This window comes from Hydrogenophaga defluvii (assembly GCF_042665235.1).
Taxonomy (GTDB): domain Bacteria; phylum Pseudomonadota; class Gammaproteobacteria; order Burkholderiales; family Burkholderiaceae_C; genus Hydrogenophaga; species Hydrogenophaga defluvii_A.
Map to the genome: position 1 here is coordinate 54,125 of NZ_JBHTBZ010000014.1, position 57,671 is coordinate 111,795.

39 protein-coding genes (2 of these 39 running past the window's edge) are annotated in these 57,671 nt (G+C 66.5%); 21 read left to right on the forward strand and 18 right to left on the reverse strand.

What is annotated here, in order from left to right; genetic code table 11:
• The 4 genes in view from ACFQU0_RS06670 to ACFQU0_RS06685 are tightly spaced (at most 3 nt apart) and all read left to right on the forward strand, a layout consistent with a single transcriptional unit that may run on beyond the window.
• Positions 1–85 carry the final stretch of a hypothetical protein gene (locus ACFQU0_RS06670; RefSeq protein WP_382199390.1) on the forward strand. 200 nt of this gene lie to the left of the window's left edge, so only the last 85 of its 285 coding nucleotides appear in the window; the start codon falls outside the window, past its left edge; its stop codon occupies positions 83–85.
• Between the two features lie 3 nt (positions 86–88).
• Positions 89–2,833, forward strand: a complete 2,745-nt coding sequence (locus tag ACFQU0_RS06675) for an ATP-binding protein (RefSeq protein ID WP_382199391.1) — start codon at positions 89–91, stop codon at positions 2,831–2,833.
• Positions 2,830–3,210 carry a response regulator transcription factor gene (locus ACFQU0_RS06680; RefSeq protein WP_382199392.1) on the forward strand — a complete coding sequence of 127 codons (381 nt, stop codon included), beginning with the start codon at positions 2,830–2,832 and terminating at the stop codon, positions 3,208–3,210. Before ACFQU0_RS06675 ends, ACFQU0_RS06680 begins: the two co-directional genes overlap by 4 nt.
• Complete coding sequence (locus ACFQU0_RS06685) at positions 3,207–5,372, forward strand: 3'-5' exonuclease (RefSeq protein WP_382199393.1); 2,166 nt, start codon at positions 3,207–3,209, stop codon at positions 5,370–5,372. The genes ACFQU0_RS06680 and ACFQU0_RS06685 overlap by 4 nt, the downstream gene beginning before the upstream one ends.
• A 10-nt stretch (positions 5,373–5,382) precedes the next feature.
• On the opposite strand, the gene ACFQU0_RS06690 is transcribed toward ACFQU0_RS06685, so the two are convergent.
• Positions 5,383–7,242: a putative nucleotidyltransferase substrate binding domain-containing protein gene (locus ACFQU0_RS06690; protein WP_382199394.1), complete on the reverse strand. Its 1,860-nt coding sequence runs from the start codon at positions 7,240–7,242 to the stop codon at positions 5,383–5,385.
• A 122-nt stretch (positions 7,243–7,364) separates the two neighbouring features.
• Here ACFQU0_RS06690 and ACFQU0_RS06695 point away from each other — a divergent pair, with 122 nt between their 5' ends.
• From ACFQU0_RS06695 to ACFQU0_RS06710, 4 genes are all read left to right on the forward strand, one after another.
• Positions 7,365–8,315, forward strand: coding sequence for a lytic transglycosylase domain-containing protein (locus tag ACFQU0_RS06695; protein ID WP_382199395.1), 951 nt, complete (start codon positions 7,365–7,367; stop codon positions 8,313–8,315).
• A 99-nt stretch (positions 8,316–8,414) separates the two neighbouring features.
• Positions 8,415–11,084 (forward strand): PAS domain S-box protein, encoded by a 2,670-nt coding sequence (locus ACFQU0_RS06700; RefSeq protein WP_382199396.1) that lies wholly within the window; start codon positions 8,415–8,417, stop codon positions 11,082–11,084.
• A gap of 23 nt (positions 11,085–11,107) precedes the next feature.
• Positions 11,108–11,482 (forward strand): response regulator, encoded by a 375-nt coding sequence (locus ACFQU0_RS06705; protein WP_382199397.1) that lies wholly within the window; start codon positions 11,108–11,110, stop codon positions 11,480–11,482.
• Entirely contained in the window at positions 11,479–13,221 is a 1,743-nt protein-coding gene (locus ACFQU0_RS06710; RefSeq protein WP_382199398.1) for a putative bifunctional diguanylate cyclase/phosphodiesterase, read from the forward strand. Before ACFQU0_RS06705 ends, ACFQU0_RS06710 begins: the two co-directional genes overlap by 4 nt.
• Here ACFQU0_RS06710 and ACFQU0_RS06715 read toward each other — a convergent pair.
• The 10 genes from ACFQU0_RS06715 to dapC form a co-directional block, all read right to left on the reverse strand.
• Positions 13,194–13,799, reverse strand: a complete 606-nt coding sequence (locus ACFQU0_RS06715; RefSeq protein ID WP_382199399.1) for a hypothetical protein — start codon at positions 13,797–13,799, stop codon at positions 13,194–13,196. The genes ACFQU0_RS06710 and ACFQU0_RS06715 overlap by 28 nt on opposite strands.
• A 36-nt stretch (positions 13,800–13,835) precedes the next feature.
• Positions 13,836–15,161, reverse strand: coding sequence for a GGDEF domain-containing protein (locus ACFQU0_RS06720; protein ID WP_382199400.1), 1,326 nt, complete (start codon positions 15,159–15,161; stop codon positions 13,836–13,838).
• On the reverse strand, positions 15,158–16,108 hold the full coding sequence (locus ACFQU0_RS06725) for an ABC transporter substrate-binding protein (RefSeq protein ID WP_382199401.1): 951 nt from the start codon (positions 16,106–16,108) through the stop codon (positions 15,158–15,160). Before ACFQU0_RS06725 ends, ACFQU0_RS06720 begins: the two co-directional genes overlap by 4 nt.
• The gene (locus ACFQU0_RS06730) at positions 16,109–18,055 is read right to left on the reverse strand and encodes a TonB-dependent receptor plug domain-containing protein (protein ID WP_382199402.1); all 1,947 of its coding nucleotides are present in this window, start codon (positions 18,053–18,055) and stop codon (positions 16,109–16,111) included.
• 93 nt (positions 18,056–18,148) lie between these two features.
• Positions 18,149–20,143 carry an ABC-F family ATP-binding cassette domain-containing protein gene (locus tag ACFQU0_RS06735; protein WP_382199403.1) on the reverse strand — a complete coding sequence of 665 codons (1,995 nt, stop codon included), beginning with the start codon at positions 20,141–20,143 and terminating at the stop codon, positions 18,149–18,151.
• Positions 20,144–20,411: 268 nt separating this feature from the next.
• A complete protein-coding gene (prmB, locus tag ACFQU0_RS06740; protein WP_382199404.1) occupies positions 20,412–21,278 on the reverse strand; it encodes a 50S ribosomal protein L3 N(5)-glutamine methyltransferase in 867 nt (288 codons plus the stop codon).
• On the reverse strand, positions 21,275–22,447 hold the full coding sequence (dapE, locus tag ACFQU0_RS06745; protein ID WP_382199405.1) for a succinyl-diaminopimelate desuccinylase: 1,173 nt from the start codon (positions 22,445–22,447) through the stop codon (positions 21,275–21,277). The genes prmB and dapE overlap by 4 nt, the downstream gene beginning before the upstream one ends.
• A 37-nt stretch (positions 22,448–22,484) precedes the next feature.
• Positions 22,485–23,654: a PilT/PilU family type 4a pilus ATPase gene (locus ACFQU0_RS06750; protein ID WP_382199406.1), complete on the reverse strand. Its 1,170-nt coding sequence runs from the start codon at positions 23,652–23,654 to the stop codon at positions 22,485–22,487.
• 114 nt (positions 23,655–23,768) lie between these two features.
• Positions 23,769–24,602, reverse strand: a complete 834-nt coding sequence (dapD, locus tag ACFQU0_RS06755; protein WP_382199407.1) for a 2,3,4,5-tetrahydropyridine-2,6-dicarboxylate N-succinyltransferase — start codon at positions 24,600–24,602, stop codon at positions 23,769–23,771.
• Positions 24,603–24,639: 37 nt separating this feature from the next.
• Positions 24,640–25,881: a succinyldiaminopimelate transaminase gene (gene dapC / locus ACFQU0_RS06760; RefSeq protein ID WP_382199408.1), complete on the reverse strand. Its 1,242-nt coding sequence runs from the start codon at positions 25,879–25,881 to the stop codon at positions 24,640–24,642.
• Positions 25,882–26,110: 229 nt separating this feature from the next.
• On the opposite strand from dapC, the gene ACFQU0_RS06765 reads away from it, so the two are divergent.
• The 4 genes from ACFQU0_RS06765 (at position 26,111) to ligA (ending at position 35,540) form a co-directional block, all read left to right on the forward strand.
• Complete coding sequence (locus tag ACFQU0_RS06765; protein WP_382199409.1) at positions 26,111–28,750, forward strand: EAL domain-containing protein; 2,640 nt, start codon at positions 26,111–26,113, stop codon at positions 28,748–28,750.
• Positions 28,751–28,861: 111 nt separating this feature from the next.
• The gene (smc, locus tag ACFQU0_RS06770) at positions 28,862–32,395 is read left to right on the forward strand and encodes a chromosome segregation protein SMC (RefSeq protein ID WP_382199410.1); all 3,534 of its coding nucleotides are present in this window, start codon (positions 28,862–28,864) and stop codon (positions 32,393–32,395) included.
• A gap of 11 nt (positions 32,396–32,406) precedes the next feature.
• The gene (locus tag ACFQU0_RS06775; protein WP_382199411.1) at positions 32,407–33,480 is read left to right on the forward strand and encodes a cell division protein ZipA C-terminal FtsZ-binding domain-containing protein; all 1,074 of its coding nucleotides are present in this window, start codon (positions 32,407–32,409) and stop codon (positions 33,478–33,480) included.
• A gap of 5 nt (positions 33,481–33,485) precedes the next feature.
• Complete coding sequence (gene ligA, locus ACFQU0_RS06780; protein WP_382199412.1) at positions 33,486–35,540, forward strand: NAD-dependent DNA ligase LigA; 2,055 nt, start codon at positions 33,486–33,488, stop codon at positions 35,538–35,540.
• A gap of 6 nt (positions 35,541–35,546) precedes the next feature.
• On the opposite strand, the gene ACFQU0_RS06785 is transcribed toward ligA, so the two are convergent.
• Positions 35,547–35,975, reverse strand: a complete 429-nt coding sequence (locus tag ACFQU0_RS06785; RefSeq protein WP_382199413.1) for a YbaN family protein — start codon at positions 35,973–35,975, stop codon at positions 35,547–35,549.
• 87 nt (positions 35,976–36,062) lie between these two features.
• Between ACFQU0_RS06785 and def the strand changes: the two genes are divergently transcribed.
• Genes def through ACFQU0_RS06805 form a run of 4 tightly spaced genes read left to right on the forward strand, consistent with a single transcriptional unit; the run spans position 36,063 to position 42,326 of the window.
• Entirely contained in the window at positions 36,063–36,599 is a 537-nt protein-coding gene (def, locus tag ACFQU0_RS06790) for a peptide deformylase (protein WP_382199414.1), read from the forward strand.
• 10 nt (positions 36,600–36,609) lie between these two features.
• Complete coding sequence (locus ACFQU0_RS06795) at positions 36,610–38,061, forward strand: efflux transporter outer membrane subunit (RefSeq protein WP_382199415.1); 1,452 nt, start codon at positions 36,610–36,612, stop codon at positions 38,059–38,061.
• Entirely contained in the window at positions 38,058–39,170 is a 1,113-nt protein-coding gene (locus tag ACFQU0_RS06800) for an efflux RND transporter periplasmic adaptor subunit (protein ID WP_382199416.1), read from the forward strand. Before ACFQU0_RS06795 ends, ACFQU0_RS06800 begins: the two co-directional genes overlap by 4 nt.
• A gap of 9 nt (positions 39,171–39,179) precedes the next feature.
• A complete protein-coding gene (locus ACFQU0_RS06805) occupies positions 39,180–42,326 on the forward strand; it encodes an efflux RND transporter permease subunit (RefSeq protein ID WP_382199417.1) in 3,147 nt (1,048 codons plus the stop codon).
• On the opposite strand, the gene ACFQU0_RS06810 is transcribed toward ACFQU0_RS06805, so the two are convergent.
• From ACFQU0_RS06810 to map, 3 genes are all read right to left on the reverse strand, one after another.
• Positions 42,295–43,860, reverse strand: a complete 1,566-nt coding sequence (locus ACFQU0_RS06810; protein ID WP_382199437.1) for a methyl-accepting chemotaxis protein — start codon at positions 43,858–43,860, stop codon at positions 42,295–42,297. The two genes, ACFQU0_RS06805 and ACFQU0_RS06810, sit on opposite strands and share 32 nt — an antisense overlap.
• Before the next feature lie 146 nt (positions 43,861–44,006).
• Positions 44,007–46,661 carry a [protein-PII] uridylyltransferase gene (locus ACFQU0_RS06815; protein ID WP_382199418.1) on the reverse strand — a complete coding sequence of 885 codons (2,655 nt, stop codon included), beginning with the start codon at positions 46,659–46,661 and terminating at the stop codon, positions 44,007–44,009.
• A gap of 10 nt (positions 46,662–46,671) precedes the next feature.
• Positions 46,672–47,493: a type I methionyl aminopeptidase gene (gene map / locus ACFQU0_RS06820; protein WP_382199419.1), complete on the reverse strand. Its 822-nt coding sequence runs from the start codon at positions 47,491–47,493 to the stop codon at positions 46,672–46,674.
• Between the two features lie 229 nt (positions 47,494–47,722).
• Here map and ACFQU0_RS06825 point away from each other — a divergent pair, with 229 nt between their 5' ends.
• The 4 genes from ACFQU0_RS06825 (at position 47,723) to ACFQU0_RS06840 (ending at position 53,771) form a co-directional block, all read left to right on the forward strand.
• Positions 47,723–48,166 (forward strand): hypothetical protein, encoded by a 444-nt coding sequence (locus tag ACFQU0_RS06825; RefSeq protein WP_382199420.1) that lies wholly within the window; start codon positions 47,723–47,725, stop codon positions 48,164–48,166.
• A gap of 139 nt (positions 48,167–48,305) precedes the next feature.
• Positions 48,306–52,313, forward strand: a complete 4,008-nt coding sequence (gene purL, locus ACFQU0_RS06830; RefSeq protein WP_382199421.1) for a phosphoribosylformylglycinamidine synthase — start codon at positions 48,306–48,308, stop codon at positions 52,311–52,313.
• Between the two features lie 101 nt (positions 52,314–52,414).
• A complete protein-coding gene (locus ACFQU0_RS06835) occupies positions 52,415–52,834 on the forward strand; it encodes a GtrA family protein (protein ID WP_382199422.1) in 420 nt (139 codons plus the stop codon).
• Between the two features lie 19 nt (positions 52,835–52,853).
• A complete protein-coding gene (locus tag ACFQU0_RS06840; RefSeq protein ID WP_382199423.1) occupies positions 52,854–53,771 on the forward strand; it encodes a DUF808 domain-containing protein in 918 nt (305 codons plus the stop codon).
• Positions 53,772–53,777: 6 nt separating this feature from the next.
• Here the strand turns inward: ACFQU0_RS06840 and ACFQU0_RS06845 are convergent, their stop codons facing one another.
• Positions 53,778–55,754, reverse strand: a complete 1,977-nt coding sequence (locus tag ACFQU0_RS06845; protein ID WP_382199424.1) for a peptidase U32 family protein — start codon at positions 55,752–55,754, stop codon at positions 53,778–53,780.
• Between the two features lie 34 nt (positions 55,755–55,788).
• Here ACFQU0_RS06845 and ACFQU0_RS06850 point away from each other — a divergent pair, with 34 nt between their 5' ends.
• On the forward strand, positions 55,789–56,658 hold the full coding sequence (locus ACFQU0_RS06850; RefSeq protein WP_382199425.1) for a YbgC/FadM family acyl-CoA thioesterase: 870 nt from the start codon (positions 55,789–55,791) through the stop codon (positions 56,656–56,658).
• On the opposite strand, the gene ACFQU0_RS06855 is transcribed toward ACFQU0_RS06850, so the two are convergent.
• Positions 56,589–57,494: an NRDE family protein gene (locus ACFQU0_RS06855; protein WP_382199426.1), complete on the reverse strand. Its 906-nt coding sequence runs from the start codon at positions 57,492–57,494 to the stop codon at positions 56,589–56,591. The two genes, ACFQU0_RS06850 and ACFQU0_RS06855, sit on opposite strands and share 70 nt — an antisense overlap.
• 9 nt (positions 57,495–57,503) lie before the next feature.
• Positions 57,504–57,671, reverse strand: partial view of a CAF17-like 4Fe-4S cluster assembly/insertion protein YgfZ gene (ygfZ, locus tag ACFQU0_RS06860; RefSeq protein ID WP_382199427.1) — the 3' portion only. It continues 768 nt past the right edge of the window; 168 of the gene's 936 nt are visible here — the last part of the coding sequence; its start codon lies off the right edge, out of view; its stop codon occupies positions 57,504–57,506.

Genomic DNA, 57,671 nt, shown 5'->3' on the forward strand with positions numbered 1-57,671 from the left:
ATCAACCGCCGAGCCAACCGAAGCCACCACCGGACTCGCGAACGGACCCACCACCGCCCCCATCACCGGCCCAGATAGCGACTGACCCATGTTGTCGCCCAGCCTGGTCATTGCCGCCTCGTTTGCCTACCTGCTGCTGCTGTTTGCGGTGGCCCACCTGGGTGACCGTCGCGCGGCCCAGGGCCGCTCGCTGATCGCCAACCCCTGGACCTATTCGCTCTCCATGGCGGTGTATTGCACCGCCTGGACCTATTTCGGCAGTGTGGGCCGCGCGGCCACGGGTGGCGTGTGGTTTCTGCCCATCTACCTCGGGCCCACCTTGGCCATGGTGCTGGGCTGGCTGGTGTTGCGCAAGATCGTGCGCATCGCCAAAACCTACCGCATCACCTCCATTGCCGATTTCATTGGCAGCCGCTACGGCAAAAGCCACCTGCTGGCCGGCCTGGTCACGCTGATCGCGCTGGTGGGCATCATTCCCTACATCGCGCTGCAGCTCAAAGCCATCTCGGCCGGTTATGCGCTGCTCACCTCGGGCAGCGCCAGCACGGCCGCCCCCCACTGGAGCAGCGACAGCACCTTCTACATCGCACTGGCATTGGCTGGTTTCACCATGGTGTTTGGCGCGCGCCACCTCGACAACACCGAGCGCCACGAGGGTTTGGTGGCGGCCATCGCCTTCGAGTCGCTGGTCAAGCTGGTGGCGTTTCTGGCGGTGGGCCTGTTTGTGGTGTACGGGTTGTTTGACGGCCTGCATGACCTCTTTGCCCGCGCCCGCGCCGTGCCCGATGTGGCCCGCTTGCTGCGGCTGGAGCAGGGCACACCCTTTGCCTGGACCCAGTGGTTTGCGCTCACGCTGCTGTCCATGTTGTCGGTGCTGCTGCTGCCGCGCCAGTTTCAGGTGATGGTGGTGGAGAACGTGCACGAAAACCACCTGCGGCGCGCGGCCTGGGTGTTCCCGCTGTACCTGCTGCTGATCAACCTGTTTGTGTTGCCCATCGCGGTGGGTGGGCTGTTGCACTTTGGCAGTGCCAGCGGGGCCGAGAACTTCGTGATGTCCTTGCCATTGGCCGCCGGGCAATCGGCGCTGGCGCTGTTCGTGTTCATCGGCGGGTTGTCGGCCGCCACCGGCATGGTGATTGTTGAAGCCATTGCCGTGTCCACCATGGTGTGCAACGAACTGGTGTTGCCCTGGCTGCTGCGCAGGCGCCACTTTCGCAACAGCGCCGGTGCCGACCTCACCCGGGTGCTGTTGGGCATACGCCGTGCCGCCATTTTGGGCATCTTGCTGTTGGGCTACGCGTACTTTCACATTGCTGGCGAAGCCTACGCGCTGGTCAGCATCGGCCTCATCAGCTTTGCCGCCGTGGCCCAGTTTGCGCCTGCGGTGCTGGGTGGCCTGTATTGGAAGGGGGGCACCCAGCGCGCCGCCTTGACCGGTCTGCTGGCCGGTTTTCTGATGTGGGGCTACACCTTGATGTTGCCGTCCATTGCCAAGTCGGGCTGGATGGACGACAGCTTCATCCAGCAGGGCGCCTGGGGTTGGGCCCTGTTGCGGCCCGAGCAACTGTTCGGTTTGCAAGGCCTGGACAGCCTGACCCACGCGCTGTTCTGGAGCCTGCTGGTGAACACCGCAGCCTACGTGGGCGTGTCGCTGTGGCGCCCGCCTTCGGGCCAGGAGGCCAGCCAGGCCATGCTGTTTGTGGATGTGTTCCAGCGCACCGCCAGCCGCGACCCGGTGTTCTGGCAGGGCCGCGCCAGCGTGGCCGACTTGAACAAGCTGTGCCAGCGGTTTCTGGGCGCCAGCCACACCACCCTGTTGTGGGCGCGGTACGCGCGCGAGCACGGGCTGCGCGATGCCGGTCAGTTGCAGGCCGACCCTCGGTTTGTGCACTTCGTTGAGACCCAGCTCGCGGGCGCCGTCGGCAGTGCGTCCGCGCGTGTGCTGGTGGCTTCGGTGGCCGAGGAAGAAGCCCTGTCGCCCGACGACGTGTTGCGCATCCTCGATGAAAGCTCGCAACTGCGCGCCTATTCGCGCGAGTTGGAGGACAAGTCGCGCTCGCTGGAGCGCGCCACCGAGGAATTGCGGCGCGCCAACGAGCAGCTCAAGAGCCTGGACCGCCTCAAGGACGACTTCATGTCCTCGGTGACACACGAGCTGCGCACGCCCCTGACATCCATACGCGCGCTGGCCGAACTCATGCGCGACGACGCCGAGATGGACGCCACCCAGCGCCAGCAGTTTGTGGCCATCATCGTGGGCGAGACCGAGCGCCTGTCGCGCCTCGTCAATCAGGTGCTGGACATGGCCAAAATCGAATCGGGCCACGCCGAATGGCACACCGGCTGGGTGGACATGCGTGTGCTGCTGGAGCAGGCCGTGGCCACCACGGCAGAGCTGTTCCGCGAGCGCCAGTGCCGGCTCACGCTGGACATGCCGGCCCAGGTGCCGCCCCTGTTTGCCGACGCCGACCGCCTGACCCAGGTGTTGCTCAACCTGCTCTCCAACGCGGCCAAGTTTGTGCCGGTGCCCGACGGGCAGGTGCACCTGCGCGTGCGCTGCAACGCGGATGACCTGACGGTGGAGGTGCACGACAACGGGCCAGGTGTGCCGGCGGCGCAACAAGCGCTGATCTTCGAAAAATTCCGCCAGGGCGGCGACGCCGCCAACCGCCCGCAAGGCACCGGCCTGGGCCTGCCCATCAGCCGCCAGATCGTTGAACACTTCGGGGGCCGCCTGTGGCTGGCACCCAGCGCGGCGGGGGCCTGTTTCTGCTTCAGCCTGCCCTGGCCACGTCAGCACCAAAAGCTTCCAGCGGAGGGAGGCACACCATGACCACAGCACACAAAATCCTGATCGCCGACGACGAGCCCAACATCGTCATTTCGCTGGAGTACCTGCTCAAACGCGAGGGCTACCAGGTGCTGGTGGCGCGCGACGGGCAGGAGGCGCTGGAGGCCATCGCGCGCGAGCACCCCGACCTGGTGCTGCTCGACGTGATGATGCCGCACAAGACCGGTTTCGAGGTCTGCCAGGCGGTGCGAACCACGCCCGGCATCGAGGCCACCCCCATCCTGATGTTGACCGCGCGTGGCCGCGAAACCGACGTGGCCAAAGGCCTGGCACTGGGTGCCAATGCCTACATGACCAAACCGTTTTCCACGCGCGAACTGGTGGTGAAAGTGGCCGAGATGCTGGGGGCGGCGGGATGAGACGCCAGAAAGGCCTGTGGGGCGCGGTGATGGCGGGCGCCTTGGCACTGGGCGCCTGGCTGGTGCTCACGCTGGGCATGTTGTGGTCCACGCTGGAGCCGCACGAGCAGGCCCAGGTGGCCGAGCTGGTGGCCCCGCGTATCGCTTTGCTGTTCATGGCCTGGGTGTTGGCGGCCATCGCTTGGTGGGCCTTCTGGCAACACGTACACCGCCGCCACATTGGCGCGCCACAACGCCTGGCGGAACAGGTGCGCGGCATGTTGGGGGGAGCGTCCAGCAAACGGCTGGCGGTGCAGGGCGAGGCCGGCATGGCCGCGCTGGCGGCTGCCATCAACGCGCTGGCCGACCAGCGCGAGGCCTTGCGAGGCGACGTGGCGGCGCAGATCGAGCAGGCCAGCCAGGGCGTCCAGCAGGAAAAAAGCCGGCTGGCCGCGCTGATGGCCGAACTCACACAAAGCGTGGTGGTGTGCAACCTGGACGGCCGCATCCTGCTCTACAACAACCGCGCGCGGCTGCAGTTCCGTGCGCTGTCGCAGGCCCCCACGCTGGCCGGTGGCGCCGAGCTGGTGGGCATCGGTCGGTCCATCTACGCGGTGTTCGACCGCGAACTGGTGGCCCACGCGCTGGAACGCATTCAGGAGCGGCGCGCCCGGGGCGCCTCCCACCCCTCGGCCCAGTTCATCACCACCACCCGATCGGGGCAGCTGCTCAAGGTGCAGATGGCGCCGGTGGGGCAGGTGGGCAGCGATGACGCACAAGCGCCGTTGGCCGGGTTTGTGCTCATGCTGGACAACGTCACGCGCCACTTTGAGGACGAGGCCCAACGCGACCAGGCCCTGCAGGCACTCACCGACGGCAGCCGTTCGGCCTTGGCCAACATCCAGGCGGCGGTGGACATGCTGGGCTTTGATGACCTGGAGCCCACGATGCGCGAGCGTTTTCTGGCTGTGGTGCGTGACGAGGTGCGCACCCTGACCACCCGGCTGAACGACAGCACACAGCGCGCGGCCGAGGGCCTGAAAACACGCTGGCCGATGGAGGAAATGCTGGCCGCCGATTTTGTGGTCGCGGCACAGCGGCGCATCGAGGCGCATTGTGGTTTCAAGGTGGTGGTTGACGAGGTGGAAGCGGGCCTCTGGCTGCGGGTGGACAGCTTCATCTTGCTGCAGGCGCTGGCCTATTTGTCGCAGCGACTGCGCGACGAGTTTGCCTTGCCCTTTGTGGCCCTGCGTGTGGCGGCGGCCGGTGGGCGTGCCCAACTCGACCTCATCTGGAACGGTTCGGCCATGAGCACCGAAACCGTGATGAGCTGGGAAATGGACCCGATGCGACTGGGCGCCGAGCACCTGCCCCTGAGCGTGCGCGACGTGCTGGACCGCCACAGCGGCGAAATGTGGTTTGAGCGTGATCGCGCCCGCGCGCAGGCCTTCTTCCGTTTTCTTCTGCCGCAGGCCAGCGCCCAGGACGGCGCGGAGCAGGTGGCGCTGGCCCAGCTGGAAAGCCGGCCCGAGTACTACGATTTCGACCTGTTCAGCGTGCGTGGCATCGCCAGCGATCTGGACGACGTGCCACTGACCGAACTGACCTACACGGTGTTCGACACCGAAACCACGGGCCTGAACCCGTCTGGTGGCGACGAGATCATCCAGATCGGGGCCACCCGCATCGTCAACGGCAAGCTGCTGCGGCAGGAGAGCTTCGAGCAACTGGTCCACCCCGGGCGCGCCATACCTGCGGCGTCCATTCCCATCCACGGCATCACCGACGACATGGTGCGCGACCAGCCGGCCATCACCGCCGTGTTGCCCGCCTTCCACGCCTTTGCGCAAGACACCGTGCTGGTGGCACACAACGCGGCCTTCGACATGAAGTTTCTGCAACTGCTGGAGCGCCGAACCGGCCTGAGTTTCCGCCAGCCCGTGCTGGACACCTTGTTGTTGTCGGCGGTGGCGCAGCCCAGCCAGGACTCGCACCGCCTCGAGGCGATTGCCGAGCGTTTCGACATCACCGTGCTGGGCCGCCACACCGCGCTGGGCGACGCCCTGGTGACCGCCGAGGTGTTGTTGCGCCTGTTGCCATTGCTGCAGCAGCAGGGCATACACACTTTGCGACAGGCACGCGAAGCGGCCGAAAAAACCTACTACGCGCGTTTGAAGTACTGATCCAGAAGCCTCAGAACCGGCCGCCCTGGTAGCGTTGGCCCAGCACGCTCTGCAGCTGTTGCACCACACCAAAAGCCGACTTCAGGTGGGCGCGTTCGACGTTGCTGAGCTCGTCGGGACGCAAAAAATTGTCGGGAGGTTGGCCGCGTTCGATCTGTCGCGCCTGGTGGGCGATGCGGATTTTTCCGAGTGACTCCAGCGCGTCGCGCAGATCGCGCGCGCTGTCCTCGCTCACCTCGCCGGCATGGGCCGCCTGTTCCAGCCGGTCGTGGGTGTTGACCGCGTCCAGCCCGCCGGCCAGCGCGTACACCCGCGCCAGGTCAACAATGGGCACGATGCCCGTGTGTTTGAGGTCGATGGTGCCGCTGTGTTCGCCGCCCCGTGTGGGGGCAATCTGGCCGAACAGGCCCAGGGGCGGGCGGTGCTTCAAGGCATTGCCCACCATGTGGGCCAGAAACAAGGTATTGCCCCGCGTTTCGGCCAGCACCTGCCGGCGCAGGCCGTCGAGCAGGGCGGTGTTGCCATGCACGGCGCGCAGGTCGAAGAACACACAGGTCAGCATCAGCGCCTTGGGGTCGGGCTGCTCCACCCATTGGCGGAAGTAGCGCCGCCAACGCGACAGGGGCTGTCGCCACTGGTCGGTCATGGCCATCATCTCACCGGGGCAGTGCACATAGCCACATGCGTCCAGGCCGTCGCAGACAAACTTGGACAAGGCTCGGAAGTAGTCGCCGTGCTGCGCGTCGTCGTAGCTGTCGTCCAGCACCAGGCAGTTGTCCTGGTCGCTTTTGGCGGTCTGTTCGCTGCGTGCCTGCGAACCCGCCGCCACCCACACGTAGTCCACGGGCGCGGGGCCCAGCTCGGCTTCGGCCAGGTGGATCAGCCGGGTGGTCAGCGCATCGGTGATGGTGGTGACGATGTGGCCCGTGCTGTAGGCGCTGGCGTCTGCGGCGGCCAGGTGGCGCTGCAGGCGTTTGACGCGTGCACTCACCGCTGCCAGGCCGGTGATGGTGGTCTGCTTGTAGATGTCGCTGGCCAGGTAAACGGCCGACGTGCTGTGTTGTTCGGTCAGGTCGGTGGCGGTGACCATGCCCAGGATGCGCTGGCCATCCATCACCGGCAGGTGGTGGATGTTGTGGCGGGCCATCAGCTGCAGCGCCTCAAAGGCGGGGCTGCGGGCTTGTACGGTCAGCGGGGCCAGCGTGGCGATGTCGGCCACCGGGCGCTCGATGTCCAGGCCCTGCGCCACCACACGGTTGCGCAGATCGCGGTCGGTGACGATGCCAAACAGCAGGTCTTGTTCGATGAGCAGCACGGACGAGGCCCGCTGCGTGGCCATGATGGTGGCCACCTCGCGTATGGTGGCGGTGGGGGGGGCCACGATGGGCTCGCGCTTGAGCAGGCTGCGCATGGGCGTGGCCAGCAGGTTCATGGCCGGGTCGTTGTGCACCCGCTCCAGCCCCGGGCCGCCCACAACGTGGGGCAATGTGCCCAGCTGGCTGGCCAGGGCCGGCGCCTGGGCGCTGGCGGCCACCAGGGTCGCCAGTGGCAGGGCCACCAGGGTGGCGTCCTGCAAGGCCACCAATTGGGCTTGTTGTTGCACCGCTGGGCTGCTCACACCGGCGCCCACCCAGTCGCCCGCTTGCAAGTTCACCTGCCAGCCTTGTTCTGTGTCTTCCAGGCGGGCGTGGCCCTGGGCCACCAGCCACAGCTGCTCGGCCAGTTGGCCGGGCGTGGCCACCAAGTCACCGTCGGCAAACGTCGTCCGTGTGGCCTCGCCGGCCAGCGTCTCCAGCGCCGCCGCCGCCAGTTGACCCAGCACCCGGTGCTGTTGCAGGACGGACAGGGGGGAGGGCAGGGTGCTGGTCATGGCTGGCGTCCATTGTGTCAGAGCGTGCGGCGGGTTCATGGCGCCTGGCACAAGGCGTTTGATGTGGGTCAATGCGGACCGATCGAACTGACAAGCCGCCCGCGAAGACCGACAATCGCGCCATGTGTGTTCGTTGGTCTGTTCGTTTGAAGTGGCGCGCCGCGTGGGCGCTGGTGTGGGCACTCGGCCTGTCGGGCGGCGTGGCTGCCTCGGTGCGCCCCGGCATGCCCGCCGATCCCCCGCCCGACTGGACGGAGGATGCGCCGGTGCTCTCGCGCCTGCTCGAACAGGCTTATGCCGCCCAGGTGGCCGGCTGGCTGCCCGAGGCCGCCGACCGCTACTGCCAGGCCGCCCGGCTGGGCCAGCTGGACGCCCAATACCGGCTGGGCCGCATGTTGGCCGACAGCCCAGACGCGACACAGCGCGCGCAAGGCCATGCCTCGCTCGCACTTGCGGCCCAGCGTGGGCACGAACAGGCAACCCGTGTGCTGTTGGAACTGCAGGCGGCGGCGACCGCCTCCGGCACCCCGCTGCCCATGGGCGACCCGCCTGGCTGCCAGCTCACCGGCGAGGCGCTGGCGCTGGCCCTGCCCGCCGCAGCAGAACCCACCGAGGTGGTGCCCCACGAGGTGGTGGAGCGCTACGTGTTGGCGCTGCCGGGCGACAAACGCCGCCATGCCCAGCTGATCCAGCACCTGGCGCCACGTTTTGCGGTGGACCCACGTTTTGCACTCGCCATTGCCCGCGCCGAGTCCAACTTCGACGCCGAGGCGGTGTCGCCCAAAAATGCGCAGGGCCTGATGCAGCTGATTCCCGACACCGCCGAGCGTTTTGGCGTGCGCAACATCCGCGACCCGGAGCAGAACGTGCGGGGCGGGCTGGCCTACCTCAAATGGCTGCTGGCACGCTTCGACGGTGACGTGGCACTGACGTCTGCCGCCTACAACGCCGGCGAACGCGCGGTGGAGCGCCACGGTGGGGTACCGCCTTACCAGGAAACCCAGGCCTATGTGAAGCGCATCTTGCGCTTTTACCGCTCCGAACTGCACCACGCCCCTGCCCGCACACGCTGAGCCGAGGTCGGCGTGGCTTGAAAATGTTTGTAAATGTTCGTTTGGGCATGACAGAATGTTTCCGACGGGTCCTGTACCTGGATGAACACTCTCTCGTCCATGAACCAACCACATGCCGCGCCCGATGAGCTGAGCCAGACCGCCGATCTGGAGGCCTTGCTCGGCGAGATCAGCCACCTTCGTCAGCGCGAGCGCCACCTGTTGAGCTTGCTGGATTCCACCAGCGACGCCGTGCTGGCCATGGACGCCTCGGGCCACGTGATCGACTGGAACCCCAGCGCCGAACGTTTGTTGGGCTGGTCCCACGACGAAGCCAAGGGCCGGTTGTTGTCCGACCTCATCATTCCGCCCGAACACCGGCAGGCCCACGAAAACGGGCTCAGACGCTACCTCGACACCGGCGTGAGCCGCATCCTCAACCGGCTGGTGGAGGTGGAGGCTTTGCGCAAAAGCGGGCAACGTTTCCCGGCCGAGTTGTCGGTGTGGCGCTTCACCACCCAGGGCGATGAGGTGGCTTTTGGCGCTTTCCTGCGCGACGTGACTGAACGCAAGGCGGTCCAGCAGGCGCTGGTGGACGCCCACGCGCGCTACAAGTCGGTGGTGGAACAGCTGGGCGAGGGCATGATGCTCATCCAGGACGGTGTGGTGGTGTTCGCCAACCCACAGGCGGCCGAGATCCTGCGCATCGAGCCCGAGCGCCTGCAAGGCCTCTCGGCGCTGGAGATCCTTCACCCGGACGACCGGGCCGAAGTGGCCGAGCGCCTGGCGCGCCGCGACCGTGGTGAAGACATCGTGGTGCACAGCGAAATCCGCCGCCTGCACGGCGACGGCACGGTGCGCTGGCTGGGCACGCACTCGAGCAAGGCCGAGTGGCAGGGCCGTCCGGCCACCATGACTTTTTTCTCCGACATCACTGGCTCCAAAGCCCTGATCGACGCCTTGCACCAGTCGGAAGAACGCTACCGCGCGGTGATCGAGCACGTGGGCGAAGGCATGGTGGTGGTCAAGGGCACCCGTTTTGTGTTCGCCAACCGGCGGGCGGCAGAAATTGTGCAGATGAGCACCGAGGACATGCTGGCGCGTGGCTACCTGGAGCGCATCCACCCCGATGACCGCATTCTGGTGGACCAGCGCCGCCAGCGCCGGCTGGCGGGCGAGGACGTGCCCAACCGCTACGAGATCCGCATCCAGCTGCCCGACGGCCAGGTGCGCTGGCTGGACATCGGCGTGACCATCGTGCCCTGGGAGGGTGAAACCGCCACCCTGACCTTCTTTTCGGATGTGACCGAGCGCAAGGCGCTGGAAAACCGCCTGACCAACACACTGCAGGAGCGGGAAACGATTCTGGAAAGCTCCATCGTGGGCATCGCGTTCCTCACGCCCAATGGCCGCCTGCGCTGGGCCAACCGCGCCATGCTGGACATTTTTGGCACCCAACCCGGCGACCCCTTGCCCGAGACGCTGGAGCCGGTCTACCCCTCGCGCGAGGCCTACCTGCGGGTGGGGGGCGAGGTGGCGGCGTGCATCGCGCGGGGCGAGTCCTATCAGACCGAACTGCAGATGCGCCGGCTCGACGGCCGCATGTTGTGGGTGTCGCTGTCGGGCAAGGCGGTCAGCCCGCGCGACCTGGGCCAGGGCACGGTCTGGGGCATGATGGACATATCGCGGCGCAAGGAGCTGGAAGACGCGCTGGCCCGCACCTCGTCGGAGCGCGAAGCCATCCTCAACACCGCGCTGGTGGGCATCACCTACAACGTGCGTCGGCGCATCGTCTGGGCCAACGACAAATGCGCCGAAATGACCGGCTACAGCCCTTCGGCGCTGATCGGCCAGGACGGCAGTCTGTTGTTGGGGGAGGGCGCCACCCGGGCCAGCGACACGGCGGCCGCCGAAGAGGCGCTGCGTCAGCACGGACAGTTCAGCGCCGAGCGTCAGCTGCGGCGCCAGGACGGCAGCAGTTTCTGGGCCCTCCTGGCCGGGCGTTGCGTTTCGCACGGCGACCCCGACGCCGGCGTGATCTGGACACTGCTCGACATCACCGAGCGCAAGCAAGCCGAGGAAGGCATACGCACCGCCCTGGCCCAGCAGCGCGAACTCAACGAACTTCGCTCGCGTTTTGTGGCCATGACCAGCCACGAGTTCCGCACACCGCTGGCCACCATCCTGTCGTCAGCGGAGCTGTTGCGTGTGTATGGGGATCGCATGGAGGCCGGCGAGCGCGACGAGCTGCTGGTGAGCATAGAAGCCGGCGTGCAGCGCATGACCCGCATGCTCGACCGCGTGCTGACGATTGGCAAGACCGACGCCGACATGCTGGAGTGCCAGCCGAGGGAGCTGGACTTGCGTGCGTTGTGCCATACCCTGGTGGATGAAGCGCGCAGCCAGCATCCCCACGCGGGCAGCGAGGTCCGTCTGAGCATGGACGACGCTGTGGCCCGCGGGTGTTTCGACGAAAAACTGCTGCGGCATATCTTCAGCAACCTGTTGTCCAACGCGCTGAAGTATTCGCCTGCGGGCGGGCAGGTGGACTGGACGGTGCGCCGCGAAGGCGACCGGGTGAGGTTTGAGGTGCAGGACCAGGGCATAGGCATTCCGCCAGATGAGATTGCTCACCTGTTCGAGTCCTTCCACCGCGCCAGCAACGTGGGCGACATCCAGGGCACCGGGCTCGGCCTGGCCATCGTCAAGAAATCCGTCGATTTGCACCAGGGCCAAATAGACGTGCACAGCACGGTGGGCCAAGGTACCCGTTTCAGTGTCCTGATCTGACCCGACCCCTACCGCAACACCCCATGGCAACCTTGCTGGTCATTGACGACGAACTGCCCATACGTCAGAACCTGGCGCGTTTTCTGAGCCTGGAAGGGCACCAGGTGCTGCAAGCGGCCGATGGCGAAGCCGGCCTGGCCCTGGCGCTGGGTGACCCCCGGCCTGATCTGGTGTTGTGCGACGTGATGATGCCGCGCCTGAACGGCTACGAACTGCTGGCCGCCTTGCGGGCCGACCCACGCGGCCGCGATTTGCCGTTTGTTTTCCTGTCGGCCAGCGCCGAAAAAGAGCGCCTCGAACAGGCGCTGGAGCAAGGGGCGTCGGCCTACGTCACCAAGCCCTTCAACCTGGCCCAGTTGCACGAGGTGTTGGTCAAGCACCTGGGGCCCCGTTCATGAGCGCCCGCCTGGTCATTGCCGAAGACGAGGAGGGCATACGCCAGAACCTGACACGCATGCTGCGGCTTGAAGGGTTTGAGGTGTGGGCTGGCGAAAACGGCCGCCTGGCCCTGGAGCTGGTGCAGCGGCACGCGCCCGATCTGGTCATCAGCGACCTGATGATGCCCGAGCTCAGTGGCGATCAGCTGGTCCTGGCCTTGCGTGCCGACCCACGCACCGCCCACATCCCCGTGGTGCTGCTGACCGCCCGCGCCGACCGCAGCGATGTGCGGGCCGGCATGGAGCTGGGGGCCGACGACTACCTGACAAAACCCTTCCAGCGTGACGAGTTGCTGCGCAGTGTGCGGGCCCGGCTCGACAAGGCGGCCGGCCAACGGCTGGCGGCACAACGACTGGCAGAACAGACCCACAACCTGGCCCATTTTGATGCGGCCACGCGGCTGCCCAACCGCAACCACTGGCAGTTGTTGCTGAGCGACCTCCTCAGCGGGTTGCCGCCTGGCCCACCCCAGGCACTGGCCCTCGTCGTGGGGCTGGACAACCTGCCCCAGCTGGCCCAGGTGTTGCGCGCGGGGGCTCTGGAAGCGCTGGTGCACGCGCTGTCGCAACGTCTGCGTGACGCCCCTGGCTTGGCGGCCTTGCCGCGCTGCACCGTGGGGCGCCTGGCCGAAGACCGGTTTGCGCTGTTTGTGATGCAGCCCCACGGCCTGGCCGCACAGCAAGCCGCCGACCACCTGCTGGCGCACCTGGGCGCTGCCATCGAGGTGGATGGGGAAGCACATTTCCCGGTGGTGTCGGTCGGCGCTTTGCCCCTGGCGGCTCAGGCCGCTTCGGCCATGGGGGTGATGGGGCAGCTGGAGCAGGCGCTGGCAATGGCCCGCCGCCAGAGCGGGCGCCGCGTGTGGGTGCTCAACGACGGTGAACAGGCTGAGGCCGGCGCTGCGCTGCGCCTGCACAACGACATGCACCTGGCCGTGGCCCGCGGTGAGCTGCGGGCCTGGTACCAGCCTCAGCTGGATGCCCACAGCGGCGCCCTGGTGGGGTTCGAGGCGCTCATGCGCTGGCAGCACCCCACCCACGGGCTGGTGTTCCCCTCGGTCTTCATACCCCTGGCCGAAGACAACGGCCAGATCGTGCCCATGGGCGCGTGGATGCTGGAGCGTGCCTGCGCCGACCTCCTTGCGCTGCAACGCGCTTGCCCGCCGGACGCGCCGCCGCTGCGGGTGGCCGTCAACCTGTCACTGCGGCAGTTCTGCGATCCGCAGGTGTACGAACATGTGGCGCAAGCGCTGGCCCGCAGCGGTCTGGCGCCGACGCAGCTGGAGCTGGAAATCACCGAAGGCACGGCCATGGTCAACCAGCAACACACGCTGGACCTGCTGGGCCGCTTCAAACAGCTGGGCTGCATGCTGGCCCTGGACGACTTCGGCACCGGCTACAGCAGCCTGGCCTACCTCAAGCGGTTCCCGCTGGACGTGATGAAGATCGACCAGTCGTTTGTGCGGCACATCCTCAGCGACAACGAGGACCGCGCCATCGTGCACGCCATCATCACGCTGGCGCACCACCTGGGCATGAAGGTGATTGCCGAAGGCGTGGAGCAGGCGGCGCAACAGCAGTTGCTGGCCTCCATGGGGTGCGAGCTGGTGCAGGGCTACCTGCATGGCCGCCCCATGCCGCTGGACGAAGCGCTGGCCTGGTTGCAGGCGCATCAGCGCCCGCTGGTCAAGCGCACGTAGGCCTCTCGGGTGGGGGGCGACACGGCGGCCAGCACCTGGTCGTGGCGGGTCTTGTGGCGCGTGAGCAGCCGCGCCGAGGCCACCAGCTTGGATTGGCAGTACCAATGGCAGGTGTGCTGCATCAGCATGAGTTCGGCGGTCATGGTGAAGGCGCGTTGTTTGTGGCTCCAAGCGTGCTGGGCGCGCACAAACGCCACACCACGCGCATGGATGGCCAGGGCCTCGCGCAGGTCAAAACACAGTTGGGGCAACCACTCTTCCACGCGCGGCACGGCCATGGGCACGCGGCTGATGCGGGCCTGCGCGGCGGGCATGGCGCGCACCGAATCGGCCAGGCGGCCCATCTGTATCTCGGTTTCCGCCTCGGCGGTTTCCAACACACCCCAGACCTGCTGCTGGCGCTGCGCATCACTTTCGCCCAGCGCCCGCAGGTAGCCCTCCATCAAGGTGCTCATCAGCATTTCTATGCGCAGCGGGCTGAGGTGTTGCGACAGCCGGGCGATGCGTTGCCGGTGGGACGTGCGGTTGGCCAGGCGCCAGAGGATGCCGAAGACTACCAGCAGGGACAGGATTTCCATGAGAACGGCTCAGGTGAGGACAACGCGGGGCCAACTTCAGGCGCCGGGCGGCGTGGCCAGCAGCACCCGGTTGCGGCCCTGCCGTTTGGCCTCGTAGAGGGCCGCATCGGCCCGGGCCATCAGGCTTTCCAGGCTCAGTTCCTGGGCCTGGAATTCGGCAACGCCAAAACTGGCGGTGAAGTGTAGCGGCTGGCCGCGCACATGGATCTGGCTGTTGGCCACCGCTTCACGCATGCGCTCGGCCACGCGTGCGGCTTGTTCGGCGTTGCTGTTGGGCAGCAACACGGCAAACTCCTCGCCGCCGATGCGGCCGATCATGTCGTTCTCGCGCAGCTCGCGCGCCAGCAACTGCGCAAAGTGCAGCAGCACGGCGTCGCCGGTGGCGTGTCCGTGGGTGTCGTTGATGGTTTTGAAGTGGTCGATGTCGATCATCAGCAACGACAGCGGGTGTTGGTAGCGCATGCAGCGCTGGATTTCGGTGTGGGCCTGTTCGGTGAAGCCGCGCCGGCCCAGCACCTGGGTCAACGCATCCAGTCGGGCCGCTCGCTCGGCCGCGTCTTTCTGTTCGCGCAGTTCCCGTGTGGCCAGTTCCACCTGTTGGCGCAGTTCCTGTTGGGTCATGGCCACCTGTTGTGCCATCTCGTTCACCCCCTGGGCCAGGCCAGACAAGGCGCCACAGTGCTGGGGGTTGGTTCGGGCATCGAGCGATCCGCTCGCAATGCGTTGCACCACCAGGCTGATCTGCCCGATGGGCCGGGTGACACGGCTGGCGATGGCGGTGGACAACAGCGTGGCCAGCAACATGGCCCCCAGCGTGGCCGCCAGCGCCCACGCCAACAATTCGCTGCGGCGGCGCTCCAGGCTTTCCAGGCCAAACTGCATCAGCACAAAACCACGCGGCGTGGTGGCATCGGGCTGGGACAGGCCCAGGCCGGTGGTTTCCTGGAATAGGTCCACCCGGGCGGCGGGCGAGCCCTCGATGGGCACCAGCACGGTGAGCCGTTCGCCGCTGATCTCCAGCTGGACACGCGCCTCCAACGGCAGCAGGCCGCCTTGCAAGGTGCCCGCGCTCACCAACAGGCGGCCATCGCGGTCAAACACCTTTACCGCCCGCAACTGGCTGTCGCCCTTGTGGCTGGCCTCCACCAGGCGCTGCAGGGTTTCGAGGTCGTTGGCAAACAGCGGAAATTCGGCCGATCCAGCCAGCTGGGTGGCGGCCACGCGTGCGCGCTCCTGCCAGGCTTCGGTCAGGTCCTCGGCGTAGCGGCTCAGGAACACCCACAACAAGGCCACCACCACCAGCACGGTGGGCAGGGCGGCGGCCAACCAGAGGCGGGCGCGTATGCCGGGCTTGCTGCTCATGGCTTGCCCTCGCTGCGCTGCAGGGTTTGTGTCAGGCTGCCCGCGTCGGGCAAGACCAGGCCCAGCGAGCGCGCGACCTGGTCGTTGAGCCCCACGGTCCACAGCCGCGATGGGCTGGCCGCAGGCACCCGGCGTTCCGTCAGCACCCGGCGCGCCAGTTGGGCGATTTCACGGCCGGCCTGCTGGGGCTCGGTGTGCAGTGCCAGCATGGCGCCGGCACGCACGTGGGTGGCGGCGTAGCCCAACACCGGCACCCGCTGGCGGTAGGCGGCGATCAGCATGTTGTTGAGGCTGGTGGGGGTGAATACGGCGTTGTCTGGCAGGGCCAGAAACACGTCCGCATCGCCCAGCACCTGGCTCAGGGTCGGAAACAGTTCGGTGTCGGTGAGTTCGGCTTCGGCCAGCACCAGTCCGCGCTCGGCAGCCGCACGCTGCAACTGCGGGCGCCAGCGCCGTGAGCTGGGGCCCCACAACACGCCCACCCGTTTGTGGGTGGGCAGCGCCAGCCGGATGAGATCGAGGTGGCGCTCCACACTGGGGTCCAGCCACACACCGGTGACTTGTGCGGCCGTGCGCTGCGTCTGGGCCTCGTAGCTGGCGCGTGGCAGCAGGCCGGCCACCACCGACACGCGGGCCATCGTGGGCTCGGCCGCCGCGCGACTCAGCACCGAGGCCAGCGCCGCACTGCCCAGGGTGATCACCAGCGGCGGTGGGCTTTCTGCGGAAGCCGCCGCCAACTGCTGGGGGCTGAACACACGCACGGGTTTGCCGACCAAGCCTTCGCGCAGTGCGGCCAGGGCCTCACCGTAGGCGCCGGCTTGATCGGGGGCCACCAGCCAAAGAGAGGGTGGGGCGTTTTGTGCCCAGGCACCGGTTGTGAGCCAGGCGCTCAGCCCGGCACCCAACAGGGTGCGTCGCGGGGTCAGCAAGGTGGCTTGTTTCGGCACTCAGAACTCGGCGTCCAGGCTGGCATAGACCTGGCGGCGCGACATCGGGCTGGCAAACCGGGACTCGAACAAGGGCTGCGCACCGTTGAGGTGGCGCACGGTCAACGCGGCGCGGACTTGTGTGCCGCCCACCCGCATGGGGTAGGACAGGTGCAGATCGGCTTGTCGCAGGGGTGCCGGCATGAGGCCCACGCCCAGCCAGCTCATGGCGCGCCGTTCGGTCAGCACCAGCCCGAGCTTCAGGCGGTTGGGCCACTGCTGAAACAGCGCCAGCGTGGTGGACCGCTGCGGTGGCATGCCCACCGAGGCGTTGGGCCAATGCACCCGGGTGAAGGCCTGGCCCAGCCACACCTCGGTTCGTGGGCTGGGTGCCCAGCGCCACTGGTACTCCAGGCCTGACAGCTTGGGGCCTGGCGTGTTGCTGTAGTCCGTCACCACCGAGCCGGTGTAGAGCATGGGGGTGGGTAGGCGGTAGTCGGTGCTGCGTATGTAGCCGTCCATGCGTTCGCGGAACACGCGCACGTCCACCGTCATGCGCAGCGCGCGCAGGTTGCCGAAGTAGCCCAGTTCGTGGCTGAGCATTCGTTCGGGCTGCACCTGGCCCGTGGCGGCAAAGGTGCGGCCCACGGTTTCGCCACCCAGGTCGTAGCGCACGTCGCCGGCCAGCTCGAACAGCGAAGGCGTGCGCAGCGAGCGGTTGATGCCGGCGCGCAGGGTGTGGTCGTCCCCCAGCTGGTGGTTGACCATGAGCCGGGGTGTGGCGAAGCCGCCGGTCCAGCTGTGGTGGCCCAGGAACAGACCACCGTTGACCGTCCAGGCGGGTGCGGGTCGCCACTCGAGGTTGCCAAACAGGCGCGATTCTCGGAAGGACAGGGCGTCGTCGCGGTAGAACAGCGGGCGTGATTGCGCCTCTTCGTGGCGCAGGCCCACCCCCCACACCAGCCGCAGTTCGGGCGAAAGGCTGCGCTGGTGCTGCAGTTCGGCGTCGAGCCGGCGCCCCACGCCACTGAAATCCACCACGATGCCGGGCACGGGCTCGTAGTCGTAGCGGTCGCGCAGCGATTCGCGGGTGGCGCTCAGCGAGAGTTTGAGCTGCTCGGTGTCGGACAGCTGGCGGCGCCAGACACCGTGTACATGCCAGTCGCGCCACTGCAGCGTGCGTGCGGGGTTGCCCACGTCGCCCGAGTAGCCATCGCCGGCCCGCAAGGCACTCAGACCGGCGTCGATTTCGACTTCGTTGCTGGTGTCGGGTGAGGCATCCACCCGCAGGCGCAGCTGGTTGAGCTGGCGGTTGTCGAACAGACCACGCAAGCCATCGTCGCTGCGCCGCAGCGCGCTGAGGCGGTAGCTCAGGTCCTGGTCGCCCAGGCCGAGGCTGACGCGGCCGTCGCGCACGCCACCCGCGCCCACACGCACGCTGGCGGAGCCGCCCAGCGTGTCAGCCGTGTGGCGGGTGACGATATTGATGACGCCAAACATGGCGTTGGCGCCATAGGCCGCCGAGTTGGCGCCGCGCAGCACCTCCACACGTTCGACCTCCTGCGGGTCCACCGACATCAGCCCGCGCGACGTGCCGCCAAAGTAATACGAGGAATAGGCTGGCCTGCCGTCGATCAGCAACAGGTTGCGGATGCCGAATTCGTCCAGCGGCGCGTGGTAAACCGCGATCGGGTTGGCGCCGTTGTAGCCGCTCACAAAGTAACCGGGCACCAGGCGCAGCAGCTCGGCCATGTCGCGCACCTGCAGGGCTTCGATGGTCTTGCGGTCGATCACCGTCACCGCACCGGGCGTCTCCCTGATGGGCTGGGCCAGGCGGCTGACGGTCAACACCACGGGCAAGGTGTCGAAATAGTCCTGCTCCGACAGCTCACCCTGTGCCTGCGCGGCCGGGGGTAGCAGGCCGATGGCGGCGGCCAGCCAGAAGCTCAAGCGTTGGGGGGTGGGCAAGGGGCGGGCGCGCATATTGTTAATAAATCATAACCTTGCCCCGGCGCCGCACCCATGCCGCCGCAACCGTTAACGCGTTCGCAGCGGGTGCGGTCAGCTGTCCAGCGCCTGCAAGGCCTCGCTCAGCTCCAGCCAGCGTTCTTCGCGTTCGGCCAGTTCGGTGTCGATGGCTTTGAGGCGTTTGCCCATCTCGGCCAGCTCGGCCGGGGGCAGGTTGCCCATCAGGCGTTCGTTGAGCTGGGCCTGTTCGGCGTTCAGGGCTTCCAGGCGTTTGTCCACCTCGGCCAGTTCGCGTTTGAGCGGGCGTTGCTTTTCGTTCAGTTCCTGGCGGCGCTGGGCGTCGGCCTTGCGTTGCTCGGCGCCGCCGAGCTTGGGTGCGTCGGGGGCAGGCTTCGCCTTGGCCGCCACCAAAGCGGCGGCGGCAGCGGCCTGTTCTTCCTTGGCGGCGTTGGCCGCCTTGTTTTGCGCCAGTTCGCGCAGGCGTTTGGATTCGTCCAGCAGGTAGCGCTGGTAGTCGTCCAGGTCACCGTCAAACGGCTCGACCCCACCGCGTGACACCAGCCAGAACTCGTCGCACACGGCGCGCAGCAGGGCGCGGTCGTGGCTGACCAGCATCACCGTGCCTTCAAACTCGTTGAGCGCCACGCTCAAGGCCTCGCGGGTGGCAAGGTCGAGGTGGTTGGTGGGTTCGTCCAGCAGCAGCAGGTTGGGGCGCTGCCATACGATCATGCACAGCACCAGGCGGGCTTTTTCGCCGCCGCTCATGCTGCCCACCGCCTGCTTGACCATGTCGCCGGTGAAGTTGAAGTTGCCCAGGAAGTTGCGCAGCTCCTGCTCGCGCGCTTGCGGCGACACCTCCTTTGCCAGGCGGATCATGTGCTCCAGCGGGTTGTCCTGCGGGCGCAGCACGTCAAGCTCCTGCTGGGCAAAGTAGCCGATGTTCAGGCCTTTGCCTTCGGTGATCTGGCCGTTGATGGCCTGCAACGTGCGCGCCACCGTTTTGACCAGGGTGGACTTGCCCTGGCCGTTGGCGCCCAGGATGCCGATGCGCTGGCCGGCCATGACAGACTTGCTGATGCCCTGCACGATGACCGTGGGTGCGTCGCCCTCGGCTTCGCCGGGGTAACCCACACTGACGGCATCCAGTGTAAGCATGGGGTTGGGCAGGCTCGCGGGCTCGCGGAACTCGAACTCGAAATCGGCCTCGGCCAGCACGGGGCCGAGCTTCTCCATGCGCTCCAGCGCCTTGACGCGGCTTTGTGCCTGTTTGGCCTTGCTGGCCTTGGCCTTGAAGCGGTCGATGAACTTCTGCAGGTGGGCGATCTTTTCCTGCTGACGGGCGTAGCTGGTTTGCTGCAGGGCCAATTGTTCGGCGCGCATGTCTTCGAAGCGGCTGTAGTTGCCGCCGTAGCGGTTGAGCTTGGCTTTTTCAATGTGCAGGGTGACGGTGGTGACCGCGTCCAGGAACTCGCGGTCGTGGCTGATGACCAGCAGCGTGCCTTCGTAGCGGCGCAGCCAGGCCTCCAGCCACACCAGGGCGTCCAAGTCCAAGTGGTTGGTGGGTTCGTCCAGCAGCAGCAGGTCGCTCGGACACATCAGCGCGCGGGCCAGTTGCAGACGCATGCGCCAGCCGCCCGAGAAGCTGTTCACCGGGCGCTCCAGCTCGGCGTTGTTGAAGCCCAGGCCCATGAGCAATGCTTGCGCGCGCGACACCGAATCGTGCGCGCCCGCGTCGTGCAGCGCCATGTAGGCGTGCGCCATGCGCTCGCCGTCGCCACTTTCTTCGGCCGCCGTCACTTCCTGTTCTGCCGCCAGCAAGGTGGTGTCGCCTTCCACCACAAAACGGGTGGCGGCTTGCTCGGTCTCTGGCATGTCCTGCGCCACCTGCGCCATGCGCCATTGGGCGGGAATGCTGAAATCCCCGCTGTCTTCGTGCAACACGTGGGTGAGCAGGGCAAACAGGCTGGACTTGCCCGCGCCATTGCGCCCCACCAGGCCCACTTTTTCGCCTGGGTTGAGGGTGGCCGAGGCGCTGTCGAGCACGACCTTGGTGCCACGGCGCAGCGTGACGTTCTTGAGTTGGATCATGAAAAAACGAGACCGCACCACAGGTGCGGCCGGAGACTTGAATCAGGTCAGGGGGGCGTGGGGCGCCCGGAGCAGGCGGCACGCGAAGCCCCGATTGTGCCGCAGGGGGGCTGGCTGGGGTCAGCGTGGCTCAAATGGGTTGAGCACCTGGAGCCCCAACGCGCTGAAATTTGACACGTTGCGACCCACCGCCCTCAGGCCATGGGATTTGGCGGTGGCAGCGATCGTGGCGTCTTCGGAGAGGGTGTTGTTGGCCCTCTGAAGGTGCTCAGCCCCGCAGGCCCTCTGCGGTCAAGAGCAGCACCTGATCATCCCCCGCGCTGGTGCTCAGCCACACGGGCTGCAGGTGGGGGAAGGCGGCTTCGAAGAAGGTCCGCTCGTGGCCAATTTCCAGCACCAGCACGCCGTGGGGTGAGAGGCGCGAAGGCGCGTCGCGCAGCAGGGTGCGCACGAAGTCCATGCCGTCGCTGCCACCGGCCAGGGCCAGTTCGGGTTCGGCGCGGAACTCGGCGGGCAGTTCGGCCATGCTTTGGGCGTTGACGTAGGGCGGGTTGCAGAGGATGAGGTCGTAGGGGCCGGGGCAGGCGCTCAGGCCGTCGGATTCGATCAGCGTGACGCGGTCTTGCAGGCCATGGCGCTCCACGTTGATGTGGGCTACGGCCAGGGCGTCGGGTGAGAGGTCGGCGCCGGTGACTTTCACCTCGGGCCAGGCGAGGGCGGCCAGCACGGCCAGGCTGCCGTTGCCGGTGCACAGGTCAAGCACGCGGTGGGTGTCGGCGCTGAGCCAGGCGTCCAGCGTGCCATCGGCCAGGGGCTCGGCGATGAGGCTGCGGGGGATGATGACGCGCTCGTCCACATAAAACGACACACCTTGCAGCCAGGCCTCGCGGGTGAGGTAGGCGGCGGGTTGGCGGGTGGCAATGCGCTGATCGATGAGGGCCGACACCTGCTGCTGTTCGTCCGCCGCCACCAGGCGGCCGCCTTCGGCGTCGAGGTCGCCGTCCAGTGGCAGGCCCAGGCGCCACAGGACCAGCCACACGGCTTCGTCGAAGGCGTTGGTGGTGCCTTGGCCGAAGGCGACGCCCGCTTGCAGCAGGCGCTGTTCGGCAGCGTCGATGAGTTCGGTGAGTGTCATGCGGCCAGTTTTTCGAGCACGCGGCGGTAGATGTTTTTCAGCGGCTCGATCTCGGCCACCGGCACACACTCGTCGATCTTGTGGATGGTGGCGTTGGTGGGGCCGAGTTCGATGACTTGCGGGCAGATCTGGGCGATGAAGCGGCCGTCGCTGGTACCGCCGGTGGTGGAGAGTTCGGTCTCCAGCCCGGTTTCAAGCCGGATGGCGTGGCGCACGGCATCAACCAGGGTGCCAGGCGGCGTGAGGAAGGGGCGGCCGCCCAACGTCCAGGCCAGGTCATAGCCGTCGCCGGGCTGCAAGCCGTGGCGGGCCAGGATGCCTTGCACGCGCTGCTGCAGGCCCTCTGGGGTGGATTCGGTGCTGAAGCGGAAGTTGAAGTCCACCACCACGGTGCCCGGGATGACGTTGCTCGCGCCGGTGCCGCCGTGGATGTTGCTGACCTGCCAGCTTGTGGGCGGGAAAAAGTCGTTGCCGTTGTCCCACACGGTGGCCACCAGTTCGGCCAGGGTGGGTGCGAGCAGGTGGATCGGATTCTTGGCCAGGTGCGGGTAGGCGATGTGGCCTTGGATGCCCTTGACCGTGAGCTTGCCGCTCATGGTGCCTCGGCGGCCGTTCTTGACCATGTCGCCCACACGCTCGACCGAGGTGGGCTCGCCCACGATGCAGTAGTCCAGCTTTTCGCCGCGCGCCTTCAGGGCCTCGCAGACGATGACGGTGCCGTCGTTGGCCGGGCCCTCTTCGTCGCTGGTGAGCAAAAAGGCGATGCCCAAGGCGGGGTCGGGGTGGTTGGCCAGGAATTCTTCCACCGCCACCACCATGGCAGCCAACGAAGTTTTCATGTCGCTGGCGCCACGGCCGTAGAGCTTGCCGTCGCGGTGGGTGGGCACAAAGGGATCACTGCCCCACTGCGCCAACGGGCCGGTGGGCACCACGTCGGTGTGGCCGGCAAACACCAGCAGCGGGGCGGCTTGGCCAGCCATCACGCGGCCGGTGCGTTTGGCCCAGAGGTTGGTGACGCGGAAATCGGCCGGGCCACTCTCCAGGGTTTCGCACTCGAAGCCCAGGGGTTTGAGGCGGTCGGTGATCAGTGCCTGGCAGCCGGCATCCAGCGGCGTCACGGAGGGGCGGGCGATCAGCGCCTCGGCCAGGCGCAGGGTCTCAAAGCTCATGGTGTCCATTCAGCGCGCGGGTGGCCCCACGCCTTGTTCAATGCTTGATTTCGAGCGAGAACTCGGTGAAGGAGGGGCCGGCGGCGGCCTCTTCGGCAGCTTGTTCTGCCGCCGCCTGAGGGCCCTTGGCAAAGGTGTTCTGCAGGCGCCACAGCAGGTTGGTCGGCGAGTCGGCGTAGGCCAGACCTTCCTTGCGGTCGATGCGGCCGGAAGTGATGAGGCGCGCCAGGTCCTCCTCGAAGGTCTGCGAGCCTTCGGCCATGGAGTTTTCCATGGCCTCGCGAACGCCGGAGAAGTCGGCCTTCTCGATCAACTCCTGCACCAATTTGGTGTTGACCATCACCTCCATGGCGGGCGCGCGGCTGCCGTCCACGGTGCGCAGCAGACGCTGCGAGATGACGCCGCGCAGCGAGGCCGCCAGGTCGCCCAGCAAGGTGGGGCGCACTTCCACGGGATAGAAGCTCAGGATGCGGTTGAGCGCGTGGTAGCTGTTGTTGGCGTGCAGCGTGGCCAGGCACAGGTGGCCCGACTGCGCGTAGGCGATGGAGGCCGACATGGTCTCGCGGTCGCGGATTTCGCCGATCATGATCACGTCGGGTGCCTGGCGCAGCGCGTTTTTCAGCGCCACGTGGAGGGAGGCGGTGTCGGTGCCCACCTCGCGCTGGTTGACGATGGACTTCTTGTTGCGGAACAGGTATTCCATCGGGTCTTCCACCGTCAGGATGTGCCCGGACATGTTCTCGTTGCGGTGGTCCAGCATGGCCGCCAGCGTGGTGCTTTTGCCCGCACCGGTGGAGCCGACCATGAGCACCAGCCCCCGCTTGGCCAGGATCATCTCTTTGAGGATTTCGGGCACACCCAGCGCGTCGAGTTTGGGCACCTCGGTCTGGATGTAGCGGATCACCACCGCATAGGTGCCGCGCTGGCGCATGCCGCTGATACGGAAGCGCCCCACACCCGGCAGGGCGTGGGCCATGTTGAGCTCGCCCGTGCGCGCCAGTTCTTCCATGTGATCGTCCGACAGCACCTCGGCCAGCAGTGCGCGCGGCGCGTCGGCCGGCAGCACCTGGCCATTGATGGACTGGGTGACGCCGTTGATCTTGATCTGCACGGGCGAGCCCGCCGACATGTAGACGTCGGACGCTTTTTTCTCCGCCATCAGCCGGAGGATGCGCTCCATGGTGCCAGTGCCGTTCGGGGTGCTCATGGGTTTCTCCTACGATGACAAATGACCGGCGGCTGCGCCTGCCATGACAAATGACACAACGCCGATTTCATTTGTCATCGACGCGAAGCGAGGTCATTCGTCATTGCCGCGCAATCAATCGCGCAGCAGGTCGTTCAGGCTGGTCTTGGAGCGGGTTTGTGCATCCACCGTCTTGACGATGATGGCCGCGTAGGTGCTGTAGTCCTGGCCCGACTTGGTCTTCTTGGGCAGGTTGCCGCTGATGACCACGCTGCCACTGGGCACGCGGCCGTAGACGGTTTCACCGGTGTCGCGGTTGAAGATGGGGGTGCTCTGGCCGATGTACACGCCCATGCCCAGCACCGAGTTTTCTTCGATCACCACACCCTCGACCACCTCGGAGCGGGCGCCGATGAAGCAGTTGTCTTCGATGATGGTGGGGCCGGCCTGCAACGGCTCCAGCACGCCACCAATGCCCACGCCACCGCTGAGGTGCACGTTTTTGCCAATTTGTGCGCAGCTGCCCACGGTGGCCCAGGTGTCCACCATGGTGCCTTCGTCCACATAAGCGCCGATGTTGACGTAGCTGGGCATGAGGATGGCGCCCTTGGCAATGTAGCTGCCACGGCGGGCCACGGCCGGTGGCACCACACGCACGCCGGTGGCCTTCATTTCGTCTTCGCTCAAGTGGGCGAACTTGGTTTTGACCTTGTCGAAAAAGGCCAGCTCGCCGGCTTTCATCACGGCGTTGTCGTTGAGGCGGAACGACAGCAACACGGCCTTCTTGATCCACTGGTGCACCGTCCACTGGCCAACGGCTTGGCGAGTGGCCACGCGCAGCTGGCCCACATTGAGTTGCGAGATCACCTGCTCCACGGCGTCCACCACCTCTTTGGGGGCGGAGGTGGGCGAGAGGCTGGCGCGGTTGTCCCAGGCGGTGTCGATGATCTGCTGCAGTTGTTGGGTCATGTTGAGTTGGCGTTGAGAGTAAAGCGTTGAGCGTGGGTCAGCCTTGGCGGCAGAAGGCGGCCATCCGTTCGGCAGCTTCCACACATTCGGCGGTTTCAGCCACCAGGGCCATGCGAACGCGGTTGGTGCCCGGATTGACGCCCAAAGCGGTGCGCGCGAGGTAGCTGCCCGGGAGCACGGTCACATTGTATTGAGCCAGCAGGTCGCGGGCGAACAACTCGTCTGCGCTGAGGCCGGTGCCAGGCCGGTGGAAGTGCGCGGGTACGCCTGCCCACAGGTAAAAGCCGGCGTCGGGCAATCGCACGTCCAGCACCTCGGCCAGCATGGGCGTCACGCGGGCGAACTTTTCGCGGTACTGGCGGCGGTTGTCCACCACATGGTCTTCGTCGTCCCAGGCGGTGATGCTGGCGGTCTGCACCACCGGGCTCATGGCGCAGCCGTGGTAGGTGCGGTACAGACCAAATGCCTTGATGAGTGCCGCGTCGCCGGCCACAAAACCGCTGCGCAGGCCGGGCACGTTGCTGCGCTTGGACAGGCTGGTGAAGGCGATGAGGTTTTTGAAATCGGCTCGGCCGAGTTGTGCCGCCGCTTCCAGACCGCCCAGCGGCGCTTCCTCGCGAAAGTAGATTTCGCTGTAGCACTCGTCCGAGGCGATCACAAAACCGTAGCGGTCGCTCAGCTCAAACAGCAGTTTCCATTCGTCCAGCGGCATCACCGCGCCGGTGGGGTTGCCGGGGGAGCACACGAACAACAACTGCGTGCGCGCCCACACCGATTCGGGCACCGCCGCCCAATCGATGCCGAAGTTGCGCGACGGGTCGCTGTTGGCGTACCACGGCTGGGCGCCGGCCAGCAGGGCTGCGCCCTCGTAGATTTGGTAGAAGGGGTTGGGGCACACCACCAGCGGGGGGCCCTCGGCCGTGCGTCGGGAGGCGTCCACCACCACCTGCGTGAGGGCAAACAGCGCCTCGCGCGAGCCGTTGACCGGCAACACCTGGGTGACCGGGTCCACCTTCAGCCCATACCGCCGCCCTATCCAGCCCGCCATGGAAGCACGCAGCGCGTGTGTACCGATGGTGGCCGGGTAGGCGGCCAGGCCGCCGGCCGGGTCGTTGATGGCGTCACACAAAGCCTGTTTGAGGAACGCGGGCGTGGCGTGTTTGGGCTCGCCAATGCCCAGGCTGATGGGCCGGTGGGCGGTGCTGGGCGTGACGCCGGCAAACAGTTGGCGCAGCCGCTCGAAGGGGTAGGGCTGGAGGTGGGACAGCAGGGGATTCATGGGGGCGGATTATCCGGCAGGGCGTCTGTGGCCTTGGGGGTGGCTTGGCGGGCGGCAACGGGCGGGATGGCCGTTGGGGCTTTGCCTGTTGACGATGCGCCTAAACACCACGAAGATGTCATTGTCAAACAAAATTAAAACAACAGGGGGCGCTATGGACAGTGCGCGCGCGAGTCTGGTTCCGGGAAGCGGGGACGCTGGCTTTGCCGGTGAACCCGGTCTGCAGCAGTTGGCTTCTGCCGCTTGCCACCGCATCCTGCGTTTGTTCGGGGTGAGCGGTGCGGCGGTGCTGTTGGCGGGCGGGGCCCACCCTCAGGTCATTGCACAGGCGGGCGATGTTGCCGCCAACCCGATGGCGCTTCCGGCCGTGCGTGGGCTCATTGACCGTGCCCTGTCGCTGGGGCGGGCGGGGCGCACCGAATCCCACAATGCCGTTGACGCGCACGCCATCGTGACGCCGCTGCGGCGCGACGGTGTGACGGTGGGGGTGATTCTGATGTGGCGCCCGTCGGCCCATCCCTTCACCGACGCCGAACTGGCGCAGTCGGCCTTGTCGGCCGAGTCCCTGGGCATGACCTTGCAGTTGCACCATGTGGGCGAAACCCTGCGGCGCTCTGAGGCGCAGTACCGCCTGCTGTTTCAACGCAATCCGCTGCCCATGTATGTGTCCACCTTCGAGGAACGGCGCATCATCGCCGTCAACCCGGCCGCTGTGCAGCTGTACGGGTACGACGAAGCGCGTTTTTTGCAGCTGCACTCTGCCGACCTGATGTTTGTGCAGTCCGCGGAGGAACGCGCTCGTGTCATGCGCGAAACCGCACCGTACCACCGCATTCAGGGCCTGGTGGGCCAACATCGCACGGCCACAGGTCGGACGCTGGATGTGGAAGTCTGGACCGACGAGATCGAGTTCGAAGGCCGCAGTGCGCGGCTGGTGCTGGTCTACGACATCACCGAGCGCTGCAACGCCGAGCGTGAGCTGGCGCGCGTGAGCAGGGTGCAGCGCATGCTGAGCGCGTGCAACGAGGCCTTGGTGCGCAGCCAGGACGAACCCGATCTGCTGGCGCGTGTGTCCGACATCGCCTTGAACATCGGTGGCTACCGCTTTGCGATGGTGTGCATGGCCTGTGACGACGAAGGTCGCAGCATCCGCATCGTTGATTGGCCGGGGCAGCCCCCCAACCACCTGCGCGAGCTGCGCGTGTCTTGGGCACCCGATGGCCCGGGTGGGCAAGGGCCGATGGGGCGGGTGATCCGCAGCGGCGAACCGGTGGTCATGGACGACCTGGCCCAACACCGCGACGAGCTGGTGATGGCGGACGCGTCGCTGAACCTGGGCTACCGCAGCCTGGTGGTTCTGCCCTTGCGCGATGCGGGGCAGACCTTTGGGGTGCTCAACCTCCTGGGGGGGGAAGTGCAGTCGGTCATGGGGCGTTCGGAGCTGGCCTTGCTCATGGAATTGGCCGACAACCTGGCCTATGGCATCGTCCACCAACGTGCGCGCCAGCAGCGGCGCCTGGACGCCGCCCGCATTGCGCAACTGGCCTATTCCGACGAGCTGACCGGCCTGCCCAACCGCGCTCGGCTGAGCGAGCAACTGCAAAACCGAATCGACGACACGCGCGCCCATGGCGGCTGGAGCAGCTTGCTGTTGCTGGACATACACAACCTCAAGGCGCTCAACGAAATCTGGGGGCACCAGGAAGGCGACCGGCTGTTGCGGTCTTTTGCGCAGCGCCTGCAGTTGGCCACGGCCGGTGTGTGTGCCCGCCTGGGCGCCGATGAGTTTGTGGTTTTGCTCGGGCCTCACCGGGCAGGCGATGAAGCCATCGCGGTGGACGAAGCGACCGGCGCGGCCAGCCGGCTGTTGCAGGCATTGGCTTACACCCACCACAGCGAAGGCTGGGTGTTTGAATGCCTGTGCAGTGCTGGTCTGGTGCTGTTCAATGGCCACGACGGCGGCGTGAGCGAACTGCTCCAGCGGGCCGAAATCGCGCTCTACGCGGCCAAAGCCGCAGGCCCCCAATCCCTGCGTCGTTACGACCGGGAGCTGCACGCGGCCGTGGTCGAGCACGCGCAACTGGACCAGGCCTTGCGCGAGGCCCTGAACCAGCGCCAGTTCGAGCTTCACTACCAGCCGCAGTGCGACGTCAACGGCACTTGGGTGGGTGCCGAGGCGCTGGTGCGTTGGCGCCACCCGCAGCGCGGCTGGGTGTCGCCCGGCACGTTCATACCGGCGTGCGAAGAAAGCGGCTTGATCCTGCGCCTGGGGTTGCAGGTGCTGGAGATGGCCTGCGCCCGGTTGGCCCAATGGCAGGCCATGCCCCATCTGGCGGGGCTGATGCTGTCCGTCAACGTCAGTGCGCGGCAGTTTCGCCAGCCCGAATTTGTGCGGCAGGTGGCCCAGGCCTTGGCCGCGTCTGGCGCGCCGGCCCGCAAGCTCAAGCTGGAGCTGACCGAAAGTGTGATGGTGGACGATGTGGAGCAAGTCACCGGCAAGATGAAGGCCCTGCGCGAGCTGGGTGTGTCGTTTTCCCTGGACGACTTTGGCACCGGCTACTCTTCCCTGAGCCAGCTCCAGCGCCTGCCGTTGGACCAGATCAAGATCGACCAGTCGTTTGTGCGCGACTTGTTGACCAGCCCGAACGACGCCAGCATCGCCCGCACGGTGATTGCCCTGGGCCAAAGCCTCGGGCTGGATGTGGTGGCCGAAGGCGTCGAGACCGCCGCGCAGCGGGACTTCCTGCACCAGCACGGTTGCCGCACCTTTCAAGGCTACTTCTTCAGCCGGCCGCTGCCCCAGGCGCAGTTCGAGGAAGGCGTGCCGGCGCTGGCAGACCCACCGCGTGCCCTGCAGAGGCTCAGTTAACATCCTGTTTCCTGCGGCGTGCGCCATCTGGGCGCGGCTGGCAGTTTCTCGAAGAAAATCAAGGGCTTGTCGGGGCAACTTAAGGCTCCGCCCGCCGATACAGGGTCATCCGTGCGTCTCAACTCCATCAAGCTGTCGGGCTTCAAATCCTTCGCTGAACCCACCAATTTCATGCTGCCTGGGCAGCTGGTGGGCGTGGTGGGGCCCAACGGTTGTGGCAAGTCCAACATCATGGACGCGGTGCGCTGGGTGCTGGGCGAGAGCAAGGCCAGCGAATTGCGTGGCGAGTCCATGCAGGACGTGATCTTCAACGGCACCAACCACCGCAAACCGGCCAGCCGCTCCAGTGTGGAGCTGGTGTTCGACAACGCCGACCACCGCGCCGGTGGCCAATGGAACCAGTTCACCGAAATCGCCGTCAAGCGCGTGCTCACGCGCGACGGCACCAGCAGCTACTACATCAACAACCAGCCCGTACGCCGCCGTGACGTGCAGGACGTCTTCCTGGGCACCGGCCTGGGGCCACGCGCCTACGCCATCATCGGCCAGGGCACCATCAGCCGCATCATCGAGAGCAAACCCGAGGAACTGCGCCTGTTCCTGGAGGAGGCCGCCGGTGTTTCCAAATACAAAGAGCGCCGTCGCGAAACCGCCAACCGCTTGAACGATACGCGGGAAAACCTGACGCGCGTCGAAGACATCCTGCGCGAGCTCAACGCCAACCTCGACAAGCTGGAGAAACAGGCCGAGGTGGCGGCGCGCTACCACCAGCTCAACAACCAGGTGACACTGCGCCAGCAGCAGCTGTGGTTTTTGAAGCGCAGCGACGCCGAGGCCGAGCTGGCGCGCGTGCAGGCCGAAGGCCTCAAAGGCGTGAACGAGCTGGAGTCGCGCGTGGCCGACTTGCGCCACGTAGAGGCCGAGCTGGAAACCCTGCGCCAGGCGCACTACGCCGCTGGCGACCAGGTGAATCAGGCACAGGGCAAACTGTACGAAGCCAGCGCCGAGGTGGGCAAACTTGAAGCCGAAATCCGCTACGTGGTGGAAGGCCGGCAGCGGGTGGAGCAGCGATTGGTGCAGCTCAAAGAACAAATGGCCCAGTGGGCGGCGCGGCAAGACGACGCCACCGCCGAGATCGAGAACCTCGCCGCCACCGGCGAGCAAGCCGAGGAGCAGGCCGAAATCCTGGCCGCGCAGCTGGAAGACGAAGCCCAACGCCTCCCCGCCCTGGAAGACGCGCTGCGGCAAGCGCAGGCGCGCAGCAACGAGCAGCGCGCCAGCGTCACCCAGGTGCAGCAGCAGATCCAGGTGCTGGCGGCCGAGCAGCGCAGCATTGAAGAACAGTCGCGCGGTTTGAACACGCGGCGCGAGCGCCTCAACGCGGACAAGAACGCTCTGGCTGCACCCGACGAGGCCCGCTTGCACCAGCTGGAAGAGCAGTGGCAGGCGGCCCAGGCCATACAGGAAGAGGCCGATGCCCGCCTGCACGAATTGCAAGAACAGGTGCCCGGTCTGGACGATCAGCGCCGCAGCCGCCAGCAAACGCTCAACAGCGAATCGGCCCGCCTGGCTGACTTGTCGGCACGTTTGGAGGCGCTCAAGGCCTTGCAGGAGAAGGTCAAGACCGACGGCAAGTTGCGCCCTTGGTTGGCCCAGCACGGGCTGGAGGGGATGGCCGGGCTGTGGAGCAAGCTGCACATCGAAACCGGCTGGGAAAACGCCCTGGAAGCCGCGCTGCGCGAACGCATGGGCGCGCTGGAGGTGTCGCGCCTGGACATGGTGCGGGGTTTCCTCGGCCACCAGGCACAAGACGCGCCGCCGGCCAAGCTGGTGTTCTACAGCCCACCCAGCGGTGCCGCATCCACCCAGGCCAGCGTGGCCGGGTTCACGCCCTTGGCGGCCAAACTGCGCTTGAACGACGCCGGCTTGCAGTCCCTGCTGGAGGAGTGGCTGCACGGCTGCCTCACCGCGCCCAGCCTCGAAGACGCCCTGGCCCAGCGCGCCCAGTTGGCGCCTGGCCAGCAGGTGTTTGTGGCCAGCGGTCACGTGGTGACGGCCCACAGTGTGGGCTTTTACGCCCCCGATTCGGAACAGGCCGGCCTGCTGGCCCGCGCCCAGGAAATTGAAAACCTCGAGAAAAGCCAGCGCGCCCAGGTGCTGCTGGAAGACGAAGCCCGCACCGCGTTGACCCGCGCCGAAGCCGCGTATGCCGATGCCTCCCAGCGCCTGGTCAGCGCGCGGCGCGAAGCGACCGAAGGCCAGGGCCGTGTGCACGAGCTGCAGGTGGAGGTGCTGCGCCTGCGCCAGCTGAGCGAGCAGGCCCGCGCCCGGCGCGAGCAGATCGCGGGCGACATGGCTGAAATCGACGCCCAGCTTGAAGACCTGCAGGAACGCCGTTTGGCCGCCGAAGCACGCTTTGAAGAGTTGGACATGCAACTGGCCGACAGCCAGGAGCGCCACAGCCAGCTCGACGATGCAGTGATTGAGGCCGAACGCAAGCTGGGCCAGGCGCGCGAACAACTGCGCGCGCTGGAGCGCCAGGCGCAAGAAGCCACCTTTTCACAACGCAGCTTGCAAGCCCGGCGTGCCGAACTGGAGCGTGCGGTGGACACCGCGCGCCAGCAAATCACCGCGCTGACCGACGAAGACCAGCGCGCCCGCGACGAGTTGTCGCGCCTGAGCGATGCCGCCGCCCAAGGTGGCCTGCAAGACGCGCTGAACATGAAGATGGAGCGCGAGCAGGCCCTCGCCACCCAGCGAAGCCAATACGACGACCTCACCGCCAAGCTGCGCGCCAGCGACGAACGCCGCTTGCAAACCGAACGCGCGCTGGACCCGCTGCGCGCGCGCATCACCGAGTTCCAGCTCAAAGAGCAGGCGGCCAAGCTGGGCATCGAGCAGTACGCCCAGCTGTTGGCGGAGGCCAATGCCGACCTGGCCACTGTCGCCGCCAGCATCGAGGCCGATAACGTGCGGCTGACGGGCTTGCAGAGCGAAATCGATCGCATCAACCGCGAGATCGCGGCGCTGGGCGCGGTCAACCTGGCCGCGCTGGACGAATTGACGGCGGCGCGCGAACGCAAGGGTTTCCTCGATGCGCAGATGACCGATTTGTTGGACGCCATCGGCACCCTGGAAGATGCGATCAAGAAGATCGACGCCGAAACACGCGATCTGCTGGGCAACACCTTCAACACCGTCAACGAACACTTCGGCCGGATGTTCCCCGAGCTGTTTGGCGGCGGCAACGCCAAGCTGGTGATGACCGGCGAAGAAATTCTGGATGCCGGCGTGCAGGTGCTGGCCCAACCGCCGGGCAAAAAGAACCAGACCATCCACCTGCTGTCGGGCGGAGAAAAGGCGCTCACCGCCATCGCGCTCGTGTTCGCCATTTTCCAGCTCAACCCCGCGCCCTTCTGTTTGCTGGACGAGGTGGACGCGCCGCTGGACGACGCCAACACCGAGCGTTACGCCAAGCTCGTCACCAGCATGAGCAAAAAGGGCACCCAGTTCCTGTTCATCAGCCACAACAAGATCGCCATGGAAATGGCCGAACAGTTGATCGGCGTGACCATGCAGGAGCAGGGCGTTTCACGCATCGTGGCGGTGGACATGGAAGCCGCCACCAGCCTCATGGATTCCTGAAGCATCGACACATGAGCACCTTGCAACTCAGCCTCATCGTCATTGGCCTGCTGATCCTGGCCGCCGTCATGGCCTACAACGCCTGGGTCACACGCCAGAGCACCTCGCGCAAAGCGGCCCAGCGCGAGATCACCGCGCCGGCCAGTGCCGACAACAGCCAGCGCATCGAGCCCGTGCTGGACGGCTCGGACGGCGAGGGTGTGGCGCCCACGCTGGAAGCGGGTGACACGGTGCCGCCGCTGCCCACGGCGCCCCAGGCCGACAAGCGCCTGCGCCTGGACCCGCTGATCGACGTGATTGCGCCACTGGCCCTGGACGCGGTGGTGTCGGGCGACGCGGTGCTGGCCGCCTTGCCCCGTTCGCGCCGCGTGGGCACCAAACCCTTTGCCGTCGAGGGCTTGAACACAGCCACCGACGAATGGGAAGTGCCCCGTGCCGGCCAGCGATACCAGGCCCTGCAGGCCGGCGTTCAACTGGCCAACCGTGCGGGTGCGCTCAACGACATCGAGTTTTCCGAGTACGTGGTCAAAACGCAGGCCTTTGCCGACGTGTTGGGCGCCACCCCCGAGTTTCCCGACATGCGGGAAGAGGTGGCGCGTGCGCGCGAGCTCGACCAGTTTGCCAGCACACACGATGCCCAACTGGGCTTCATGCTGCGGGCGCGCCGCGCCGCCTGGAGCCCGGGCTACGTCACCCAAAGTGCCGCGCGCCTGGGGTTTGTGCCCGGCGCCCTGCCTGGCCGCATGGTGTTGCCGGGCGAGGTGGACAGCGCGCCGATCCTGAGCCTGCAGTTCGACACCCAGGCCGCGCTGGCGGAAGACCCCGAACAAAGTGCCCTGCGTGAGGTCAGCCTGTCGCTGGATGTGGCCCATGTGGCCCGCAGCGAGCGCCCTTACCAGCGCATGCGCGAGGCCGCCGCCGAACTGGCCACCGCCATGGACGGTGTGGTGACCGACGACAACGGCCAACCGCTGGCGCAAGAACTCATGGACCGCATTGGCGCCGACCTCGAAGGCCTGTACGACGCACTCGACGCGCACGACCTGTCAGCCGGCTCACCCCAAGCCCGGCGACTCTTTTCCTGATCGCGATGCAAGACGACCTGTTTGCCGCCCAGCCCACCCCGGCTGAGCGCGCCGCCGCACTGCGCGCCCAGTTGCAGCACCACGCCCACCGCTACTACGTGCTGGACGACCCGGACATCCCCGATGCCGAGTACGACCGGCTGTTCCAGGAACTGCAGGCGCTGGAAGCCGAACACCCTGAGTTGCTGACGCCCGACTCGCCCACCCAACGCGTCTTGGGCAAGGTGCTCGATGGCCTGACGCCGGTGCGCCACGCCGTGCCCATGTTGTCCATCGACACCGAAACCGACACCTCGCCCGAGGGTGCACGCAACTTCGACATCCGCGTGCGCAACGCGCTCAAGCTGGCCGACGATGCGCCGCCCATCGAGTACGCCGCAGAGCTGAAATTCGATGGCCTGGCCATGAGCCTGCGCTACGAGCGTGGCGTGCTGGTGCAGGCCGCCACACGCGGCGATGGTGAAACGGGTGAAGACGTGACACAGAACGTGCGCACCATCGGGCAAATCCCTTTGCGCTTGCATGGGGTGGACGCCGAGGTGTTCGAAGTGCGCGGCGAGGTGTACATGCGCCGCGACGACTTCGAGGCGCTCAACGAACGCCAGCGTCAGAGGGGCGACAAAACCTTCATCAACCCACGCAACACCGCCGCAGGTGCCATCCGCCAGCTCGATCCGGCCCTGGTGGCACAGCGGCCACTGAGTTTTTTCGCCTACGGACTGGGTGAGGTGCAGGGCTGGGCTCTGCCGCCCACCCACGGCGCCTTGCTCGACGCCTTTGCCGCCATGGGCCTACCGGTGTGTGCCGACCGGGCCGTGGTGCTGGGCGCTGATGGGCTGGTAGCTTTTCACGCCGCCATCGGCGCCAAACGCGACAGCCTGCCTTTCGACATCGACGGTGTGGTCTACAAGGTCAACGCACTGGCGTTGCAGCAGCAACTCGGCTTCAAGACCCGCGAACCGCGCTGGGCCGTGGCCCACAAATACCCGGCGCAGGAACAGCTCACCACGGTATTGGCCATCGACGTGCAGGTGGGCCGCACCGGCAAGCTCACGCCGGTGGCCAAACTCGCGCCGGTGTTTGTGGGCGGTGTCACCGTCACCAACGCCACCCTGCACAACGAACTCGAGGCCCGCCGCAAGGATGTGCGTGTGGGCGACACCGTCATCGTGCGCCGCGCCGGCGACGTCATTCCCGAGGTGGTGGGCGTGTTGCCCGACAAGCGCCCCGAGGGCGCGACCGAGTTCACCATGCCCGCGTGCTGCCCCGTGTGTGGCAGCGCGGCGGTGCGGGAGGAGGGCGAGGCCGACCACCGCTGCACCGGTGGGTTGTTCTGCAGCGCCCAGCGCAAACAGGCCTTGCTGCATTTTGCGCAGCGGCGGGCGCTGGACATCGAAGGCTTGGGCGACAAGCTGGTCGATCAACTGGTGGATGGCGACGTGGTCAAGGCGCTGCCCGACCTGTACCGCCTGGGCCTCAATGCCCTGGCGACGCTGGAGCGCATGGCCGACAAGTCGGCGCTGAACATGTTGGCCGCGTTGGAAGCCAGCAAACAGACCACCTTGCCGCGTTTCCTGTTTGGCTTGGGCATACGCCATGTGGGCGAAGCCACCGCCAAGGCCTTGGCGCGCCACTTTGGCGCGCTCGACGCCGTGATGGACGCATCGCTGGAGCAACTGACCGAGGTGGCGGACGTGGGGCCGGTTGTGGCGCAGAGCATCCACACGTTTTTTCAGCAGCCGCACAACCGTGAAGTGGTGGAACAGTTGCGCGCCTGTGGCCTCACCTGGCCCGAAGGGCCGCCCGCCCCGCGCGAGGCCTTGCCGCTGGCCGGCAAAACCTTTGTCATCACCGGCACCTTGCCCACCTTGGGCCGCGACGAGGCCAAGGCCTTGCTGGAAGCGGCTGGCGCCAAGGTGGCCGGTTCGGTGAGCAAAAAAACCGATTACCTGGTGGCCGGTGCCGAAGCCGGCAGCAAGCTGGCCAAAGCGCAGGAGCTGGGTGTGGCCGTGCTCGATGAGGCGGGCATGCGGGCCTTGTTGCCCACGGCCACGCCCTGACCCGGCTCAAAGCGTGGGCGGCTTTTCAGGTCGCCGCCAGAGCCAGGTGGCAACACTTGCCATACAGGCAATGGCCAGCCACGCGGCCCAGCGCGGGTGCGACGACCACAACAGGTAGGCGCCCGACGCGGCCATCATCAGGGAGGCCATCCACTTGGCGCGCCGGCTGACCACGCCCCCTCGGCGCCAGTCGCGGATCATGGGGGCAAACACGGTGTGGTTTTCGAGCCATTGCAGCAGCCTGGGTGAACTGCGCGCGGCCGCCCAAGCCGCCAGCAGCACAAAAGGTGTGGTGGGCAGCACCGGCAGAAACGCACCCACCACGCCCAGCAAAAGCGACACCAACGCGAGCGCCAGGTACAGGCCCCGCCGCACGGCCGACAAAGGCGATGGCACCGTCCGAGGTGGGCCCATGGGGGGAGGGGTCTCCGGCATGGGGCGATTGTGCCTGTGTCTGCTGAGGCGACCGTGTGCGGGCGGTGACAGTGATATTCTTGATGCCTTTGTGCCCGTTGCCCCGCCATGGCCATTCACACGATTCTCAAAATGGGCGATCCGCGCCTGTTGCGCATCGCACAACCCGTCACCGCGTTCGACACGCCCGAGCTGCACGCCCTCATCGCCGACATGCGCGACACCATGGCCGCTGTCAGTGGCGCCGGTCTGGCCGCGCCTCAGATCGGTGTCGATCTGCAGGTGGTCATTTTTGGCACCGGCCAGGTCAATCCGCGCTACCCCCAGTTCGAGCCGGTGCCGCCCACGGTGTTGATCAATCCCGTCATCACGCCGCTGGGGCAGGACGAGGCCAGCGATTGGGAAGGCTGCCTGTCGGTGCCGGGCTTGCGCGCCGTGGTGCCGCGCTGGCGGCACATCCGCTACACCGGGTTCGACGAAATGGGGCGTCCCATCGACCGGACGGTGAGCGACTTTCACGCGCGTGTCGCACAGCACGAGTGTGATCACCTGATCGGCAAGCTCTACCCCATGCGGGTGCGCGACTTCAGCCAGTTTGGCTTCAACGAGGTGCTTTTTCCGGGCTTGCCGCAGGAAGACGACTGAGCCGTACACCATGCAACTGCCCTCCCATCCGCTTTTTCGGGTTTGCCTGGGCCCGGTGGTGGCGCTGGCGCTGACCGCATGCGCCACGCCGCCCCCACCGCAGCTCGCGCCGGTCGAGCTGCCCGCCACGTGGTGGGCACCCACGTTGCCACACCAGGGCACGCCGCAGGATTTGACAGCCTGGTGGTCGCGTTTCAACGACCCGTTGCTCGCCGACTGGATCGCCCAGGCGCAGCGGCGCAGCCCCAGCGTTGCGTCTGCGCGCGCCCAGGTTTTTGCCGCGCGTGCGGCGCTGGCGGGTGCGGAGCAACAGGGCCGACCCCAGATGGCGGGTGTGGTCAGCGGGAGCCGCGCTTTCACCGACCCCACCACGCCGGTGGCCACCGTGCTGAGCGCGGGCGCGCAAGCCTCGTGGGCCATCGCGCTGTGGGGTGAAGATGTGTCGCGCGTGTCGGCGGCCCAGGCGCAGCAGGACGCGGCCGGCGCGGGTTGGCACGAGGCCCGTGTGCTGGTGGCGGCCGAAACGGCACAGGCCTACTTTGGTCTGCGTTTGTGCCGTGAGCAACTGGCGGTGGCCCGCGCCGACAGTGACTCACGCCAGCGCACGGCCGATGCCAACGGCATCACCGAGAAGGCGGGCCTGACCGCACCGGCCGTGGCCGCACTGGCGCGTGCCAGCGCGGCCGAAAGCGCCGGGCGTCTGGCGCAATGGGGTGAGTTGTGCGAACGGCAGCTCAAATCCCTGACCGCGCTGACCGGTGTGCCCGAGCCCACATTGCGCGCAGGGCTCGCACAGGCGCCCCGGTGGGAGACCCCGGCCGACCAGTTGTTGCAGGTGCCGGGCGTGCCGGCCGATTTGCTGCGCCAACGCCCCGATGTCTACCGTGCGCAGCGCCAGTGGGTTGCTGCCGCGCAGGCGGTGGGCCTGGCCCAGGCCGCGCTGCGGCCCAGCCTCAGCCTGTCGGGCAACCTCATGGTCAACCGGGTGCGCGTCGCGGGCATCAGCGCCACGGTGGACACCTGGTCACTCGGGCCCTTGACGCTGAGTGTGCCGCTGCTGGGCCGCGACCGGCTGCACGCTGAGGTGGACGCTGCGCAGGCCCAGCTCGACGCAGCAGCGGTCGCGTATCAAGCCGTGGTGCGCCAGGCCGTGTCTGAAGTCGAGCAGTCCTTGGTGTCGTTGGCCGCCGTGCGTGAGCGTGTCGGGTCTGCCGCTCTGGCGGTGGAGGGCTACCGGCGCTCGCTGGACGGCACGACCTCGCGCTACCAGGCCGGCTTGGCCAGCTTGAACGAACTCGAAGACGCCCGGCGCTGGCTGTTGGCCGCCGACAACGCCGCTTTGTTGCTGCGGCAGGAACAGCTCGCCGCCTGGGTGCGGCTTTATGTGGCGCTGGGGGGCGGTTTCGAGCCCAGCTCCGCCAGCGACAAGGCCCAACAACCGATTGCCCGGGACGCTTCATGACGTTTTTTGCCCGTTTGACTTTTCGCCAGCCCGCCTGGCCCTTCAGTGCTGTGCTGCTGGCGCTGACCCTGGCCGTGGCGGCGGTGCGTAGCCCGGCCGCCGATGCGCAGCCCGCCGCAGGCCCCGGCCCCAAACCCGCACTGACCGTGAGCGTGGCGCAACCCCTGCCGGCCACCTTGCCCAATGGATTGCAGGCCAATGGCAACGTGGCCGCCTGGCAAGAGGCCATCGTGGGTGCCGAGGTCAACGGCTTGCGGCTGACCGCCGTGCATGTCAACGTGGGTGACGTGGTCAAACGCGGGCAGGAGCTGGCCCGCTTTGCCGCTGAAACGGCCCAGGCCGAGCAGTTGCAGGCCCAGGCGGCGGTCATGCAGGCACAGGCTGCCCATGAAAGCGCCAAAGCCGAGGCCGACCGCGCGCGCTCCATTCAGGACAGCGGTGCCCTGTCGGCCTCTCAAATGGCCCAGTACCTCACGACCGAACGTGTGACACATGCCCAATGGGAGGCCGCACAAGCGCAGCTGGCGGCGGTGCGGCTGCGGGTGGCCCACACCCGTGTGCTGGCCCCTGACGACGGGGTGGTGTCTGCCCGCGCCGCCACGGTGGGGGCGGTGGTGGGCGCGGGGCAGGAGCTGTTCCGGCTGCTGCGCCAGGGCCGCATGGAGTGGCGTGCCGAGGTCACGCCCACCGAGATCGCGCTCATCCGGCGTGGGGTGAAGGCCGAGGTCACGCTGGCAGGTGGCCAGACGCTGGTCGGCACCGTGCGTGCCATTGCGCCGACGGCCGATCCGCAGACGCGCAACATTCTGGTGTACGTGGACCTGCCGCGCCATGAGGCACTCAAAGCCAACACCTTTGCGCGTGGCCGCTTTGAGCTGCCCGCCAGCCAGGCGCTCACGGTGCCCGCGCCGGCCGTGGTGCTGCGCGATGGCCACAGCTACGTGTTTGTGGTGGATGCCCAGAACAAGGTGACGCAGCGCAAGGTTCAGACCGGCCGCCGGGTGACCGACGTGGTGGAGGTGTTGCAAGGGCTCAAGGCCGACGAGCGGGTGGCGGTGCAGGGCGCCGGCTTTCTCAACGAAGGCGACCTGGTCAAAGTGGTTCGGTAAGGGTTGACCATGAACGTCTCCGCGTGGTCCATCCGCAACCCCATCCCTGCGGCCATGTTGTTCGTCATGCTGACGCTGGCGGGCCTGTTCTCGTTCCAGGCCATGAAGGTGCAAAACTTTCCTGACTTGGACGTGCCCAACATCACCATCGTGGCCAACCTGCCAGGTGCCGCGCCCAACCAGCTTGAAAACGATGTCGCCCGCAAGATCGAAAACAGCCTGGCGTCGCTGCAGGGTTTGAAACACATCTACACCAAGGTGCAAGACGGCGCGGTGACCATCACGGCCGAATTCCGCATCGAAAAAAGCACCCAGGAGGCACTTGACGATGTGCGCTCGGCGGTGTCCAAGGTGCGGGGCGACCTGCCCGGCGACCTGCGCGACCCCATCATCAACAAGCTGGAACTGGCCGGGGGCGCGGTGCTCGCCTACACCGTGGCGTCGGACCGCATGGACGACGAGGCCATCTCGTGGTTTGTGGACAACGAGGTGTCCAAGCTGTTGTTGTCGGTGCGTGGTGTGGGGGCGATCAACCGCGTCGGCGGTGTGACGCGCGAGGTGCAGGTGCAGCTCGATCCGCTCAAGCTGCAGTCGCTCGGGGCCACCGCGGCCGATGTGTCGCGCCAACTGGCCCGGGTGCAGATCGAAAGCGCGGGTGGCAAGGCCGAGCTGGGCGGCAGCCAACAACCGCTGCGCACCTTGTCGGCCCTGGGCACCGCACAGGAACTGGCCGGCATGCAGATCGCCCTGTCGGACGGCCGCAGCGTGCGCTTGGAGCAGATCGCCAAGGTGCAAGACACCATTGCCGACCCGACCGCCGCCGCCTTCCTGGATGGCAAACCGGTGGTGGGCTTCGAGGTGGCGCGCAGCCGGGGCGCCAGCGAGGTGGAGGTGGGGCGCGGTGTGCGCCAGAAGCTGGCCGAGTTGCGCGAAGCCCGGCCCGATCTGCGCATCACCGAGTCCTTCGACTTCGTGACGCCGGTGGAGGAAGAATTCAACGCCTCGATGACCTTGCTGTACGAAGGTGCGCTGCTGGCGGTGCTGGTGGTGTGGCTGTTCCTGCGTGATCTGCGGGCCACCATCGTCTCGGCGGTGGCGCTGCCGCTGTCGGCCATTCCGGCCTTTATCGGCATGCACTACATGGGCTTCACCATCAACGTGGTGACGCTGCTGGCGCTGTCGCTGGTGATCGGCATCCTGGTGGACGACGCCATTGTCGAAGTCGAAAACATCGTGCGCCACATGCGCATGGGCAAGACCCCTTACCAGGCGGCCATGGAAGCGGCCGACGAAATTGGCCTGGCGGTGATCGCCACCACCTTCACGCTGATCGCGGTGTTTCTGCCCACCGCCTTCATGTCGGGCATTCCGGGCAAGTTCTTCAAGCAGTTTGGCTGGACGGCCTCGTTTGCCGTTTTTGCCTCGCTGGTGGTGGCGCGCGCGCTCACGCCCATGATGGCGGCCTACCTGATGAAACCCGTGCTGGACGCCACACAACGCCCGGGCTGGGCCCAGCGTCACCGCCTGCTGGGCTGGGCCTGGAATTGGCTGCACAACCAGAAGGAGCCCGCCTGGCTCGACCGCTACCAAACCTGGGCCGCCTGGTGCATACGCCACCGCTGGATCACCATGATCGGTGCCGGGCTGTTTTTTGTCGGCTCGCTCATGCTGATCCCGCTGCTGCCGCAGGGCTTCATCCCGGCCGACGACAACTCGCAGACGCAGGTGTACCTGGAGTTGGCGCCCGGCGCCACCCTGGCGCAAACCGTGGCCACCTCAGAGCGCGCGCGCCTGCTGGTGTCGGCCGTGCCCCACGTCAAGTCGGTCTACACCACCATCGGCTCGGGTTCGGCGGGCACCGATCCGTTTGCGCCCCAGGGCACGGCGGAATCGCGCAAGGCGGCACTGACCATTCAGCTGGACCCGCGTGGCCAGCGCCCGCGTAAACAGGTGATCGAAAACCAGATCCGCGCGGCCATGGCCGACCTGCCGGGCGTGCGCAGCAAGGTGGGCCTGGGCGGTTCGGGCGAGAAGTACATCCTGACGCTCACCGGCAACGACGCCACCGCCATGTTCGATGCCGCGCGTGGCATCGAGCGCGACCTGCGCACCATCCCTGGTGTGGGCAGTGTGCAATCCACCGCTGCGCTGGTGCGCACCGAAATCATCGTGACGCCCGACCTGGCGCGCGCCGCCGACCTGGGCGTGACCAGCAGCGCCATCGCTGAAACCCTGCGCATCGCCACCGTGGGCGACTACGACAGTGCCTTGCCCAAGCTCAACCTTTCGCAGCGCCAGATCCCCATTGTGGTCAAGCTGGACGAGGCGGCGCGCCAAGACCTGTCCACGCTGGGGCGGCTGACCGTGCCCGGCGCAAAAGGCCCGGTGATGCTGGAGCAGGTGGCCACCCTGAGCTTTGGCGGCGGCCCGCCGGTGATCGACCGCTACGACCGCTCGCGCAACATCAACTTCGAGGTGGAGCTGGCCGGCATCGCCCTGGGCGACATGAAAGCCGCGGTGGAGAAACTGTCCAGCGTGAACAACCTTCCCGCCGGTGTGCAGGTCATTGAAATTGGCGACGCCGAGGTGCAGGGCGAGCTGTTTGCCAGCTTCGGCCTGGCCATGTTGACCGGCGTGTTGTGCATCTACATCGTGCTGGTGCTGCTGTTCAAGGCCTTTTTGCACCCCTTCACCATCCTGGCGGCCTTGCCGCTGTCGCTGGGTGGGGCCTTTGTGGCGCTGTTGCTGACCAACAAGAGCTTCTCCATGCCCTCGCTCATCGGCCTGATCATGCTCATGGGGGTGGCCACCAAAAACTCCATCCTGCTGGTGGAGTACGCCATCGAGGCACGGCGCCTTCACGGCATGAGCCGGCTGGATGCCATTCTGGACGCCTGCCACAAACGCGCCCGGCCCATCGTGATGACCACCATCGCCATGGGCGCGGGCATGTTGCCCATCGCGGTGGGCTGGGGCGCGGCCGATGCCAGTTTCCGCTCGCCCATGGCCATCGCGGTCATCGGTGGGCTGATCACCTCCACCTTTTTGAGCCTGCTGGTCATTCCAGCGGTGTTCACCTTGGTGGACGACGTGGCACTGTTTTTTGCCCGCCTGTTCGGCGGGGTCAGAGGCGGAAGGCCGACACCCGCTCCGTGAGCTGACGCGCCTGGTCTTGCAGCGCCGACGAGGCGGCGCTGGCTTCCTCCACCAAAGCGGCATTCTGCTGAGTCACGCCGTCCATCAAGGCCACCGCGCTGTTGATCTGTGAAATGCCTTCGGACTGTTCACGGCTGGACGAGGCGATCTCGCGCATCAGCACCGTCACACGCTGGATGCTGTCCACAATTTCGCGCATCGTCTGGCCGGCCTGATCCACCTGTTCGGTGCCGCTGGTGACGTTGCGCACCGAAGTGTCGATCAGCGCCTTGATTTCGCGTGCCGCTGCCGACGAGCGCTGGGCCAGCGAGCGCACTTCAGACGCCACCACCGCGAAACCCCGGCCTTGCTCACCGGCACGCGCCGCTTCCACCGCCGCGTTCAACGCCAGGATGTTGGTCTGGAAGGCGATGCCGTCGATGACGCCAATGATGTCCACGATCTTGTGCGACGAGTTGTTGATCTCGTTCATGGTGTCCACCACCTGGGCCACCACCGCACCACCGCGCGCGGCCACTGCCGAGGCCGCTTCGGCCATGTCGTTGGCGGTGCGTGCATGGTCCGCGTTCTGGCTCACCGTGCTGTTGAGTTCCTCTGTGGCAGAGGCGGTTTCTTCCAGCGAACTGGCCTGCTGCTCGGTGCGCTGTGAGAGGTCCAGCGTGCCCGCTGCCACCTGGCTGGACGCGCTGGCAATCGAGTCGGCGCCCGAGATCACCTGCGAAATCAGCTGGCGCAGGTTGGTCTGCATCAGCGTCATCTGGGCCAGCAGCTGGGTGATTTCGTCTTGGCCGTTGGCCGAGATGGGGTGGGTGAGGTTGCCCGCCGCGATGGCGGTGGCGGTCTGATTGGCCTGGCGGAAACCCAGGGTCATGCGCCGCAAGGTCGTCAGCATAAGCAGCGTCATGGGCACACCGCCCAGCAACACGATGGCAGCGAACACCCGTTGGCTGAGGCGGTAGCGGCGTTCGGCGGCTGCGGCTTCTTCGTCGGCCTTGGCGAGCTGGTGGTCGCGCAGGGCGGTGTAGGCGTTGAGCAAGGCCTGCCCCTCCGTGCGTCCGGCCACCAGGAAGGCCTGCATCACGTCGGGTGTGTATTGGTCGTCGCGCAGTTGCTGCAGCGTGGCCTGCAGTTTGGCCCGCCAGGCCTGTTGACGTGCCGTGGCTTCGGCCACCAGGCGGGCATCCACCTCGTCCACCGCGCGTTCACTGATGGCTTTCCAGGCCACATCGTTGGCTGCGGCGTTTTTGGCGATGTTGTCCAGGTGCAGGTTCAGCGGGTGGTCGTGCAGGCTGGCCAGCGGGCCGTGCGGATCGTGCTGGAAGGACAACAGCACGTTGAGGCGGCTGTCGTAAAAGCGCTGGATCATGTCGCCCGCCTGACCCGCCGGCACCATGCGCTGCTGGTGCACGTGGACCAGTGCATCGCGCGCGCTCATCATGCCCCACAAACCCACCACGATGGCGGCCAGAAACACCGCCCAATACACCACCACGCCGGCCCACACGCGGTGCGTCAGTTTGAATCGATCCAACATGTTCACGGGGCAGAGAAGTACCCCCAGGAGTTACAACGCCGGAATTATGTTTCTCGATTTGACATTTTCTGCGCCGCCACGGGGCACCAGAACGCGCCGGGTTGACTTGCATCAACCGGTGTCAGCGTGCGGCGGTGGCGGTGGGCTCAGGCCGGGCTTTTGAGCACGTCCAGCAGCTCGGTTTCGATCTCGATCTGCGTGCGGTTGTGCTGCAGGTGCAGGCCACTGATGAGGAAGGTGTCTTCCACCCGTTCGCCCAAAGTGGTGATTTTGGCCAGTTGCAGGCTGATGCCGTGGCGCGCCAGCACGCGGGCGATGCAGTAGAGCAGGCCGGTGCGGTCGCTGGCCGACACGCTGAGCAGCCAGCGCTGAGCTTTTTCGTCCGGGCGCAGGTCCACGCGGGGAATGACCGGGAAACTTTTGACCCGCCGCGACAGACGGCCGCGGCTGGGCGCAGGCAGCTCACCCCGCGCCTCGATGGCCTGGCTCAGGCCCGATTCCACCATGCTGATGAGTTCGCGGTAGTGGTCAGACAGGGTGGGTGCGACCACCTGAAAGGTGTCGAGCGCGTGACCATCTCGGGTGGTGTGCACCTTGGCGTCCAGGATGCTGAAGCCGGCCTGATCGAAATAGCCGCAGATGCGGACAAACAGGTCGTTCTGGTCCTGCGCGTAGACCAGCACCTGCAGACCTTCGCCGTCAGGGGAGATCCGCGCTCGCACCACGGTGCCGGTGAAGGGCTGGTCGGGTTGGCGCGACAGTTCGCGCGACACCTGGCGCGTGTGCCAGGCGATGTCGCTGGCGTCGTGGCGCATGAAGTAGCTCACGTCGAGCTGGTCCCACAAGGCCTTGTGCGCCATGTGGGGCAGGGCGTGCAAGGCCAGCAGGGTCAGGGCGTCGCGTTTGCGGGCTTCGATCACCGCGTCGGGGTCGGGTGCGCGACCGCCCAGGGCGCGCAGGGTGTAGCGGTACAGGTCCTCCAGCAGGCGCGCCTTCCAGGCGTTCCAGACCTTGGGGGAGGTGCCACGGATGTCGGCGACGGTCAGCAGGTAGAGCGCGGTCAGGCGCCGCTCGTTGCCTACGCGCTGCGCGAACGCGGCGATCACCTCGGGGTCGCTGAGATCGGCCTTTTGGGCGATCTGGCTCATGCTCAGGTGCTCCTGCACCAAAAACGCCACCAAGTCGGCGTCCTCCTTGGCGATGTCGTGCTGGCGGCAGAACACGCGCACGTCCTTGGCGCCGAGGTCGGAGTGATCGCCGCCACGGCCTTTGGCGATGTCGTGGAACAGGGCGGCGATGTACAGAATCCAGGGCTTGTCCCAGCCGGCGGCGAGCTGCGAGCAGAACGGGTACTCGTGCGAGTGTTCGGCGATGAAGAAGCGGCGCACGTTGCGCAACACCATCAGGATGTGCTGGTCCACGGTGTAGACGTGGAACAGGTCGTGCTGCATCTGGCCCACGATGTGGCGGAACACCCAGAGGTAGCGGCCCAGCACCGAGGTCTGGTTCATCAGCCGCATGGCGTGGGTGATGCCCTCGGGTTCCATCAGGATGCGGCGGAAGGTGGCGCGGTTGACCGGGTCGGTGCGAAACTTCGCGTTCATCACCGGCCGCGCGTTGTAGAGCGCGCGCAGGGTGCGGGCCGACAGGCCCTTGATGCCCACCGTGGTCTGGTAGAGCAAAAAGGTTTCCAGAATGGCGTGCGGTTGCTGCACATACAGGTGGTCGCTGGCCACCTCCAGCATGCCGCCACGGTCAAAAAAACGCTCGTTGATGGGACGCAACGCGGTCGGCCGCGCCTCGTCGCTGGACAGCCGTTCCTCGATGTTGAGCAACAGGATCTGGTTGAGCTGGCTGACCGCTTTGGCGGCCCAGTAGTAACGCCGCATCAAGGCCTCGCTGGCGCGGCGTGCCCCCCGCGCGCTGGCGCTGCCTTCGGCCGGAGCCTGCGGCTTGAGGCCAAACGAGTCGGCCACCGCCGTCTGCAGGTCGAACACCAGCCGGTCTTCTCGCCGGTGGGCAATGAGGTGCAGGCGCGCGCGGATGAGGCTCAGCAAGGCTTCATTGGCCTTGATCTGGCGCGCCTCCAGCGGTGTGGCCAGGCCCTTGCGGGCCAGTTCGTCCCAGCTGCGGCCCAGGCCGGCCGCCTTCGCCACCCACAGGATGATTTGCAGGTCGCGCAAGCCGCCGGGCGACTCTTTGCAATTGGGTTCCAGCGCGTAGGGCGTGTTCTCGAACTTCTGGTGGCGCTGGCGCATTTCCAGCTGTTTCGCCACAAAAAAGACCTTGGGATCCATGGCCTCGGCCAGGGCTTGGGACAAAGCGGCATACCGCGCACGCTGGCCCACGATGAGCCGGCATTCCAGCAGGGAAGTCAACACCGTGACGTCTTTGCTGGCTTCGGCCACGCAGTCGGCCACAGAGCGCACGCTGGAGCCGATGTCCAGACCCAAATCCCAGCAGCTGCCGATGAACGCTTCGATGCGCGTTTTCAGTGTGGCGTCGGTCTCGGGGCTGGCGCTGTCTGGCAACAGCAGCAGCACATCCACATCGGAGTAGGGAAACAGTTCACCGCGTCCATAGCCTCCCACGGCCACCAGGCAGAAGTCGGGGCCAAAGCCGGCCCGCGCCCAGAGGCGGGCCAAGGACTGGTCGGTGAGGCGTGCGAGTGCATGCAAGGCCGTGTGCACACCACGTGTGCTGCTGCCGCTGTGGGCCAGCCGCTCGAACAAGGCGGCCTTGTCCTGCTTGTAGCTCTGGCGCAGGGCCGAGAAATCGGCGTCGGTGACCACCTCGGACATGGGGGCGCTGTCAGGCCAGTGTTTTGGGGCCGTTGACCACGAAGGCGGGTGGCGCGGGGCAGCCTGCCGACAAGGTCATGACCTCGTAGCCACTGTCTGTCACCAGCACGGTGTGTTCCCATTGGGCAGACAAAGAGCGGTCTTTGGTGATGATGGTCCAGCCGTCGTTGCCCAGTTCCTTCACTTCACGCCGGCCCAGGTTGATCATGGGTTCGATGGTGAAGGTCATGCCCGGCACCAGCTCCACACCCGTGCCGGGGCGGCCGTAATGCAGCACCTGCGGGTCTTCGTGAAAGTTCTGACCGATGCCGTGGCCACAGAACTCCCGCACCACGGAAAAACCGTTGCCTTCGGCAAAGGTCTGGATGGCGTGGCCGATGTCGCCCAGACGGATGCCGGGGCGCACCATGTCAATGCCTTTCCACATGGCGTCAAACGTCATCTGGCACAAACGCTTGGCCGCTATGGAGCACTCGCCCACCAGGAACATGCGGCTGGTGTCGCCGTACCAGCCGTCCTTGATGACGGTCACGTCGACGTTGACGATGTCGCCCTTTTTCAGCGGCTTGTCGTTGGGGATGCCGTGGCAGACCACGTGGTTGACCGACGTGCACAGGTGGGCGGGGTAGGGAGGGTAACCACCCGGCTGGTAGCCGATGGTGGCCGACACCGAACCCTGCTGTTTCATGACCTCGGCCGCCAGGCGGTCGATCTCCTTGGTCGTGATGCCGGGCACGATGAGCGGCGTCAGGTGGTCCAGCACCTCGGCGGCCAGTCGGCCGGCCAAGCGCATGCCGGCCACACCGGCCGCGTCCTTGTAAGTGATGTTCATGGGCGGCAATTATCGCAGTTGACATTGCCGGCTGCCTGGCGGCGGCCAGATGCCCACGCCCCGCCCGCTGCGATGGGATTCAAGGGCTGGGCAATTGACTCATTTGACAAAATGTTGATTTATTTATTTAACTTTTATCGCCCTTCGATGGTGTAATTCTTCCCGATGAGACGCAGGGTCTGTCCAGAAGGCAGGCACCACAACAAGCGTCCACACAGGGAGAAGAAACATGTTCAAGGTCCGTTCAATCGTGGTGTTGGCCGCAGCGGTGGTGTTGGGGCAGCATTTGGTGGCTTGCAGCTCGCAGGTCGCCGCCAACGAGTCTGAGCGACTGGCGTCGTTGTGGAACGGGTTCCATGCCGACGTGCGGCTGGTGGTCTATGACGACCTGAACGCCAACTTCAACCGCCGCAAGGTGGCCTATCAAACCGACATGTCGGTGGCCGGTGACGACGTCAAGGCCATGATCCATGGCCTCGCGCCCAACCACGGCAACCTGCACTGCAACGAAAGCAGCCCCGTCTACGTGCTGGAAATCACGGAAGCAGGCAAAAAGCGCAGGTACAGCAGCGACAACAACCATTGCGCACAAAACGCCAATTACGCGGGCTATGTGCCCACCCAGGCGATGGCCCAGCTGGCGCACACATTGAGCAAAAGCCAGGCCTACTGAGCTTTGCCTTGACGGGCCAGGGCAGACCTCCTTGCCCAGGCCCAACACGGCGGCGGCGGCGGATCGCGCAGGTAAAATTCCGGGTTTCCACCCATCCACGGGTGCACCCCGCGCCCCTCAGCCCCCAAGGCCACCCACTGTGACCCTGCACCTGCGCTTTTTTGACGGCGGCAATGCCGTCAGCGACTTCAAAGTCCAACAACTCCTGCCGCGCCTGCAAGCGGTGTCCGACAAGATCACCGGCCTGAGTGCGCGTTTTGTGCACTTGGCGTCCTTCGATACCGCGCCCGACACCGCCACCGAGGATCGCCTGACGCAGCTGTTGACCTACGGCGAGCCGGCAAGTGCTGCACACCTGGCACTGGAGAAGGCCAGCGCACCGGCACTTGTGGTGATGCCACGTTTGGGCACGGTGTCACCGTGGGCCTCCAAAGCCACCGACATTGCGCACAACTGTGGCCTCGCGCTGCACCGCGTTGAACGCCTGGTCGAGTTCCGGCTTGGCCTCAAGAGCGGACTGCTGAGCAAGGCGGCACTGTCGGATGATCAACTGCGGGCGGTGGCCGACCTGCTGCACGACCGCATGACCGAGGCCGTGAGCACCGAACGCAGCCAGGCTGAAGCCCTGTTCACGGAACTGCACCCGGCCCCGATGGAGCACGTGGACGTCCTGGCTGGCGGTCGCGCGGCGCTCGAAAAGGCCAACACCGACTGGGGTTTGGCGCTGGCCGACGATGAGATCGACTACCTGGTGAACGCCTTCAACGGCTTGAAGCGCAACCCGACCGACGTCGAGCTGATGATGTTTGCGCAGGCCAACAGCGAACACTGCCGCCACAAAATTTTCAACGCGCAGTTCACCATCGACGGTGTGGCACAGGACAAAAGCCTGTTTGGCATGATCCGACACACCCACCAGACCAGCCCGCAGCACACCATCGTGGCGTACTCGGACAACGCGTCCATCATGGAAGGCCACCAGCTCGAGCGCTTCGTCGCGCGGGCCGGTGGTCGTGCCTCTCCCGCCTACCAGGCCGAGGCCGCCACCCACCACATCCTGATGAAGGTGGAAACCCACAACCACCCGACCGCGATTTCGCCTTTCCCCGGCGCTTCCACCGGCGCGGGCGGCGAAATCCGCGACGAGGGTGCCACCGGCCGCGGCTCCAAGCCGAAGGCTGGCCTGACCGGCTTCACCGTGTCCAAACTGTGGGGGGGCATGAGCGACCAAGCCGGCGGCAAGCCGGAACACATTGCCAGCCCGCTGCAGATCATGACCGAGGGCCCGCTGGGTGGTGCCGCCTTCAACAACGAATTTGGCCGGCCCAACCTGCTGGGCTATTTCCGCGAATACGAACAGGACGTGGGCGGCGTGACGCGCGGCTACCACAAGCCCATCATGATCGCGGGCGGCCTGGGCCAGATCGATGCCACGCAAACCAAGAAGATCGATTTCCCCGCCGGCACGCTGCTGATCCAGCTCGGCGGGCCGGGCATGAAGATCGGCATGGGCGGCGGCGCCGCCAGCTCCATGGCCACCGGCACCAACGCCGCGTCGCTGGACTTCGACTCCGTGCAGCGCGGCAACCCCGAGATCGAGCGCCGCGCGCAGGAGGTCATCAACCACTGCTGGGCGCAGGGCGAGAAGAACCCGGTGCTTTTCATCCACGACGTGGGTGCAGGCGGCCTGTCCAACGCCTTCCCGGAGCTGGTGAACGACGCCGGCCGTGGCGCGCGTTTCGACCTACGCGCCGTGCCGCTGGAAGAATCGGGCCTGGCACCCAAGGAGATCTGGTGCAACGAGAGCCAGGAGCGCTACGTGCTGGCCATCGCGCCCGAGTCGCTGGAGCAGTTCAAGGCCTTCTGCGAGCGTGAACGCTGCCCCTTCTCGGTCGTTGGCGTGGCCACCGAGGAACGGCACCTGTCGCTGGTGGACGAGGGCCACGAATCGCCCGTCGATATGCCCATGGATGTGCTTTTGGGCAAACCACCCAAGATGCACCGCGATGTCACCACCGTGTTGCGCCAGTTCCAGCCCATGGACCTGACGGGCGTGTCGCTGGAAAAGGCCGTCATCGACGTGCTGAGCCACCCCACCGTGGCCTCCAAGCGTTTCCTCGTCACCATCGGCGACCGCACTGTGGGTGGCCTGACCCACCGCGATCAGATGGTCGGCCCCTGGCAGGTGCCGGTGGCCGATTGCGCCGTGACCCTGGCCGACTACGTTGGCTTCGCGGGTGAGGCCATGAGCATGGGCGAACGCACCCCGCTGGCCGCCATCGACGCCGCCGCGTCGGGCCGCATGGCCGTGGCCGAAGCCATCACCAACCTGCTGGCCGCGCCCATCGAATTGCCGCGCGTCAAGCTCAGCGCCAACTGGATGGCCGCCTGCGGCGAGCCCGGTGAAGACGCCGACCTGTACGCCACCGTCAAGGCCATCGGCATGGAGCTGTGCCCGGCGTTGAATGTGTCGGTGCCCGTGGGCAAGGACAGCCTGTCCATGCGCACGCAATGGACGGCCGACGGTGAAAAGAAGAAGGTCACCTCGCCGGTGAGCCTCATCGTCACCGCCTTTGCCACCCTGGCCGACGTGCGTGGCACGCTCACGCCACAGCTCAACCGCGACACAGACGACACCACGCTGGTGCTGGTGGATCTGGGCAAGGGCCGCAACCGCATGGGCGGCAGTGTGCTGGGCCTGACACTGGACCAGCCGGGCAACGAAGTGCCCGATCTGGACAGCCCGCAGGATCTGATCAACCTGGTGAACGCCGTCAACGCCCTGCGCGCCCAGGGTCAGATCCTGGCCTACCACGACCGCTCCGACGGAGGCCTGCTGGCCGCCGTGGCCGAGATGGCCTTTGCCGGCCAGGTGGGCGTGTCGCTGAACGTGGACATGCTGGTCACCGAAGGCGATGGCATTTCCGACAGCCGCATGGACAGTGGTGACGCCAAAAACTGGGCGCAGCAGGTCAGCGCCCGGCGCGAGGAACTCACCCTCAAGGCCTTGTTCAACGAAGAACTGGGCGTGGTGCTGCAGGTGCGCACCGCCGAGCGCAACGCCGTCATGCAGACCCTGCGCGAGCACGGCCTGAGCAAACACAGCCACTTCATCGGCAAAACCCGCCCGGCGTCGTCGTCCATCGATGTGGGCAAGGGCCAACTGCAGGTCTGGCGCGACACCAAGGCCGTGTTCAGCGCCAGCCTGTCCGATCTGCAACAGGTCTGGGACAGCGTGAGCTGGAAGATCACCCAGCAGCGCGACAACCCCGCCTGCGCCGACAGCGAACACGCGGCGGCCGGCCAGCCGGCCGATCCGGGCCTCCACGTGGCCCTGACGTTCGATCCGACCGACAACGTGGCTGCCCCGTACCTTGGCTTGAGCAAGCCGAAGGTCGCCATCCTGCGCGAGCAGGGCGTGAACTCGCACGTGGAGATGGCTTACGCCTTCACCCAGGCCGGTTTCGAGGCTTTCGACGTGCACATGACCGACCTGCAGTCGGGCCGCGCCCAGCTGGCCGACTTCAAGGGCGTGGTGGCCTGCGGTGGCTTCAGCTACGGTGACACGCTGGGTGCCGGCATCGGCTGGGCCCGCTCCATCACGTTCAACCCGGTGTTGTCCGAGCAGTTCCAGGCCTTCTTTGGCCGCGCCGACACCTTTGGTCTGGGCGTGTGCAACGGCTGCCAGATGTTTGCCGAACTGGCCGACATCATCCCCGGCGCCGAGGCCTGGCCGCGCTTCACCACCAACCAGAGCGAGCGCTTCGAGGCGCGGCTGTCGATGGTCGAAGTGCTGGCGTCGCCCAGCCTGTTCCTGCAAGGCATGGCCGGCAGCCGGTTGCCCATCGCGGTGGCGCACGGTGAAGGTTTTGCCAACTTCAAGCACCGAGGTAACCCGGCACAGGCCGTTGCCGCCATGCGTTTTGTGGACAACACAGGCGCCGCCACCGAACAGTACCCGTTCAACCCCAACGGTAGCCCGTCGGGTCTGACGGCGGTCACCACGCCGGACGGCCGCTTCACCGCCATGATGCCCCACCCCGAGCGGGTGTTCCGCAACATCCAGATGAGCTGGACCAACGGCGACCCATCACAGCTCAGCCCGTGGATACGCATCTGGCGCAACGCGCGCAAGTGGGTGGGGTGAGATGACCCACCTGGACGCACAACCCGAGCGCTTGCCCGACGGCGCGCCCATGGACGACGCCTGGTTTCCGCTGGGCTGGCCAACGTCAGAGGCTGCCATCGGTGTTTGAGACCACACCACCACGGCCGCTGCGCACCCAGTTGTTGCGGTTTGGCGTGGCCGGTGTGCTGGGCCTTGGGGTGGACACCGCAGTTCTGTATGCGTTGATGGCGCTGGGCCTGCCGTTTGTGTGGGCGCGCGGGTTCTCGTTTGTGGCGGCGGCCAGCTTCACCTGGGCTTTCAACCGCCGGCTCACGTTTGCTGCGGGCATGTCGGTCCCGCCCACTTGGCGCGAATGGTCACACTATCTGCTGGCCATGGCCGGTGGCGGTGTGGCCAACTACACGGTGTCGGTGGCCACCTACCAGTGGTGGCCGCTGGTGCAGGCATATCCTGTGCTGGCGCTCGCCTTGGGGTCGGCGGTGGGCATGGTGTTCAATTTTGTGTCCGCGCGGTACTGGGTGTTCCGGCCGCCGCGCTAAACCTTTCAGGAAAGCTCCCATGGCCAGCAGCTTGCTCGCACTCATTGACGACATCGCCAGCGTGCTGGACGACGTCGCGGTCCTCACCAAAGTCGCCACCAAAAAAACGGCCGGTGTGTTGGGCGATGACCTGGCGCTCAATGCCCAACAGGTCACTGGCGTGAATGCGGACCGCGAGTTGCCGGTGGTCTGGGCGGTGGCCAAGGGCTCCATGTTGAACAAGGCGATCCTGGTGCCGGCGGCACTGTTGATCAGCGCATTTGTGCCCTGGCTGGTAACGCCACTGCTGATGCTGGGAGGCGCGTTTCTGTGTTTTGAGGGCTTTGAAAAGTTGGCGCACAAGTTCCTGCACCGGGCTGAGGACGACAGCCAGCGCAAAGCCGAACTGGTGACCGCGCTGGCCGACGAGAAAGTGGACATGGTCGCTTTCGAGCGCGAGAAGGTCAAAGGTGCGGTGCGAACCGACTTCATCCTCTCGGCCGAGATCATTGCCATCACCCTGGGCACGGTCGCCAACGCCCCCTTTGGCACGCGCGTCGCGGTGCTGGTGGGCATTGCCATCATCATGACCGTGGGCGTCTACGGCCTGGTGGCCGGCATCGTCAAACTCGACGATGCGGGACTGCACCTGAGCCGGTCCACATCGAGCGCCGCGCAGCTTGTGGGACGTGGCATTCTGCGTGTGGCGCCCTGGCTCATGAAGGCGCTGTCGGTGGCCGGTACTGCTGCGATGTTTTTGGTCGGTGGCGGCATCTTGTCGCATGGCCTGCCGTTTCTGCACCACGCCAGCGAGGCGGCCACAGCGGCCGTGGGAACCGGCCTGGCCTGGATGGCCCCGACGTTGTTCGACGCGGTGGTGGGGATCGTGGCCGGCGCGCTGGCGGTGTTGCTCGTCAAGGCGCTCGGGGCGCTTCGCGCCAAGCCTGCGGCCACCTGATCCAGCTCAGTGCACCGGCGTCGCCGAGGGCCGGGTGCGGTAGAAGGTCAGCGGGCGTTCGGCGGCGGCGTTCAACACCGAACGCTTGATCTTGCCCACCACGTGCATTTCGCACGGCTTGCAGTCAAAACGCAGGGTGAGCTTTTCCTTGCCGTTGATCAATTGCAGCGGCTCGGCGCGCACCGTGCCTTGCACGCCGGTGACGCCCTTGGCCTGTTTGGGGCACAGGCTCAAACTGAAGCGCACGCAGTGTTTGGTGATCATGAGGCTGACTTCGCCTTCTTCCTCATGGCTTTCGTAGGCCGCCGCGATCACCTTGACGCCGTGTTTGGCGTAGAAGTCGCGCGCCTTCTGGTTGAACACGTTCGCCAGGTAGCTGAGCGTGTCTTCGGGGTAGGGCGTGGGCGGCTCGGCGGCGGGTGAGCGCACCAGGCGGGGCAGGGCGTCGAGCCGGGCCTGCTGCAACGCCGCCACCGCTTCGCGCCGCAGCGCGTTGAGTTGCGAGGCGGGCACAAACCAGGGGCGGGGCAAAGCGAGTTGGGTTTCGATGGGTTCGAATTCGGTGTCGCCCAGCCGGCCCAGGCTTTCGCGCAGTTTCGCTTCGGCCTGAGCGGCGTCTTTCGGCGCCTGCCACTCAAGCGCCAAGGTGGCGCTGGCGCTGTGGCCGTCTTCGTCGGTGAGTTGCAGTTGCAGGCCTTCAGCGGTTTCGCTCAGGTGGGGCCAGACGCCAATGCGCCGGTCAGACGACTTTTTCTCCAGCGTGCGCACCCAGTTCATGTCGCGGTTGCGGTTGACCTGGGTGCCTTTGCGCAAGTCCTTGAAACCGGCCATCGGGTCTTTGGGGAACACCTTCCAGCGACCGATGGCGCCCACCACCGGTTCGCAGCGGTTGGTTTGCAGGCCCACCAGCTCTTTCTGCAGGTCGAGGTAGCACAGGCCGTCGCCGTTGTGCAGCACGGTCTCGGGGCTCTCGGTCTCGATTTCCACATGGTCGGCCGCTACGCGCGTCACCCAGCCAATCGATCGGCCCGGGTTCTTGGGCGTGTCAAAGGCGCCGATGTCGTCCTTGCGGCCGTTGGTGAAGTAGTCGGTGAACTCGCGGTTGAAGTTCTGGTCGGGGTCGGGCGTGAAGCTGAAGGTGGTGTGGCCGCTGCTGGCGCGGGCCAACTCGGGGCGCTCTTCCAGAATCTCGTCGAACAGCTTGCGGTAGTGCGCGGTGATGTTCTTGACGTAGGCCAGGTCTTTGTAGCGGCCCTCGATCTTGAAGCAGCGCACCCCGGCATCGATCAGGGCGCGCAGGTTGTCGCTCTGGTTGTTGTCCTTCATGGACAGCACGTGTTTGTCGTGCGCCACGATGCGGCCCTGGCTGTCCTTCACCTCATAGGGCAGGCGACAGGCCTGCGAGCAGTCGCCCCGGTTGGCACTGCGCCCGGTGTGGGCGTGGCTGATAAAACACTGGCCGCTGTAGGCCACACACAAGGCGCCGTGGATGAAGTATTCAATGATGGTGCGCTGCTCGTCGGTGGCGGCGCGGATGGCGGCGATTTGTTGCAGCGTCAATTCGCGCGCCAGCACCAGGTGGGTGAGGCCAGCGTCTTGCAGAAAACGGGCCTTTTCAGGCGTGCGGATGTCGCACTGGGTGCTGGCGTGGAGCTGGATGGGCGGCAGGTCCAACTCCAGCAAGCCCATGTCCTGCACGATGAGGGCGTCCACGCCGGCGTCGTAGAGTTGGTGTATGAGCTGGCGTGCCGGCTCCAGCTCGTCGTCGCGCAGGATGGTGTTGACCGTGACGAAGATGCGGCTGTGGAAGCGGTGAGCCTCCTTGACCAGGCGGGCGATGTCGGCCAGCGAGTTGTCGGCGCTGGTGCGCGCGCCAAACGACGGACCGCCGATGTAGACGGCATCGGCGCCATGGTGGATCGCTTCAATGCCGATGTCGGCGGTGCGCGCGGGGGACAACAGTTCGAGCTGGTGGGGCAACATAATTCGCTACTTTCAAGCCAACCCGCAATTGTCCATGAAACGTTCGGATTTCCGCTTTTTCCACCGCCTGCGCGTGCGCTGGGCCGAGGTGGACATGCAGAAGATTGTGTTCAACGCGCACTATCTGATGTATTTCGACACCGCCATCACCGAGTACTGGCGCGCCCTGGCCTTGCCCATGGAAGAGGTGTTTGCCCGCCTGGGCGGCGAGTTGTATGTGAAGAAGGCCACGGTGGAGTTCAACGCCTCGGCCCAGATGGACGACCTCATCGACGTGGCCCTGCGTTGCGAGCGCATCGGCAACTCCTCCATCCAGTTCATCGGCGCCATCTTCCACGGCGACAAGCACCTGATTTCGTCGGAAATCATCTACGTCTTCGCGGACCCCATCAGCCAGACCTCGCGCCCCGTGCCCGAGGCCTTGCGCAACGCCTTCATGGCGCTGGAGGCCGGTGAGCCCATGGTGGAAATGAAAGTGGGCACCTGGGCCGAGTTGGGCCAGGACGCCGGCCAGGTTCGCAACGAGGTGTTCGTCGAGGAACAGAAAATCCCCAAGGAACTGGAGTGGGACGCGGCGGACGCCGACGCGGTGCACGCCGTGGCCTACAACCGTTTGGGCATGCCCCTGGCCACAGGCCGCTACCTGCCCTACCTGGCCGCAGGCCGATCCGGTGTGGTGAAAGTGGGGCGCATGGCGGTCAAGCGCGTGATGCGCGGCGCGGGCGTGGGCCGCGAGGTTTTGTTTGCCCTCATGGACGCGGCGCGCAAACGCGGCGAACACGAAGTGGTGCTGCACGCCCAGCGCAGCGCGGAAGCGTTTTACGCCCGCCTGGGTTACACCGTCAACGGCGAGCCGTTCGAGGAAGCCGGCATCCCACACATCGAAATGCACATGCGCCTGTAAGTGCTGCGGGCCAGCGGCCAGCGGCTGGTCTCGCTGGCCGCCTCGGGCTGCTCTGCTGGCGCGGTGCGCTCGTGGGTCCATTCCTCCATCTGCACTTCGTCGGCAGATGCACACACCAGCAGGCTGCTGCGGGTGCCGTAGCGCCGCTCGGCAAAGTCCACGAAGGGGCTGGACAAGGCCTGTTCCCACACCCGGGGTGCGCCGGTGGTGGGTAGCAATTCGGCGGCTGCTTGACGGCGGTCCAGCAACGCCGACAGCAACGGCTTGCGCCACTCGCCTGTCAATGCAGATGTGCTCTGGTCCACCACCGATTGCATAGCCCGTTTGAGGCGGACCGTCTTGGGCCAGGGTGTGTCCAGTGCGGCGTTGGACAGGCCATAAATCCCGCTCGCCAAAGACCGCCCCACCACGCTGCCCAGGGTGATCGCGTCGCCCGCACCGGGCCTACGGTTGCTGATCCAGGCCCATTCGCCGCGAGCCAGATCGCCCAGCACCAGGTTGAAGCCACTGAACAGATGGGCTTGCACGCTGTGGGCAAACGCCTGCCAGTCGGTGTCGCCTTGCAGCCAGCGCGTGACCAATTCGCCACGGCTTTGTGGCGCGTTGGGCACACTGGCCTCCCGCACATTGGTGAGCATGGCGACGCGTCCCTGGGGCGTCACGCCCAACCAGGTGCCGCCCGCGTGCTGGTCGCGCCCCGCCACCACCGGTGTGCCGTTGTCCAGCTGCCAGGCGTGCAGCGGCAGGGTGGGGCGGTCCAGGTGCTCGTCGCGGTTGGCCGCGATCAGCAACGGGTACCCCGGCACAGCGTCAATGGCAAAAGCGATCAGGCACATGGGGTGGGTTCAGATGTCGTCGCGCAGCGGGTAGGGCAGGGGCAGCAGTGTCAGGGCGGGGCCATCGGCGGCACCGGCCGTGAGGCGGCCACCATCTGCGGAGCTGATTTGCATGGACACGATGGCATCACAACCCGCCACCGGGTGCGCGGCCACCGCCACCACCGTGCCCGTGGG

Bases quoted from the DNA above. Each gene is read 5' to 3' on its own strand.
- ACFQU0_RS06825 (WP_382199420.1), top strand. From the start codon at position 47,723: ATGTTCAAGGTCCGTTCAATCGTGGTGTTGGCCGCAGCGGTGGTGTTG.
- ACFQU0_RS06800 (WP_382199416.1), top strand. From the start codon at position 38,058: ATGACGTTTTTTGCCCGTTTGACTTTTCGCCAGCCCGCCTGGCCCTTC.
- ACFQU0_RS06855 (WP_382199426.1), bottom strand. From the start codon at position 57,494: ATGTGCCTGATCGCTTTTGCCATTGACGCTGTGCCGGGGTACCCGTTG.
- dapE (WP_382199405.1), bottom strand. From the start codon at position 22,447: ATGAGCTTTGAGACCCTGCGCCTGGCCGAGGCGCTGATCGCCCGCCCC.
- def (WP_382199414.1), top strand. From the start codon at position 36,063: ATGGCCATTCACACGATTCTCAAAATGGGCGATCCGCGCCTGTTGCGC.
- ACFQU0_RS06700 (WP_382199396.1), top strand. From the start codon at position 8,415: ATGAACCAACCACATGCCGCGCCCGATGAGCTGAGCCAGACCGCCGAT.
- ACFQU0_RS06695 (WP_382199395.1), top strand. From the start codon at position 7,365: ATGTGTGTTCGTTGGTCTGTTCGTTTGAAGTGGCGCGCCGCGTGGGCG.
- ACFQU0_RS06685 (WP_382199393.1), top strand. From the start codon at position 3,207: ATGAGACGCCAGAAAGGCCTGTGGGGCGCGGTGATGGCGGGCGCCTTG.
- ACFQU0_RS06680 (WP_382199392.1), top strand. From the start codon at position 2,830: ATGACCACAGCACACAAAATCCTGATCGCCGACGACGAGCCCAACATC.
- ACFQU0_RS06795 (WP_382199415.1), top strand. From the start codon at position 36,610: ATGCAACTGCCCTCCCATCCGCTTTTTCGGGTTTGCCTGGGCCCGGTG.
- ligA (WP_382199412.1), top strand. From the start codon at position 33,486: ATGCAAGACGACCTGTTTGCCGCCCAGCCCACCCCGGCTGAGCGCGCC.
- ACFQU0_RS06845 (WP_382199424.1), bottom strand. From the start codon at position 55,754: ATGTTGCCCCACCAGCTCGAACTGTTGTCCCCCGCGCGCACCGCCGAC.
- ACFQU0_RS06710 (WP_382199398.1), top strand. From the start codon at position 11,479: ATGAGCGCCCGCCTGGTCATTGCCGAAGACGAGGAGGGCATACGCCAG.
- ACFQU0_RS06715 (WP_382199399.1), bottom strand. From the start codon at position 13,799: ATGGAAATCCTGTCCCTGCTGGTAGTCTTCGGCATCCTCTGGCGCCTG.
- ACFQU0_RS06805 (WP_382199417.1), top strand. From the start codon at position 39,180: ATGAACGTCTCCGCGTGGTCCATCCGCAACCCCATCCCTGCGGCCATG.
- ACFQU0_RS06750 (WP_382199406.1), bottom strand. From the start codon at position 23,654: ATGAGCACCCCGAACGGCACTGGCACCATGGAGCGCATCCTCCGGCTG.
- ACFQU0_RS06705 (WP_382199397.1), top strand. From the start codon at position 11,108: ATGGCAACCTTGCTGGTCATTGACGACGAACTGCCCATACGTCAGAAC.
- ACFQU0_RS06775 (WP_382199411.1), top strand. From the start codon at position 32,407: ATGAGCACCTTGCAACTCAGCCTCATCGTCATTGGCCTGCTGATCCTG.
- dapD (WP_382199407.1), bottom strand. From the start codon at position 24,602: ATGACCCAACAACTGCAGCAGATCATCGACACCGCCTGGGACAACCGC.
- ACFQU0_RS06720 (WP_382199400.1), bottom strand. From the start codon at position 15,161: ATGAGCAGCAAGCCCGGCATACGCGCCCGCCTCTGGTTGGCCGCCGCC.
- ACFQU0_RS06850 (WP_382199425.1), top strand. From the start codon at position 55,789: ATGAAACGTTCGGATTTCCGCTTTTTCCACCGCCTGCGCGTGCGCTGG.
- prmB (WP_382199404.1), bottom strand. From the start codon at position 21,278: ATGACACTCACCGAACTCATCGACGCTGCCGAACAGCGCCTGCTGCAA.
- ACFQU0_RS06690 (WP_382199394.1), bottom strand. From the start codon at position 7,242: ATGACCAGCACCCTGCCCTCCCCCCTGTCCGTCCTGCAACAGCACCGG.
- map (WP_382199419.1), bottom strand. From the start codon at position 47,493: ATGAACATCACTTACAAGGACGCGGCCGGTGTGGCCGGCATGCGCTTG.
- ACFQU0_RS06810 (WP_382199437.1), bottom strand. From the start codon at position 43,860: ATGTTGGATCGATTCAAACTGACGCACCGCGTGTGGGCCGGCGTGGTG.
- ACFQU0_RS06675 (WP_382199391.1), top strand. From the start codon at position 89: ATGTTGTCGCCCAGCCTGGTCATTGCCGCCTCGTTTGCCTACCTGCTG.
- ACFQU0_RS06840 (WP_382199423.1), top strand. From the start codon at position 52,854: ATGGCCAGCAGCTTGCTCGCACTCATTGACGACATCGCCAGCGTGCTG.
- dapC (WP_382199408.1), bottom strand. From the start codon at position 25,881: ATGAATCCCCTGCTGTCCCACCTCCAGCCCTACCCCTTCGAGCGGCTG.
- ACFQU0_RS06815 (WP_382199418.1), bottom strand. From the start codon at position 46,661: ATGTCCGAGGTGGTCACCGACGCCGATTTCTCGGCCCTGCGCCAGAGC.
- ACFQU0_RS06735 (WP_382199403.1), bottom strand. From the start codon at position 20,143: ATGATCCAACTCAAGAACGTCACGCTGCGCCGTGGCACCAAGGTCGTG.
- ACFQU0_RS06785 (WP_382199413.1), bottom strand. From the start codon at position 35,975: ATGCCGGAGACCCCTCCCCCCATGGGCCCACCTCGGACGGTGCCATCG.